The sequence below is a fragment of the Polaromonas sp. CG_9.7 genome, from assembly GCF_015752205.1.
Taxonomy (GTDB): domain Bacteria; phylum Pseudomonadota; class Gammaproteobacteria; order Burkholderiales; family Burkholderiaceae_C; genus Polaromonas.
Genome location: NZ_JADOVG010000002.1, coordinates 55,417 through 111,217 on the forward strand (window position 1 = coordinate 55,417; position 55,801 = coordinate 111,217).

The window sequence follows — 55,801 nt, forward strand, 5'->3', positions numbered from 1 at the left end:
ACCGAAATGTTCGCACCGCAAATCCACAAGGACCGCCTGGCCGGCTGGCCCACGCACTATCCGTGGATCGACGCAGAGGGGCTGAATTACTTCAGAAGCCGTATTCCGCTGGCGGGCCGGGATGTGGCGCACGGGTTGCAGGTCACAATCGACCACTTCACGACCCGCCCGGCCCAGCACCGGGCGCTGGATATTTTGCAGTTCAAGCTCGACATTCTGTGGAGCATGCTCGACGCCATCGAGAAGGTCTGCCTCAATCCCAATCAACCCCACGCCACCCCCGCCAAGGACTGACATGAACGCTGGAGCCTCATCGCCTGCTTCGCCCGCTGTGCCTGGCGAACAAGCGCCGCAGACCTTGCCGGCACTGCCCAAACTGTCGCGGCTGTACCGCATGCAATACGAGAAGGTGCAGTCGGCCTGGGTGCTGCTGTATCCGGAAGGCATGGTCAAACTCAACGACAGTTCTGCCGAAATCCTGCGTCGCTGCAATGGCGAACGCAGCATTGACGCCATCGTGGCCGACCTTGAAATCCTGTTCAATGCCAAAGGCATTGCGCCGCAGGTGCGTGACCTGCTGCACGAAGGAATGCGCCGTGGCTGGATTGTCTGAAGGGATTTTGTCCGGCATGGTTAACGATGCCGTGCCGCCGCCGCTGTGGCTGCTGGCCGAGCTGACCTACCGCTGTCCGCTGCATTGCGTGTTTTGTTACAACCCGACGCAGCACGCCCGTCTGCAAGCGGAGATGAGCACTGCGCAATGGGTCGATGTGATGCGCCAGGCGCGTGCGCTGGGTGCGGCGCAGCTTGGTTTTTCAGGCGGCGAGCCATTGCTCCGGGATGACCTTGAAGAACTGGTGCAGGAAGCCCGGCAACTGGGCTTTTATACCAACCTGATCACTTCGGGTGTGGGCCTGACCGAAGCCCGCGCCCGCCGGCTGAAAGACGCCGGACTGGACCATGTGCAGCTGTCCTTCCAGGATTCGACGCGCGAACTCAACGATTTCCTGAGCCATACCAAAACCTTCGAGCTCAAGCAGCGCGTGGCGCGCCTGATCAAGCAGCACGACTGGCCCATGGTGCTCAACTGCGTGCTGCACCGGCACAACTTGCCGCATGTGGACAAGATCATCGAGATGGCGCTGGCCCTCGATGCCGAATTTCTGGAACTGGCCAACACGCAGTACTACGGCTGGGCCTGGACCAACCGCGACCACCTGATGCCGACGCACGCACAGCTGATTGAAGCCGAGGCCGTGGTGCAGCGCTACCGCGCCGAGTACGGCACGCGCTGCCGGATCCTGTTTGTCGTTCCCGATTACTTTGAAGAGCGTCCAAAGGCCTGCATGAATGGCTGGGGTTCGGTGTTCCTTGCGATCGCGCCTGATGGCGTGGCCTTGCCCTGCCACAACGCGCGCAACCTGCCGGGCCTGCAACTGCCACGCGTGCAGGATCAGCCGCTGGGCGATATCTGGGTGCGCAGCCAGGCCTTCAATGCCTACCGGGGGGAATCCTGGATGCAAGCGCCGTGCCGCGACTGCGACGAGCGGCACAAGGATTTCGGCGGCTGCCGCTGCCAGGCTTTCCAGATCACCGGCGATGCCACGCAGGCCGACCCGGTGTGCAGCAAGTCGCCGCACCATGACAAGGTCGTGCGACTGGTGCGCCAGGCACCGGCAGGGCGCGAGCAGCCCATCATCTTTCGCACCGACGCAGCGTCGCGCGCGCTGCACCCGGAAAATTGAACCGGTGGTCAGGTTCGATGGAATCTGGCTGCGGTTTTGTATGGGAAATGTGTTTAACGCACGGCGGACTCAAAAGTGAAGTGCCGCACCTGCAGGGTGTGACAGTGTTCAAAAATGAATTTACCCCTGCCGCGTACGGCGAATATCGCCCGAACGGGCAGGACGCCGCTGTGCGCCGGGTGCCGTTCAAGCCGCGCCGCGCTGCCGGATCCAGCCGCGCTGCGGGTCGTAGCCCCACCAGGCGAGGCAAAAAAAACACGCGCTTCCTGCCACCACCACTAACAAGGACAGCATGTTGACTTGCCCGTACATGGCAAAGCGCAGTGTTTCGACCACATGGGTAAACGGGTTCCACTGGGCCAGCCTGAGCATCCACCAGGCGCCCGACTCTTCAAGCCGCCACAGCGGGAACAGCGCCGGGCTGATGAAGAACATCGGGAAAATCACAAAGTTCATGGTGCCGGCAAAGTTTTCCAGCTGCTTGATGTAGACCGACAGCATCAACCCCAGTGCGGCCAGCAACGTGGCCCCGCTGACCATGGCGAGAAACAGCAGCGGCACATGCTGCCAGCTCAGCGTGACGCCAAAGGCCCGCGCGATCAGCAGGAACACCGCCATCTGCAACACCGACAGGCAGGTGCCGGCCAGCAGCTTGAACCCCAGCAGCCAGCCGCGCGGCAGTGGTGCGGTGAGCAGCAGGCGCATCACGCCCATCTCACGGTCATAAACCATGGACAGCGAGCTTTGCATGCCGTTGAACAGCGCCACCATGGCCAGCAGGCCAGGCACCATGTAGACCTGGTATTCGACATAGGTTTCGTAGGGCGGCACGATGGACACGCCGAACACGCTGTGAAAGCCCGCCGAGAACACCACGAACCACAGCAGCGGCCGCACCAGCGCGGACGCCAGCCGCGACGGTTGGCGCAGGAACTTGTTGATCTCGCGGCCAACCACAGCGCGCAGCGCGCGCGCGAGGTGTGGCAGCCGGGCCGGTGCGTCATCCGGCAAGCCGGTGGCCGCGGGACTGGCCAAGCGCGGGTTCAGGGGCTCTGTCTGCATGCCGATTCCTTTTCATCCATGCCCAGTGTGTCAAGGACTTCGGTAGGGTGCAACACCCCTTCAAGCGGCGCCACGCCGGCCACGCCGTCGCCGTGTGCCAGGAACATCGGCTGGCGCAACTGCCCGTCCCATGGCCGAAATGACAGGCGCTGCCCTTTGGCGCCATCGAGGTAGACGTTGCCGCCACGCAAGCGCTTGAGCTGCTGCGCCAGGCCGGCCTTGGGGTCGTCGGCCAGCACCGCTGCCACGGCCTTGACAGCGACCCAGGCGGCCCAGTCATGGCTCTGCATGGGTCGGCCGGTCAGCTTGTAAAAGCGTCGCGACAACGGCTGTGCACCACTGCGTTCCCCGTGCGGATGCCAGGCCAGCGCCATCAGGCCACTGCTGCCCACCACCGGGCGCGGCCATTGTGTGGCGTAGGGCAGGGTGCGCGCAAATTCCCCCACGCTGTCGGCCACGGCCACCAGCTCATGCTCGCGATCACCGGTGAGCAGGCGCGTGTTGGCCAGGTCTCGCTCGCGCGGATCGGCGCCGAGCTTGAAGGGCCGGTTCTGAATAATTTTCAGGCCGTAGCGCTGTGCCGACCGGCTCAAGGCCTGGGCCTGCAGCGCATCCTGCGGCTCGGGGCCTTGCAGCAGCAGGAGCTTGCGCCAGTTCCGCGCCACCAGGTACTGGGCCAGCGCATCGCTGCGCATCTGCGCGCTTGGCAAGGTGTGCAGCAGGTGGCCCGCGCATTGTTCGCCGCGCAGCACATCGTCTTCGAGGCTGATGTTGAAGACCATGGCGCCGCCCAGTGCGGCGGGTGCCTGCTGTACCAGCTGCTGCAGTGCGGGCGCAGGCAGGTCGGCCAGCACATGCTGCACCTTGGCGGCCTTGAGCTGCGCCAGCGCCGCCGGCAGGGCCTGCGTGTCGGCAATGGATAACCCGATCACCTTGAGGCTCAGGCCCAGCACCTCCAGTTCAATGCCGGATTCCTCTGCCGCCATGCGGGCTGCCGCCAGCGGGCGTCCGTGCGGATGTCCGGGATAAGCCTGCTCCAGGCGGTGGGGCGCATAGCGCGCATCGTCCGACTGGCTGATGACCGCCACCGTGACAGGGGTTGGTGCCGCCAGGGCCGCCACAGAGATCCCGCCCAGCAGCCCTGCAGCCGCCAGGGCCACCGCCCGCCGCCAGGCATTCCGCGGGCCTTCAGTGCAAGCCATCAGGGCTGCACCAGCACGCTGTGCGGCACGCGCCCGGCTGCCACGCTGCGCACCGCCTTGCCGGCGACGGTATCGACCAGGGTCATGTCGTCGGACAGGCCGTTGGTCACATACGCGGTCTTGCCGTCCGGGTGCACGGCCACGCCCCAGGCGCGCTTGCCGACCAAAATGGTGTTGCGCACCTGGCGACTCGCCTGGTCCACCTCGGCCACATGGTTGGCCCGTCCCAGCGTCACCCATACGGTTTTTCCGTCCGGGCTCAGCGCCATGCCCACCGGCGTGATGTCGCTGGCACGCATGCCCTTGAGCTTGAACTGCAGCGTGTGTTTGACGGTCTGGTCCTCGGTGCTCAAAATGCTGACGCTGGCGCCCAGTTCGTTGCTGACCCACAGTTCCTTGCCATTGGCGGCCAGCACAAGGCGCCGGGGGCGGTTGCCGACGCGGATATTCTTGACCACTTTTTGCTGTGCGACATCGATCAAATGAACCACGTTGGCCACCTCGGAGGTGACATAGGCATGCTTGCCATCGGGCATCAGCAGAATGCCCTCGGGCTCGACACCCGTCTTGACTTCAAACAGCTTGGCCCGGCTTTGCAGGTCATAGGCTGCCATGACACTCTCGTCCTCAATCGAGACAAAAGCGGTCTTGCCGTCGGGGCTCAGGTCGAAGATTTCAGGGCTGTCGCCCAGTGGCATGGTTTCGGTCATCTTGGCGCTGGCAAGGTCCACCCGCCCCATCTGGTTGCTGTCGCCGCAGGACACATAAATTTGCCGGTGGTCCGGGCTGAACTGCATGTGGCGCGGTCGCTTGCACACGTCGATGGCCGAGAGGCGCAGGCCCTGCGTGTCAAACACCTGGATGCGGTTGTCCTTCTCGCTGGACACATACACGCGGTTGGGCGTCGGCGCAGGCAACTGGGCCCGCGCCATCGACAAAAAGCCACTGACGGCGATGCTGGCGCCCAGCGTCAGCGTCGAGCGCAGGAAGCGGGCCGGTCGATAGCTTTTCCGGGATTCGAGAGCCGTGGGATGCATGGTTTTTCTGGCGCGTTGATGTAATGAATGAGCACGCTGCAGGACGCATCGACGCTGAAAGCAAAAGCGGGGCCAAAACAAGGGGTCTGCTTGTGGGTTCATCCTGCGTTTTTAACAGTTGTGGGTCTATTGGGTTCAAACCTGTTGACCTGTCTGATGCCATGCCTTTGTTTTTGCCTTCCCCCTCAGTCTGCTGCAGCGAACTGGATTTCGGGCATTCGTTATACGCCCCGCGGTTCGCCTGTGCGTATCGTGAAACTGCTGCAGGGTGCGTTCCTGCAAGGCGGCACTCACCCGTTACGATCAGAATCCGGACTATCTTTCAACCCGGGCCTATGCGCAGGCCCTCCTGAAAACGCTGGCGCATGAAAAGGCATTGTTGCGCCGCATGCACCTCTTGGCGGCAACGACCCTCTCAAATTCATGAATCTTCCTTTACCTGTCAACATGCCTCTGCTGCAAGCCCGCGACCTGCACAAGTCCTATGCGGGCAAGCCGGCGCTGCTGGGCGTCAGCCTGCAATTGTTTGCCGGCGAAATGGTCGCCCTGCTGGGGCCCAACGGCTCGGGGAAATCCACGCTGATGCAGCTGCTGACCGGTTTGTTCAGTCCGGACAGCGGACACATCGAGGTGCTGGGCTTCAACATGCGCACCCATGCAAGCCGCGCGCTGGCCGGGCTGGGCGTGGTGTTCCAGCAAACCGCGCTCGACCTTGACCTGTCCGTGCAGGCGAATCTGTTGTTCCACACCGACCTGCACGGCCTGCCCCGCCGCAGCGCGCGCGACAGGATTGCCGAAGCCCTGGCGGGCATGGCACTGGACGGGCAGGCTGGTGCCGTGGTGCGCAGCCTGTCGGGCGGCACTCGTCGCAAGGTCGAACTGGTGCGTGCATTGCTGCACCGGCCGCGCGTGCTGCTGATGGACGAAGCCACGGTCGGCCTGGACCCGGGCTCGCGGCAGCAGTTGCTCGCCACTGTCCGCAAGCTGGTGAGCGAGAGCCAGGTCGCCGTGCTGTGGGCCACGCACTTGATGGAAGAAATTGAAGTGGCCGACAGGCTGCTGTTCCTGCAAGGCGGCACGGTGCGTTTCGAAGGGAGCAGCGACGCCTTCAAGGCGCAGTTTGCAGACGATCCGGTGATGGGGAAATTTTGACGGGCTCTCCCGGGGCTTGACGGCGACGAGTATCTTTTTCCTTTGCCAACGCAGGACGAGAAACAGGTTAGGGGATTGCGCTCTTGAACTGAAGGCGCGCCTGCCGTAGTGTGCTGGGGCGCTTTCCTCTTCTTTACAAACCCCCTTTATCAATTCTTCAAGGGACCCATCATGCATTCACGTCTGAAATTTGCACTTCTTGCCACTTCCGTCATGCTCGTTGCCTGCGCACCCATGCCTTCGACGCCGCAAAATGCAATGAGTTTCTTTGTCACCAGCGCCAATCCGGGTCAAGGCGCCAACTTTGGCGGCCTGGCCGGTGCCGACGCCTATTGCCAGCAGCTGGCCACGGCGGCCAATGCCGGCAACAAGAACTGGCGCGCCTACCTCAGCGCCGCACCCAGCGCCTCAAGCCCGGCGGTCGATGCGCGTGACCGCATCGGCCGTGGCCCCTGGCAAAATGCCAAGGGCGTGATCGTGGCCACCAGCGTAGACAACCTGCACAGCGCCAGCAACCAGCTCACCAAGCAGACCGCGCTGACGGAAAAAGGCGAGGTCGTCAATGGCCGGGGCGATGCGGTCAACATGCACGACATCCTGACCGGCTCCACCCCGGACGGCCGACTGGCCACGGCGGCCAAGGACACCACCTGCGGCAACTGGACCCAGAGCGCAGAAGGCTCGGCCATCGTGGGCCACCATGACCGCGACGGCACCAACCCCGATCCGGTCGCTAACGTTTCGTGGAATGCATCGCACGGCACGCGCGGCTGCGGCATGGACGCGCTCAAGTCCACCGGTGGCGCAGGGCTGATGTACTGTTTTGCTGCGAATTAAAAATTTTTTGGTTTGAGTCGGCAGGTTGCCACGCATTTTTATGCGTTGCCAGCTACTGTCTCGTCAAGCGCAAGTGTCGGGTAGAGCCGCTTGCGCTTGAAGCGGCCATTCTTGGCCGTGAATTGCCAGTTGACCTTGGCCTTTAGACTGTTTGCATGGGCCTGCCGGGTGGCGATCTGGCTTCAAATGTCTTGACGCTGTCAAGTCGTCGGTCAAGACCTTGTTTTGCCGGCTTTAGCTCCCCAGCGCCATGCTCCATGGTTGCCACCAGAGCTGCGCTGGCCCTCGGGCAATCCCATAGTCAGCTTTCCTCCAGGGCTTGAACTGCGATACCTGGCGGTTCAGTGCCATCTCCAGATATTCCTGGAATTTTTTTGAGTCGCTCAATCTTGCGCTCGCTCATATGCGCAATGTCCTGCAGCCAAGATCATTCTTGTGCTGCCAAGGTAGCGCTGCAGTGTTCCATCCTCCCTTGTCAGGCGTCAGTTAATTTGTGATGAAGCACCGGGTCGCCCAGGCGTATGGCCGAGTCGATCCAGAAGATCGATTCAGGTTCCCGTGGCCACTTGCAAGGGTTATTACTTGATTGACAGTTGATGTTCATGCCTCTACATTGAATATATGAAACATCATTCCAAATAATAGAATGGATAAAACATTAATCAAAGGCGTGCACTTGCTGCAGCTTATGGTCGAGTCGGCACGGCCTTGGACTGTGTCGGGTCTGTCCAAGGCATTGGGCTTGCAAGGCAGTAACGTGCATCGCACTTTGCAGACGTGGTGCGCGTTGGGAGTTGTCGCGCAGTCGGAGAAAACGGGCGAATACCACTGCACGCTTAAGTTGTTCGAATGGGGTTGCAAGGTGGCCGGTTGCTTCGATGTGCGGCGCCTTGCCCGCGAGCATCTGCTGCAACTGGCCCATACCTCACAGGAAACGATCCACTTGTCTGTGCTGGAAGGCGCGGAAATTGTTTATCTCGACAAGATCGACAGCCCGCAACCGGTACGCGCCTATTCCGAAGTTGGCGGCCGGGCTCCAGCGCACTGTGTGGCCACGGGAAAAGCACTGCTGGCCTATGGCGACTTGCGCGCACTGGATCATCTCCCCAATCCTTTGCCGTGCCCAACTTCCAAAACGATTGGATCGCTGGAGAAGCTCAAGGCAGAGCTGGTCCGGATCCGTGCGTGCGGCTATGCCACCAACTTTGAAGAGTGGCGCGAAGGGGTGCACGGCCTGGGCGCTGTAATTTTTGATGCGAGTGGTGTGGCGGTGGCTGCCGTGGGATTGTCCGCACCTGCCAGCCGCATGGGGGACGAACGGGTCCGGCAACTGGGTCAATTGGTATGGGAAACAGCGCAAAAAATTACGCGGGCGCTTGGAGGACGCGTGCAGCAGGATTCATGAAATGTTGCGGTGGTAAGCCGCTTCCTGTAAATCAACTATTTAGGAGACAACATGAAACGACATCATTTCGCAATGGCCTTCATGGCCGGATCAGCTCTCGGGCTGACCGCCTTGCCTGCTCTGGCCCAGGACAAATACCCCAACCGTCCAATCGAACTGGTGGTGACCTTTGGTCCGGGTGGCGGTGCCGACACCATGGGCCGCAAGATGTCCCAATTGCTGGAAAAGAGCATGGGCGTTCCCGTGCCGGTTTCAAATGTAAGCGGCGCATCGGGCAATGCTGGCCTTTCCAAGCTGCTTTCGGCGCCTGCAGACGGCTACACCGCCGGCACGCTGATCGCGCTGACCGTGTCATCGTGGGCTGCAGGCTTGGGCACCTCCAAACCCAGCGACTTTGCCATTGCGGCCATCGTGCAAGACTCGCCGTCCATGTTGTTTGTGCCCAATGACAGCGTACACAAGACCTTCAAAGACTTCCTGTCCTATGCGCAAAAGAAACCAGGTGCTCTGAAGATCGCGACTTCCGGCTACGGCACCCAGGACGACATCACGCTGAAATACTTTGCCTCCAAGGGCTACAAGACAACCAACGTCCCTTTTGAGAAGCCTGCCGAGCGTTATGCGTCACCACTGGGCAGGCACACCGACGCCATTTATGAAGAGCCTGGTGACGTGGGCCCCTTTCTCAAGAGCGGAAAGATGCGCCCCCTTGTGGTGTTCAGCGACACACGCCATCCAGCGTTCCCGGAGGTGCCTACGTCCAAAGAACTGGGATTCGAGATTGGTGATCTGCCGAACTTCCGTGCCATCGCGGTCAGTGCCAAAACCCCTCCCGAGTTGCTAAAAACACTGTCTTCAGCGGTCAACGCCGCGCTGGCAACGCCTGAATGGAAGGCTGTCTGCGCAGACACCTATACCTGCGTTTCTCGCAGCTACACCCCGGCCGAAGCGCAAACCTACGTCGCAGGGTTTCAAACCAAAGTCAGCGAGTACCTGAAGGCATTCAAATGACTGTCAGCATCTGGCGGCGGCAGCTCGCCGGGCCACTGGCCTTTGTGGTGGCGGCACTCTTGCTGCGCTCGCGCGTGGTCGAGTCTCCCGAGATGGCGGCTCAGATCACGCGGGGGCTGGTAGGGCCCGCCACCTGGCCGACCCTCATGATGTGGGCCATTGCAGCATTCGGCTTGTTCTGGACGCTGCAGCGCGCGGTGACGGTCCTGCGCGCCAAGGGCTCTGTCAACGCCACAGCGCTGATCAATGCCCCCTCCCAGGATGCGCTGAAAACGCCGTTTTCGACGCTGATTGGACTGGGCGTCAGCTTCATCCTGGTGTATGGCTATTTGCTGCCTGTGATCGGGTTTGCTGCCTCCACACTGTTGTATCTCGTGTGCTGGTGCCTGTTGGGCGGCATGCGAAAACCGTTGCAGATCGGGCTGATCGGCCTGCTGGGAACCACCTTTTTGTTGTACCTGTTCGTGAAGCTGGCTTCGATGCCGCTGGATCGTGGCCAGGGTGTGATGGGTGAAGCCTCGATCGCCTTGTACCGCCTGTTGGGTATCTACTGAGGGAGCACACGCTTTGGACACTTTGATCAATTTGTTTCACGGACTGCTGGCCGCTCTGGAGCCGATGAATTTCGGCATCATGCTCATTGGCCTTGCCGTGGGCACCATCGCTGGCGCACTGCCGGGTATCTCGTTCGTCAATGCCATGGCCATGGCATTGCCCTTCACCTACGCCATGACACCCGTGAGCGCCATGGTGTTTCTTGGCGGCATCTACGCCGGAGGCGTCTTTGGCGGTTCGATCTCAGCCATCCTGATCAACATACCAGGCACACCGGCATCGTTGCCCACCTGTTGGGAAGGCTTCTCCATGACCAAACGCGGAGAGGCCTCCCGGGCGCTGATGCTGGCGCTGCTGGCGTCTGCGTTGGGGGGTATAGCCAGTGCTTTGCTGCTCACTTTTGGCGCACCTCCATTCGCCGAGATTGCACTCACATTTGACCAGCCAGAGTTCTTTGCCGCCACCTTTCTTGGCCTGATCAGCGTTATTGCGATTGCCAAAGAAGCACCGGCCGTGAGTATGGTTTCGCTGTTTTGCGGCATTTTGATTGGCACCGTTGGGGTCGATCCTTTGTACGGCATGCCGCGTCTGACTTTCGGTCTGCCTGCGCTGCAAAACGGCATTGACTTTGTGGTGGTCATGATCGGCTTGTTCGCCTTGACAGAGGTGCTGGAGATGTTGGGCAAGCGCGGTCACGGGCAAGGCGATGCCAAGAATGTGCGCATGCGCCTGCCGTCGCTCAAGGATCTCTGGGCGCTCAGGGCACCTGCCATGCGCGGAACCGCCATTGGCTGCCTGCTTGGGACGGTGCCCGGCGCGGGGGCGACGGTAGGCGCTGTAGTCGCTTATGGCATCGAAAAACAGGTTTCGCCACGCGGGCATGAGTTTGGCACGGGCGTGGAAGCCGGGCTGGTGGCGCCAGAAGCGGCCAACAGCGCGACTACCGGCGCTGCCATGATTCCCCTGCTGACGCTGGGCATCCCCGGCAGTGCCGCGACAGCCATCATGCTTGCCGCCCTGGTGTTGCACGGCATCACGCCGGGCCCGCTGTTGTTCACCACCCAAACCGACCTGGTTTACACCGTGTTTGCGAGCCTGATCCTGGCCAACCTGTTCATGATCGGTGCGGGCATGCTGGTGGCGCGCGGCTTTGCCACCTTGATGAAAGTGCCGCCCACTGTTCTGGGGGCCTTCATCGTGGTGTTGAGTGTGGTGGGTGCTTATGGTGTGCGCAACAACATCATCGACGTTTACATCTGCCTGGGATTCGGTGTGCTGGGCTACGTGATGAAGCACTTCAGCTTTCCTTCTGCGCCCTTGGTATTGGGCGTCATTCTGGGCCCGTTGGCGGAACGTTATTTCATGACTTCGATGGCCAATTACGACAACGACCCGACCATCTTCCTGACCCGTCCGATCAGCGGCAGCATCATGGCTTTTTCCCTCGTGTTCGTCATCTGGGCACTGGTGCCCGGCATTGGTGGGAAAGTACTGAAACTGTTTGCGCGACGCAACAAACTAACCGCCTGAACCCAGGACAACACAACTGCTGGCCAGGCGCGAGCCTGTCAGCCTAACCGGGAATCTCCATGCAAACAAATCAAACCTCTGACGCAACCGGACCCGTCGCCGATCAGGTGCAGCGCGCCCGCGCCGCACAGCAAGTGGCCAATCAGTACGACCAGGCGCGCATCGATGAACTGGTGGCTGCCGCCGGCTGGGCCATCATTGAACCTGCCCGCAATCAGGCGCTTGCCGAGATGGCCGTGGCTGAAACCGGTGTCGGCAATGTGGCCGACAAGGTGCGCAAAAACCACCGCAAGACGCTGGGGCTGCTGCGTGACCTGCAAGGTGCCAGATCGGTCGGCGTGATTGCCGAAGACAAGGCGCTGGGCATCGTGGAAATCGCCCGTCCTGTGGGCGTGGTGTGTGCGGTCACGCCCTCCACCAATCCGGGTGCTACCCCGGCCAACAAGATCATCAATGCGCTGAAAGGGCGCAATGCCGTCATCGTCGCCCCCTCGCCCAAGGGGCAGGGCACGGCGCAGCGACTGGTGGATTTCATCCATGCCGAGTTTGACCGCATCGGTGCGCCGCGCGATCTGGTGCAGGTGCTGCCCGCACCCATCAACAAACAAGCCACCGCCGAATTGATGGCGCTGTGCGATCTGGTAGTGGCCACCGGCTCGCAGGCGAATGTACGTGCAGCCTACAGCTGCGGCACTCCTGCTTTTGGTGTGGGTGCCGGTAATGTCGCCGGTATCGTGGATGAAACCGCCGATGTCCAGGCCGCTGCCGAGCGCATCGTGCGCTCCAAGACTTTCGACAACGCCACCAGCTGTTCGTCGGAAAACAGTCTGGTGGTGCTGGCCAGCGTGCGCGACGCGCTGCTCAAGGCGCTGAGCGATCAAGGCGCGCATTTGCTCAGCGCCGCGCAGGCGGAGCACCTGCAGCGGGTCATGTGGCCGCAGGGCAAGCTCTCGGGCGACGTCACCGGCAAGTCGGCGCAGCACATTGCAGCGCTGGCAGGCTTTGACGATCTGGCGGCCGCCAAGCCATTGGTGCTCATGGTAGACCAGGGGGCGCACGACGTGGGCGCAGATCACCCCTACTCAGGCGAAAAACTCAGCCCGGTGCTTACCCTCTACACCGTGCCCGACTTTGAAGCTGCCATGCAGATGGTGGAGCGTCTGTACGCCTGGCAAGGTGCCGGGCACTCTGTGGGGCTGCACACGAAAAACCCGGATCGGGCCTTGGCGCTCGGGCTGCGGCTGCCCGTGTCGCGCGTCATCGTCGAGCAGGCCCACTGCATCGCTGCGGGTGGCAGTTTCGACAACGGCCTGCCGTTTTCACTCTCCATGGGTTGCGGCACCTGGGGCGGCAACAACTTCTCCGACAACATGAACTACCGGCATTACCTGAACACCACACGCGTCTCCATGCCGATCCCGGAAAAAATGCCCACCGAACGCGAAATTTTCGGCAGCTATTTCGACAAGTATGGTGCCCTATGAGCACGGCAGACGCCCAGGCCTGCACAGTCTTCGTTAAGGGCAGCTTGCGCCAGCTCATCGAGCAACAAGCGCATGCCCGGCACGACGCGGTCTATGCGCAGGAAGGAGAAGGCGATGCAGCCCTTAGCTACGCTGATTTGCTGTCAAGCTGCCAAGGGGTGGCCCGGGTGCTGGCGCAGCAAGGCTTGGCAAAGGGCGACACGGTCTCGGTGGTCATGCCCAATGGACTCAACACCTTGCGCATTTTGCTGGGCGGCATGTGGTCGGGCCACTGCGTGAACCCGGTCAACCTGCTGGCCCAGCCCGAGCAGATGCGCTATGTGCTGGAGCATTCGGACTGCAAGCTGGTGATTGCCACAGCGCAATGGGCCGGGCAGGTACAGGCCTTGCTCAAGACCATCGCGCGCCCGGTGAAACTGCTGGTGACTACTGAGAGCCTCGCCAGCCTGCCTGGCGAAGAGCCGGTCAGCGGCGTATCCAGCCATGACCTTGACACGGCCAACCGTGTGCGATCCGATGATGCTGCCCTGCTCATGTACACGTCGGGCACCACCGGCTTGCCCAAGGGTGTGCTGCTCACGCATACGCAGCTCGCTTGCAATGCCGCCGCCATTGCCACCGAGCACCAGCTTGGCGCGCAAGACCGTGTACTGGCGGTGCTGCCGCTGTACCACATCAATGCATTTGTCGTCACCATGCTGGCGCCTCTTGCATCGGGCGGCAGCCTGGTGCTGGCAGACAAATTCTCGGTGGGGCGGTTTTGGCCGCAAGTGGCTCGCAACGCCTGCACCTGGATCAACCTGGTGCCGACCATGGTGTCGTATTTGCTGGAAGCCCCCGCGCCTTCGCCAGAGGTCACCGGACCGCTGCGTTTTTGCCGTTCGGCATCGGCTTCCTTGCCGCCAGAGCATTTGCAGGGTTTCGAGAAAAAGTTTGGCGTTGGCGTGATCGAAACCATGGGGCTGACGGAAACCGCAGCGCCTTCGTTCTCGAACCCGCTGCAAATTGAGTTGCGCAAGCTGGGCTCGGTGGGCAAGGCCTCGGGCTGCGAGGCGCGGGTGGTCGATGCGCAATTCCAGACGCTCGCCGACGGCGATACCGGAGAAGTGGTGATTCGCGGTGGCCAGGTGATGAGGGGCTACTACAAGAACCCGCAGGCCACCCAGGCGGCCCTCACGCCCGATGGCTGGCTGCGCACCGGCGACCTCGGGCACCGCGATGCCGATGGGTTCTTCTTCATCACGGGGCGCATCAAGGAGCTCATCATCAAAGGGGGCGAAAACATCGCGCCGCGCGAGATCGATGAGGTTTTGCTGCGTTATCCCGATGTGCTCGACGCGGCGGCTACCGGCATCCCCGACAAGCACTACGGGCAGGAAATCATGGTGTGCGTGGTGCTGCGGCCAGGCCGCCAGCCCGACGAAGTTGCCTTGCGCGCTTTCTGCGCAACCCATCTGGGCCGTTTCAAGTGCCCCAAAGTGATCCATTTTGTGGATGACCTTCCGCGTGGTCCCTCGGGCAAGGTGCAAAGGCTGAAGCTGCTGGAGTTCGTCAAGAGCTTGACCGGCGTCCATGGCTAGCCCCCCCCCATCACCCTGACCCGAAAAATTGCAGACCGCTTGGAAAGAACTGCATGAGGCAAATAATAATTTGGCCAAAAATGGTTCTGGCGCAATCTTGGTAAGCCTAAGCCGCTATGAATTAAATAGTAAATGACGTCGGCATAACTTGCGATCAGTGCAGGGCGGTGCCAAGCTAAACCCCGGGGGTGTGCCCGAAAAATTCCGGGTCCAGCACCAGTTCGCGCAGTGGCTGGAGCCGCTTTTCTGATTGATCGGCCTGCCCGCACCATTCGGCCGCCTCTTCGATTGCCCCCGACTCCTGCGCCAGCGCCTGCATCTGGCGCAGCAGCATCACGCGCTCCTCGACCGCGCGCAGCGTGGCCCACAGGCCGTTGTCGATGGCTTCGTTAACCTGGGCCAGCAGGCTCTTGAGCGAAAACGCGTGGCCGGTGTGGCAGCGAAAGCGCACGATCGGCCCTTCCTCGATCTGCACCAGCACGCCATGGCAGTCAGGGCAGGTGTATTTTGAAATCTTGCCCAGGTTCATGACCCCGGCCCTGAGCGCATTACCTTCCATGGCAATGTGGTTTTCCATTGCAAGCTGTGTGTTGGTCATGGGTATTGCCTCGGGTGCCGTGGTGCCAACCAGTTCACTAACCTTGGCGGCCAAGGCCTCAAGCGTGCCGACCAGATCAACCTGGACATGCGCCATGGCGCTTTGCGGCATGGAGGAATACATGGCTTCGTCAGGGTCCTGCACCAGCGCAAGGCCCTGGTGGTCCTTGATGGCCCAGAGCCCGGCCGTGCCGTCGTCCAGCGCGCCGCTCAGGACCACACCGATGACACGCGGGCCGAAGGCAGTGGCGGCAGAGCGAAACAGCACATCGATGGACGGCCTGAACCGGCCTTCTTTCGGGCCCCGGCTGAGCCGGATGCCCTGCGGCGTGAGCATGAGGTGGCGGTCGGCCGAGGCGACATACACCTGCCCGTTGCTGATCGCCTCGCCATCCTGCGCAATCTTCACGGCCAGCCGTGTTGACGCGCGGAGCACCCGGTCCAGCTGGCTGGCGGTGTCCGCCGGAATATGCAGGACCACCAGAAAAGCCGCTGGCAGATCGGCGGGCAGGGCATGAAAAAACCCCCGCAGTGCCTCCACCCCGCCGGCCGAGGCGCCAATGACCACGATGTCGCGTTTTGGCAAGTCTGCAGAGGAAGACATCGGTTCAGTCTACGGCAATACCGCCTGTCGCGATAGCCGGTTGAATGCGCCGTCAGTCGTGAGCGGTGCGCAAGCTGTCAGGCCGTTAGGCCGTTCAGGAAACGGCGCTGTGTGAAGGTGTGGTTTTTGCTATGCAAAAAATAGCTGCTTGTGCAAGCATCTATTGCGCAAAAGCCATTTTTTATCATTAAAAATTGCCGTGGCTTGTGTGCCCCGCTCCATCACTGCCCCAGCGGTCAATTGCGAAACCGCTTGCGCGTCAGTGCCAGCGCAATCCAGAACGCGGCGACACCATAGCCCACCAGCACTGCCAGGTGCCGCGGGCCCTGTGTCGGCCACTGGCCAAGGAACAGCGGGCGGATCAGTTCGACGGCGGCGGTCAGCGGCAGCCAGTCTGAAATTGTCCGCAGTGCGCCGGGCAGTTGGTCGCGCGGAAAAAATACGCCGCTCAGGAACATCGTCGGCGTCAGGAACAGGGAAAAGTAGTACGTGAAAAAGTCGTAGCCCTTGGCCAGCGCGTTGAAGATCAGCGCGATGCTGGCAAACACGACGCCAACCAGCCCGAGCAGCGGCAGCACCCAAATCAGCATCGGGCTGTGGCTGATGCCGAGCGCCAGCATCACCCCCAGAATCACCGCGCTGGTGAACAGCGACTTGAAGGCGGCCCACAGCATCTCGGCAAACACCACGTCGTCAAGCCGCACCGGCGCGTTCATGATGCCGTCCCAGGTGCGCTGCACATTCATGCGCGAAAACGCCGAATACAGCGCTTCGAACGACGCGGCATTCATCGCGCTCATGCAGATTGAGCCGCTCGCCAGGAACACGATGTAGGGCACGGCGCTGCCATTCAACTGCACCTGCCCGATCAGTGCGCCAATGCCATAGCCAAAGGCCACCAGTGTGATCAGCGGCTCGGCAATGTTGCCGACCAGACTGGGAATGGCCAGCTTGCGCCAGACCAGCAGGTTGCGCCGGAACACCGGCCACCAGCGCCCGCTGATCTGCGGCGGCCGCAGCAGCGATGGCTGCCGGGGCTGTGCTTGGGGCGTGTGCGGCGGTGTGGTCGTGGCGTCGGTCTTCATGCGGCCTCGCGGATCTGGCGTCCGGTGAGTTTGAGGAACAGGTCTTCAAGATTGGCCGGGCGGTGCAGTGTGCGCAGCGTGGGGTGGTCGGTCAGCGCTGCCAGCAGGCGCTTGGCGTCGGCGGTGTAGAAAAACACCGTTTCACCGCTGACCTCGACGCGCGCGGCCATGGCCCGCAGTGGCGCATGCTGTGGCAATTCGACCAGCGACAGCGCGCCCGCGCCATAGACCTCGACCACGTCGGGCTCCAGGTTGCTGGCGATCAGTTCGCGCGGCGTGCCTTCGGTCATTTTCTTGCCGTGGTCGAGCACCAGAAGGCGGTTGCACAGGCGCTCGGCCTCGTCCATGAAATGCGTCGTCAGCAAAATGGACTTGCCCTGCTGCACCAGCCGCTGCAGCCGCTCCCACATCAGGTGCCGTGCCTGCGGGTCGAGCCCGGTGGTGGGTTCGTCGAGCAGCAGCAGTTGCGGATCGTTGACCAGCGCCCGGGCCAGGCTCAGCCGGCGCTTCATGCCGCCCGAGAGTTCGCTGAGATTGGCGTCAGCCTTGTGCGTCAGCGCGGCGAATTCCAGCAGTTTCGGGATGCGTTCCCTGATCACCCAGTCCTTCAGGCCGAAATAGCGGCCGAACACCAGCAGGTTCTCGGCGCATGAAAAATCCGGGTCCAGGCTGTCGAACTGGCTGACGATGCCAAGTTGCGCCTTGATCGCCAGCGCGTCCTGGGGCATTGAAAGGCGGGTGCCCTGGCCGGGGGGGAGATAGCGGATGCTTCCCGAGTCGGGGCTGGTCAAGCCCAGGCACATGCGGATGGTGGTGGTCTTGCCCGCGCCGTTCGGACCGATGACGCCCAGGCATTCGCCGGGCGCGATGGAAAACGACAGCTGGTCAACGACGGTGGCGCTGCCATAGCGTTTGGTCAGGTCCACGACTTCAAAGAGCTTCTCGGTCATGCGTCTATTGTGCCCATCCGGCGCGGCGCCGGCCTGCGCTCAGCCTTCCCGGACTTCAATGTGGTACATGGCCCAAGGGCAGTTGGAAAAGCGTTGCCCCAAAGGCTTGGCGGCCGTGTCGGGAAAGCGGTCGGCGTCAAAAATACTCCACAGCGGCCCCAGGCCGCCCAGCGGTATGGGTTGACCGTCCAGGTGGGTAGCGACGATGAAACGGTACTTTTCTGCCTCGGCCGCTGTAACGTGCGCCGCATAACCGTCCACGGCGCGCAGAAACAGCGCTGTTTTTTCGGTCGCCTTCACGCCGCAGGCTTTCATCACATCGACCAGCAGCGGGCCTTTCAGGGCATGGGGCTTGCCGTCGTACTCCAGCGTTGGCTGGATGCTGAAGGCGGGCAGGGCAGTGAGGGCGGCAAAATCAAATACCTGCGCTTTGTCGAAGGTGATTTTTTGCTTGGTCATCATCCGGTCCAGGGCCGGATCGAGCGGCCCCCGGTTGCCCGCGCCGATGCGCCCGGTGACCGTCAGCAGCACTGGCCCCGAAAAGGGTTTGCGACTGTCTTTCGCCAGCGCCCATGAGGGCAAGGCCAGTGTGCCAGCGGCCAAGGTGCCCGCCATGGAGAGGCCCAGAAAATCACGTTTTTCCATAGTCAATTCTTTCTGTGTTGGGTTGTGTGCAGATGTTACACAGGTAACTTGACGCCCGGGGCAGCGCGTGGCGCGCATTATCGTTTTCCGGCTGCACAACTGCAGTGAAGTACAGTAGCTGCCAGCAGCCCGGCTTGCCCATCGGGCATGTGACCAGGCCTTTTTCATTCTCTACTTTTCCTGTCCCTATGACCACTTTTGGAACCCCTTTGTCTCCCCATGCCACCAAAGTCATGCTCCTTGGCTCGGGCGAACTGGGCAAGGAAGTGCTGATCGCGCTGCAGCGCCTGGGCGTGGAAACCATCGCCGTCGACCGTTACGACAACGCGCCTGGCCAGCAGGTGGCGCACCATGCGCGCACCCTCACCATGAGCGACCCGGCGCAACTTAAAGCGCTGATCGAGCGCGAAAAACCCGACCTGGTCGTGCCCGAGATCGAGGCGATTGCCACCGCCATGCTGGAAGAGCTTGAAACCGCCGGCGTGGTGCGGGTGGTGCCCACGGCCCGCGCTGCGCGCCTGACCATGGACCGCGAGGGCATCCGCCGGCTGGCTGCCGAAACGCTGGGCTTGCCGACCAGTCCGTATGTGTTTTGCGATTCACTGGAAGAATTGCAAAGCGCTATCGACAACAAGATCGGCTATCCCTGCGTCGTCAAGCCGGTGATGAGCTCGTCGGGCAAAGGCCAGAGCAAGATTGCCCTGCCCAAAGACGTGGCACCTGCCTGGGACCATGCGATGGCCGGCGGACGGGTCAACCACGGCCGGGTAATCGTCGAAGGCTTCATCGACTTCGACTATGAAATCACGCTGCTGACTGTGCGCGCGCTGGGGGCAGACGGCAAGGTGGAAACGCATTTTTGCGAACCGATTGGCCACCTGCAGGTCAGCGGCGACTATGTCGAAAGCTGGCAGCCGCAGCCAATGCGCCCGGGTGCGCTTGAAAGCAGCCGCGCCATTGCCAAGGCCGTGACCGACAACCTGGGCGCCGGCCCTGACGGTCAGCCCGCTGGGCTGGGCGTGTTCGGCGTCGAGTTGTTCGTCAAGGGCGACGACGTCTGGTTCAGCGAAGTCAGCCCGCGCCCGCACGACACCGGCATGGTGACGCTGTGCACCCAGTGGCAAAACGAGTTCGAGCTGCATGCGCGCGCCATCCTGGGCCTGCCGGTCAGCACCGCGCTGAAAAGCCCGGGTGCCAGCGCCGTGATCTATGGCGGTGTCGATGCGGCGGGCATCGTGTTCGACGGCGTGGCCGATGCGCTGCAGGTGCCGCAAACCGACATCCGCCTGTTCGGCAAGCCTGAGAGTTTCGTCAAGCGGCGCATGGGCGTGGCACTGGCCTTCGATGACGATGTCGAGGTGGCACGCAGCCGGGCCCGGCTGGCTGCGTCGAAAGTCACGCCCCGCGTCGCCTGATGGCGGGCAGTTGGGAAGGGAATTGGCCCGTGCGATTTTCCGAGCTGATGTCCTGGACCGACGATTCGTCGTTGCACGTTTTAATAGCAGCGCTGGTTGCGGTGGTGCTGGCGCTGCTGGTGCACCGGGTCAGCGCGAGCGTGGTGCTGCGCCTGACGCGGTCCATGCCGGTGTTGAACCGGGCAGCGCAGCAATGCCGTGCGCCGGCCCAGGTGCTGCTGCCGTTGATGGCGCTGCAGGCGGTCTGGCAGGGCGCGCCCGACAACGTTCCGCTGATCGCCGGAATTCGCCATGCCAACGGTTTGTTGCTGCTTGTCACGCTGACCTGGATGGGCCTGCGCGCTGTTCGCGGCGTGGCCCAGGGCATCATCGGCCTGTACCCGCTCAATGTGGAAGACAACCTGCAGGCGCGCGGCATCCATACCCAGACCCGGATGCTGGCCCGCACCGCCATGCTCATCATCGTCGTGGCGGGGCTGGCGCTGATTTTGATGACTTTTCCGGGCGCGCGCCAGATTGGCGCGAGCCTGCTGGCATCGGCTGGCGTCTTTGGCCTGGTGGCGGGCATTGCGGCGCGGCCGATTCTCAGCAACCTGATCTCCGGGTTGCAAATTGCGCTGGCGCAGCCGTTTCGCATCGACGACGTGCTCATCATCCAGGGCGAATGGGGCCGGGTCGAGGAAATCACCGGCACCTACGTCGTGCTGAAAATCTGGGACGAGCGCCGGCTGATCATTCCGCTGCAGTGGTTCATTGAAAACCCGTTCCAGAACTGGACGCGCAACAATGCGCAGATCATCGGCACGGTGCTCCTGTGGGTCGACTACCGCATGCCCCTGGCGCCGCTGCGCGAAGCCGCCCAGCGCGCCTGCGAGGCCGCGCACGAATGGGACCAGCGGCTGTGCCTGCTGCAGGTGGTGGAGGCGGGCGAGCGCAGCATGCAGGTGCGGGTGCTGGTGACGTCGGGTAATTCCAGCCTGAACTGGGATTTGCGCTGCAAGGTGCGCGAGGCACTGGTGGACTGCATGCAGCGTGACTGGCCGGAACATTTGCCGTTGATGCGGGGTGAAATGGGGGAACGCTCCGGCGTGGCGGCCGTTGCCCGGGCTGACCAGGACCCGTTGGCTTGAGCATGCGGCCTGGCGGTTGGCGCGCCTGATTTGTCTTGATCTGGCTGGCCGGGCAACCCCGGTTCAGCCCTCCCAGGCTGTGCTGATCCAACCAAAGACCCATCCCGCGCAGGCTTCACCTGAATTCATCAACAACCAAGACATCACCCGGCTTGATGCGGGTGCAATCACGGCGACGCGCTGGCGAGACTCGGCACCCTGGGTGGCGCTGCGGGTCAGCCGACATGTGACCGATGCCGACTACCGGCTGTTGGTGAAGAAGTCCACCGCCGCTGATCGCCATCACCGGCTACGGCCAGCCGCGCGACCTTGATGCGAGTCCCAAGCCGGCTTTCACCCCCACTACCACCTGACCATGCCGGTCGATACTGGACCGCTTGCTGGGGAGCGCGTCAGGTTCGCTTGTCAGTTCACCACAGGCCGAGCTTGGCAACTGAACGGGGCGCGCTCTGGCCCGTAAAGCTGCCAATAGCATTGGTTACTTCAAAAGTAATAGCGCTTCATGCAAGCCAGCATTGCGCAAATGCCTTTTTTGGCACTGAATCCGGGTGTAACGCCGTGCGGCCATTCACGCAACGCGCCGATAGCTGCCAGCGCAGATGGCTTCAGCGCCGCCAAAAGCGCGCATGGCTGGGTGTATAACGTAATCCCCCTCGGTCACGCGCCATGCCTTTTGCTGGCGGCGCGCTCGGCCCGGGGCTACCGAACAACCCCCCGTCGGCGCAAAGCGCGACAACCTCAAGGAACACCAGTCATGGGCGCGCAATGGAAAGCAAAAGGCAAGGATCTGGCGGCAAATGCCAGGGGCCGGGTATTTGGAAAACTGTCCAAGGACATCATGATCGCGGCGCGCAGCGGTGCTGACCCGGCGTCAAACGCGCGCTTGCGCCTGGTGGTCGAGCAGGCTCGCAAGCTCTCGATGCCCAAGGAAACACTGGACCGGGCGATCAAGAAAGGCGCCGGCCTGACCGGCGAAACGGTGCATTTCGACCACGTCATCTACGAAGGCTTTGCGCCGCACCAAGTGCCGCTGATGGTTGAATGCCTGACCGACAACGTCAACCGCACCGCGTCCGAAATGCGCGTGTTGTTTCGCAAGGGCCAACTGGGCAGCGCCGGCTCGGTGGCCTGGGACTTTGACCACATGGGCATGATCGAGGCCGAGCCGCTGGCGGCTGGCGCCGACCCGGAACTCGCTGCCATCGAGGCCGGCGCGCAGGACTTGGAGCCAGGCCATGAAGACGGCACGACGCTGTTCCTGACCGACCCCGCCGACCTGGACCTGGTCAGCCGCGCGCTGCCTGCGCAGGGCTTTACCGTGCTGACCGCCAAGCTCGGCTACAAACCGAAGAACCCCGTCAATCCGGCATCCCTGAGCGCCGGCGACCTGCACGAGGTCGAGGCCTTCCTGGCCGCCATCGACGCCAACGACGACGTGCAGAACGTCTATGTCGGCCTGGCCGGCTGAGCCTGCTTTTTCATTGCCATGAATAACCCCCCCGAGCTGATCCACATCACCGAACAGAACCATGCGGTGCTGATCGACCTGATGTATGCCAGCGAGAACAACTTCACCGGCCAGGTCATCTACGACCATCCGCTGTGCTTCTTGCATCCGCAGGCCGAAGCCGGCTTGCGCCGGGCGATTGCGGCGGCCCGGGGTTTCGGCTTTCGGCTGAAAATCCTCGACGCCTTTAGGCCGCAAGAGGCGCAGGAAGCGCTGTGGGCGGTGGCGCCCAACCCGGACTACATTGCCGACCCGAAAAAGGGATCGAACCACACGCGCGGCGTCGCCATCGACCTGACGCTGGTCGGCGCAGACGGCCAGGCGCTCGACATGGGCACGCCGGTGGACACCATGCACCCGGCGTCGCACCATTTCCACGTCGACCATCCGGCGCACATCCAGGTCAACCGCATGCGGCTGCTGACGGTGATGCTGGAAGCCGGCTTTGTCCACCATCCGCGTGAATGGTGGCACTACCAGTTGCCGGATGCCAACCAGTTTGCGCTGATAGACAGCCATGACTTCATGCGCTGCCTGCACGACGGGAGCGCCAGACCGGCGTGACGTGAAGCGCGCCAAAGCCCGAAGAATTCCGCATGGCGCGGGCGACAAGGACAACGGCATGACGGGCTCGGGCTTTGCTTAAAATCCGGCTTTTGCCGCTGCGGTATCGAACCCGGTGTTGCTCCGGCATTGCGCAGTTTCACAACCACTTCAAGGAATTTCATGGACCAGCCTATTCATCAATTCAGCGATCTTTTTGCGCAACTTGGCCTGCCCAACGACGAGGCCGCCATCCAGCAGTTCATCGCCACGCATTCCCCCCTGAGAAGCGACATTGATCTGGCCGACGCGCCGTTCTGGAACCATTCGCAAGCCGCGTTCCTCAAGGAAGAAAAGCTTGAGGATGCTGATTGGGCAGAACTGGTGGACCATCTGAACCTGGCGCTTCGCGGCTGAAGTCCTGCGCCAGCGCTGAAAATTCTCTGCGCTCCCCAGCCGGTTCGCTGACCGGTTTTTTTGAAAACCATCCATTCAAAAGGATTCGTGCCAGTGACGCCAGCATCCTGGTGGTGCCTGATCCGGCGTCTGACATCATGTTGGCGGCACAGGCATGACGCAGGCGCTGCTGGTCATCAATTCGGGCTCGTCGAGCGTCAAGTTCGCCACCTACGACGTGGTCGAGCCCGAGTCGTCGCTGGCGCGCATTGCCAACGGCCGCGCGCTGGGGACGGTGGGTCACCGGGTGGTGCATGGCAGCGAAAAGTTTGTGCGACCCGTCGTGGTGACGCCGTAAATTCTGGTGCAGCTCGACGGCTTCACACCGCTTGCGCCGCTGCATCAGGCGCACAACCTGTCGGCCATCCGCGCCATTGCCAGCGTATGCCCGGAACTGCCCCAAGTCGCCTGTTTCGACACCGAGTCCCACTCTTCAAACCAAAGCAACAACTACTGAAACGCCACTTCAGAAAAACTCCGCAGCTTGCGGCTGTGCAACTGGCTGATGCCCTCGGCGCGCAGCAACTCCACCGCCCGCATGCCAATGCGCAGATGCTGGTCCACCCGGTCACGGTAGAACTGGTTCGCCATGCCCGGCAACTTGATCTCGCCGTGCAGTGGCTTGTCGCTCACGCACAAGAGCGTGCCGTAAGGCACCCGGAAACGAAAACCGTTGGCGGCAATCGTCGCGCTTTCCATGTCCAGCGCAATCGCCCGGCTCTGGCTGAAGCGGCGCTGCACCTGGTTGCCGGGCAGCAACTCCCAGTTGCGGTTGTCGGTCGAGGCCACGGTGCCGGTGCGCATGATGCGTTTGAGGTCGGCGCCTTCTGCATTCGTCACGTCTTCCACCGCCTGCTGCAATGCCTTCTGGATCTCGGCCAGCGCCGGAATCGGCACCCATAGCGGCAGCTCTTCATCCAGCACATGGTCTTCGCGCACATAGCCGTGGGCCAGCACGTAGTCGCCCAGTTGCTGGCTGGTGCGCAGGCCGGCGCAGTGGCCGAGCATGATCCAGGCGTGCGGACGCAGCACGGCGACATGGTCGGTGATGTTCTTCGCATTGGCCGGCCCGACGCCGATGTTGACCATGGTGGTGCCGGTGCGGTCGGCCCGCACCAGGTGGTAGGCCGGCATTTGCGGCAGGCGCGGTGGTGCCAAGCCCAGTTCGTCGCCGTCCTGCGCGCCCAGGCCGGTGCGCCGTGTCACCACATTGCCCGGTTCGATGAAGGCAATGTATTCGCTGGCCGGGTTGGCCATTTCGGCATGCCCCAGCCGGACGAATTCGTCAATATAGAACTGGTAATTGGTGAACAGCACGAAGTTCTGGAACCAGTGCGGCGAAGTGCCGGTGTAGTGGCGCAGGCGTTGCAGCGAATAGTCGACGCGCGCTGCGGTGAACAGCGACAGCGGCTGCGGCTGGCCGGCAAGAGGCTCGTAGGTGCCGTTGGCAATGCCGTCGTCCATGGCGGCCAGGTCGGGCAGGTCGAACACGTCGCGCATCAGCATGCGCCGGGCCGCGCTCATCGTGCCCTCGATGTGGTCGTTCTCGGCAAACGAGAAGTGGATCGGGATTGGCTGGGTGCTGGTGCCCACTTCCAGTTCGACCTCGTGGTTTTGCATCAGCAGGCGGAATTGCGCCAGGTAGTAGTCGGCGTACAGGTCGGGCCGGGTCAGGGTGGTTTCATAGTGCCCCGGTCCGGCGACAAAACCGTAGCTCAGGTGCACGATGTCGGGCGTTTCCAGGATCGCCCGGGCCACCGTCTCGGTGTGGATGCGGACGAATGGGTAGCAGGCGCGCACATGGCCGGGCAGGGTGTCGCCGTCCAGGTAGCGCTGCATCGCGCTGCGCAGGTGGCCGATTTGCTGGTCGTAGATGGCACGCACCTGCGCCAGCGCGGCGGCCGGGTCGCGGTAACGGGTGGGGGCAATGAAGGGGGGCAGGTAGGGCATGCCTCTTATTGTGCCCCGGCTCAGCGGTAGCGCGGTACGGCGGGATTCATGCCCTGCTCGGAACGGCTTATCCGGGATAGACACGAAAACGACACATTGCGACCCTAGATTCGAACATTCAAACATCTGGAGAAAGACCATGAGTGCTGCCATTCAAATCAATACGCTGAGCAAAACCTTTGCCAATGGCCGAAAAGCCTTGCAACAGATTGACCTCTGCATTGCACCCGGAGAAATGGTGGCGCTGATCGGGGCCTCCGGCTCCGGAAAATCGACCTTGCTCCGGCATATGGCGGGCCTGATGGCGGGCGATGCCCATGCCGCAGGCTCCGTCGAGATTCATGGCCGGACCGTGCAGTGCAATGGAAAGATAGCCCCTGACATCCGCTCCGTGCGCTCGGGAGTCGGGTTCATTTTTCAGCAGTTCAATCTGGTTGGCCGCTTGCCGGTGATCATCAACGTGCTCGCGGGAACGCTGCACAGGGTCCCCCTGTGGCGCAGCCTGATCCGCTGGTTCACGTCCGAGGAAAAAGCCCGGGGCATCGAAGCGCTGCGCCGGGTGGGCATCGCCGAATGCTGGGCGCAGCGTGCCTCTACCCTTTCAGGCGGACAGCAGCAGCGCGCAGCGATTGCACGGGCCATGGTGCAGGGTGCCCGGGTGGTGCTGGCCGATGAGCCAATTGCTTCGCTTGACCCGGAGTCGGCACGCAAGGTCATGGAGGTTTTGGCCCGCGTCAACCGGGAAGACCAATGCACGGTGGTGGTCTCGCTGCACCAGGTCAATGTTGCCATGAAGTACTGTGCGCGCGCCATCGCGCTGCATCAGGGAAAAGTGGTGTACGACGGCCCCTCGGTGGGCCTGACGCCTGAAGTCCTGCGAGGGCTGTATGGCGCAGAAGCCGACGACATCTTGTCGCTGGGCGACCATATTTCCAGCCTTGAGGACAAGCTCAAACCCGTTCCGCACCTGGTATGGCCTGCCGCCATGAGGCCCTTGGCACGTGTTGCCTGAGCCGCTTTTTCATCTGTTCGTCCATGTATTCAACCTAAAGAGAAAACCACCATGATTAAAAAATTACTGGCCGCACTGGCCGCCACAGCGCTGGTCAGCCTGGCAGCGGCAGGACCTGCGGCTGCACAAACGATGAAGGAATTCAATTTCGGCATCATTTCCACCGAGTCATCCCAGAACCTGAAGTCCGACTGGCAGCCAATTCTGGACGACATGGCCCAAAAGACCGGCATGAAAATCAATGCCTTTTTTGCTTCCGACTACGCCGGAATCGTTGAAGCCATGCGCTTTAACAAGGTGCAGGCTGCCTGGTTCGGCAACAAGTCCGCCATGGAAGCCGTGGATCGCGCAAGTGGCGAGGTTTTTGCGCAGATGGTCAATGCCGACGGCGCCCAGGGCTATTACTCGCACCTGATCGTGAACAAGGACAGCCCGCTCAAGTCGATCGACGACGTGCTCAAGAACGGAAAGAATTTGTCCTTTGGCAACGGCGACCCCAACTCCACATCGGGTTTTCTGGTTCCGGGGTACTACGTTTTTGCGAAGAACAAGATCGACCCCAAAACCTTTTTCAAGGTGACACGCGGCGCCAACCATGAAAGCAACGGGCTGGCAGTGGCCAACAAGCAGATCGATGTCGCCACCAACAACAGCGAAAACCTTGAAAAGATGAAGGAGCGCCTGCCCGAGAAGTTCAACGACATCCGCGTCGTCTGGACCTCGCCGCTGATTCCGCTGGACCCACTGGTGATGCGCAAGGATTTACCGCAAGCCACCAAGACAAGCGTGCGTGACTTCTTCTACAACTACGGCAAGAACAGCCAGCAGGAAAAGGACAACCTGATGAAGCTCTCCAAGCTCTCGGGCTTCAAGGCCTCAACCAACGCGCAGCTGGTTCCGATTCGCCAGCTTGAACTGTTCAAGGAAAGAAACAAGTTCGAAGCCGATGCCGGCATGACGGCGGCCGACAAGCAGGTCAAGCTCGCAGAGATTGACAAAAAGCTGACCGACCTGGGCCAGTGAGGATGTCGCTTTACCTTGATTTTTTGACTTTGGCTTTGATGACATGACCTCTCCTGCTTCCCCCTTGGTGGCTCCTTCCCTCCACACCCGATTGCCAAAAACCAGCCTGTTGGCGATGCTCGGTTGGGCCGGTGTTCTCGCGCTGCTGGCGGCTTCCTGGAAGGGCGCAGACATGCGTCCGCTGGACCTGGTGCGTGATTCCGGCAACATGGCGCAATACGCGGCGGATTTTTTCCCGCCGGACTTCGGCCAGTGGCGCTTCTATATGCAGGAAATGGTGGTGACCCTGCAGATTGCCTTGTGGGGTACGGCGCTGGCCGTGGTGTTTGCCGTTCCGCTGGGCTTGCTTTCATCGGCCAATATCGCACCAGCCTGGATTCGGCAGCCAGTCAGGCGGCTGATGGATGCGGCGCGCGCCATCAACGAAATGGTGTTTGCGATGCTCTTCATCGTGGCCGTGGGACTGGGGCCGTTTGCCGGTGTTCTGGCCTTGTTTGTGCATACCACGGGAGTGCTGGCCAAGCTTTTTTCCGAGGCTGTGGAGTCGATTGACGCGCAGCCGGTCGAAGGCATACGTGCGACCGGCGCCAATGCGCTGGAAGAAATTGTCTACGGCATCATTCCGCAGGTCTTGCCGCTGTGGATTTCATATACCTTGTACCGTTTCGAATCCAATGTCCGTTCGGCCTCTGTTGTGGGCATGGTCGGGGCTGGTGGCGTTGGCGTCATCCTGTGGGAAATCATCCGGAGCTTCCAATATGCACAAACCTGTGCAGTGATGGTCATTATTGTGGTGACGGTCACGGTGATTGACCTGGTGTCGGCCCGCATCCGCACCGCCTTGGTGTAGGGGGTGTCATGGCTTTGACGATTGAGCAGATCACGGCGTTATTTCGTGTGCAGGGTAGGGTGCAATATGGCTCGGAAGCCGTCAGTCAGCTTCAGCATGCCCTGCAATGCGCGCACCTGGCCGAGCGAGCCGGCAGCGCGCCCGCGCTGATTTCTGCAGCCTTGCTGCATGACCTTGGCCATTTGCTGGCCCCTGAACCTGTGGATAAAACGTCTGGCAAGGACGACCTGCACCAGTACGTGGCCATTCCATTTTTGCGCGGCGTGTTTTGTGCTGCCGTGATCGAGCCCATCCGCCTGCATGTGGAGGCCAAACGCTATCTTTGTCATGTGGAAAAACACTACCGGGCTGGTTTGTCATCAGCCTCCTGGCGCAGCCTGATGGTTCAGGGCGGGGCGTTTTCAAGTGCACAAGCAGCCGCTTTCATCGCCAGTCCGCATGCGAGGGAGGCGGTGGAATTGCGTCGTTGGGACGATCTGGCCAAGGACCCCGCCGCGAAGCCGCCCGACTGGACCCACTATGCGGGTATTTTGGCGTGTGCGGGCAGGGCTTTCGCCCCGCGCCCCAGCTGATCCAGACCATGCGCTTTTTCAGCGCATGGGGTCCGGGCCGGTGAGGTAATCGGCCAGCTGCTGGCCTGCCACTCCTACGCTGCTGTCGTTGGCGATCACGCATTCGGCTTTTAGGCCGTCAAACAAACTGTTACGCGCGAGCCGTTGGGCGACCGCGCTGTCGGCATCCCTGCCGCGCAGCTTCAGGCGCTCGGCCAGGTGCACGGGGTCGGCCGTGATGTGCACCACCCGAACATTGGCTGATGGCGCCAATTGATGGACATGCGCACGTGAGCCATTGACCACCACGAGGCGTCCGGCTTGCACATCGGCGGCGTAGCGCTGGGCAATGCCGTAATAAAACCCATGCGCCTTCCAGTGCCAGCTCAGCCCCCCGGTGTGCATCAGGCCAAGGAAGTCTGTTTCGTTCACCGGGTCGTGGTCTGAACCGGTTTGGGCAGGCCGCGTCACCAAGCGGCGCGAAAAAACGATGTCCCTGCGTTCCCTCATCGTCTGTTGCGCTGAGGCGATCACGCTGTCTTTGCCCACACCGGAAGGGCCGCAGATGAAAATCCATGCACCGCTCATGGCTGCAGTTTCAGGTCAATCAGTCGGAGAAACGGCGCACCCGGCGTTCGTTCAACAAACAGGCAGAGCTGATCCAGCCACAGCGGGGATTCGGCATTGAGACGGCATGTCACGGGCGTTACGGCGTCAGACACGCGCTGTGCCATGGACGGCTCCACGGGACCCGTCAGCGTCATGTGCAACCGAAAGCGCTCCATCACATGGGGGTAGCCGTAGCATGCCAACAGTTCGGCCTCCCGTGCGTCAAGTGGTTCGGCCCGGCGGCGCGCAAGCTCGGCCTGCAGCAGCGGCGCACGCAAGTCATCAAGTTCCTGCACGCAGGCTGCGGCCAGTGCAGACAGGCCTGCGGGCGGTGTGTCAGGCGTCAGGGCCATGAAGCTGTCAAGCGCTGCCAGGCGAAGCGGGCCCAAAGGCAGCGGTTTGAGCGAGTGGGCGAGCGTCTTCAGCCGCGAGACCAGTGCCTGTTCATCGTGGCCTGGCGTCAGGCGGAAAGGGGCTTTCAAGGTGGCATGAAAGCCGTAACGCCTGGGCTCCTGGGTGATGCTGGCAAGCGCCTCAGGTGAAATCCCTGCCAGCCGTGGCTGGGCCAGCGCGGTGTTGTCGTATTCGTCACGGCCCAGCCAATGTGCGCCGAATGTTCGCCAGGGCGAGTGTTTGCCGGGTGCAAAATAAACGGCATAACGCGGGCTCATGACACACCTGCCGCGCTGACGACAAGCTGAAAGCGGTCGCCGCAAAAGACCGTTTCTCCGTACTTGATGGGCTGCTTGTCCATGTCCACGTCCAGGCCTTCTACGCACAGCACCGGACGGGATACGGGTTGTTTCAGCAGGCGTGCCGTTTCGTCCGAAGGCATTTGCGTGGTGATGCGGCTTTCGGCGCGCAGATAGTCTTCAACGCCGAAGTGGCGCAGTATTTCGGTGGCTCGGGTGCCGTCGTTCAGCATGTCCAGCAACCCGTCAAATCGTTGTGCCGGGTAATAGGCCGTTGCCAGACACAGCGGCTGCTCGTTCGCCTCATCGAGTATTTCCACCATCAGCACCTGGTCGCCTTTGCCGAGTTTGAGCTCGTGCGCCACCCGCTCTGGTGCCGGCATTTTGCGTGCGGTCAGCAACTGCTGGCTGGACAACAAACCCTGCCGTTTCATGTTTTCTGTGAAGCGTGTGCGGCGCGACAACTCGTAGTCGAGCAAGGCGTGCTGAACAAAAGTGCCGCGCCCCGGTTCGATGCGAACCAGCCCTTCCAGCTGCAGCGCGGCCACCGCCTGGCGCAGTGTATGGCGGTTCACGCCAAAGCGTGCCGCCAGCTCGGTTTCGCTGGGCAGACGGCCAGTCCCGCAGAAGCTGCGGTCACGTATTTCTGTGCTGAGTTGATCGGCAATTTTCTTCCAGACGGCCACGCCGCTGCGTCGACCCGGAGTGCTGAAAAGGGGTGGGTTGGTTGTCATCATTCGGTCATGTTGTCCAGTTGAACTAGCTACTCTGCACACGCCGGATGCGTTGGCAGCAACAAACTTAACTCTAGTGACTGATTTAGACATCTGTATGACAAACCAGGCAATGAACACAAGTAACGAGCCGCGCAGACGATGGCTGGCCATACTGGCACGGGCCAGCCGGCCTGAGCTTGAGGCTGCACTGATGCCATTCGGCGACCTGCCGCCCCTTGCGCATGTCAGGGCGCCGGAGCCCGGCATGGTCATGCTGCGCGGACGTGTTGGCGGCACCGGCGACGCCTTCAATCTGGGGGAGGCCAGTGTCACGCGCTGCGCCTTGCGCGTGGGTGCCAGTGCCCTGGGGGTGGGTTATGCGCTGGGGCGTGATCGCCGCAAGGCCGAGCTGATTGCCATTTTTGATGCATGGCTCCAGGATGCCGGGCGCCATGCGCGTTTGCAGCGCGAGGTGGTAGAGCCGCTGGCAATACAGCAGGCGGCACAACGGAGTACGGCCAGCCAGGCGGCAGCCACTTCCAAGGTCGAATTTTTCACTTTTGTCCGGGGCGAAACATGAGCTACACCAATTCCATCAGCCTTGGCTTTGCCGACCCTGTGCATGACGCGCAACGGGCTTTTCGCGGGGCTCTTGACGCCTTGGCGCGTCCCGGACGGCGCTTGACGGTGGGCCAGCCCGTGAAAGGTCTTGCCCTTGGTCCGGCGATGGCGCACCTGCTGCTGGCACTGACCGACGATGACACCCCCGTGTGGTGGCAGCAGCCCGATGCCCGGACCGCAGGCTGGTTGCGCTTTCATACCGGCGCACCGCTGGCGGAAAACCCTGCCGAAGCTGCTTTTGCGGTACTGGGCGTGACCACGGCATGGCCGCCGCAGTACATGTTTGCACCGGGGTCGATGACCTCGCCCGAAGGTTCTGCCACCTTGCTGGTAGAGGTTCCTTCGCTTGATGACGGTCCTGCCCTGGAGTGGCGCGGCCCCGGCATTCGCGACATGCAGACCGTGCAGATTGCCGGCTTGCCTGAAAACTTCTGGACGCAATGGCAAGCCAGTCAGGCGTCGTTTCCGCAAGGCGTGGACATCATCTTTACCTGCGCAGACGCCGCGCTGGGTTTGCCGCGCACCACCCGTGTGCGGCGTCTGAAGGGTATTTGACATGTATGTTGCAGTCAAGGGCGGCGCGATCGCCATAGAAAATTCCTGGCGCCTGCTGGCCGAGCAGCGCCGTGGCGATGCCGCTTTGCCGGTGCTGTCGGTGGCGCAGATACGGTCGCAATTGCCGCTGGCGGTGGACCGCGTCATGACGGAAGGCTCGCTCTACGACCCTGAGCTGGCGGCGCTCGCCATCAAGCAGGCGAGCGGGGATCTGGTCGAGGCCATTTTTCTATTGCGCGCCTACCGGACCACGCTGCCGCGTTTTGGCTACAGCCTGCCGATGGACACCGCAAAAATGCAGCTGATGCGCCGTGTGTCTGCCACTTTCAAGGACGTTCCGGGAGGGCAGATTCTGGGCGCGACCTACGACTACACGCAGCGCCTGCTTGATTTTTCCCTGCTCGCCGATGAAGCGGCGGGCAGCCATGCGGACGAAGGCGGCCAAAGTGACGCTGGAAACGCCGGCCCCGGCGACCCGACTTCTTCGACCCAGACCCTGCCCGCCAGCCTGCCGAGAGTGAACGACCTGATGACGCGCGAAGGACTGCTGGAGACGCCGTACCCCACGCCAGGTGCCGAGCCCGGTGACCTGACGCGTGAGCCGCTCATGTTTCCGGCTGATCGACCGCTTCGGCTGCAGGCGCTGGCGCGCGGCGACGAAGGCTGGCTGCTGGCGCTGGGCTACTCGACGCAGCGCGGCTATGCCAATGCGCATCCGTTTGCCGGCGAAATCCGGCGCGGAAAAATCTCGGTGGAAATACTGCCCGACGAGTTGGGCTTCCCCCTTGACATCGGCGATATAGAAGTCACCGAGTGCCAGATGATCAACCAGTTTTCTGGCAGCCGTGACGTGCCGCCGCAGTTCACCCAAGGCTACGGTTTGGCCTTCGGGGGCGCCGAGCGCAAGAGCATGGCCATGGCGCTGGTGGACCGCGCGCTGCGAGCCCGTGAACTGGGCGAGCTGGCCGTGGCGCCCGCGCAGGACGAGGAATTCGTGCTGGCGCATGCCGACAGCCTGGAGGCTTCCGGCTTTGTGCAGCACCTCAAACTGCCGCACTACGTGGACTTCCAGTCGGAGCTCGAACTGGTGCGCAAATTGCGCATGGCCCATGCCCAGGAACACATCCAAGCGCCGCCGCACGACTCAAATCGCGAGCAGGCCGCGGGTGAACACGCCGGGCACAGCCCGGCACCCTTGACACAGAAAGCCGCATGATGGACGAACACTACAACTTCGGGTTTCTTGACGAGCGCACCAAAAAAATGATTCGTCGCGCCATGCTCAAGGCGGTGGCCATTCCCGGCTACCAGGTTCCCTTTGGCTCGCGCGAGATGCCCTTTGCCTACGGCTGGGGCACCGGCGGCGTACAGGTCACGGCCAGCATCATTGGGCGCGACGATGTGCTCAAGGTGATCGACCAGGGCGCTGACGACACCACCAATGCCGTCAACATCCGCCGCTTTTTTGCCCGTACCACCGGCGTGCCGACCACCGAAAAGACGAGCCATGCCAGCATCATTCAAACCCGTCACCGCATTCCCGAAACAGCCTTGACCGAGGCGCAGATCATCGTGTACCAGGTGCCCATGCCCGAGCCGCTGTTCAGGCTGGAGCCGCGCCTGAGGGAAACCATCACCCTGCATGCGCTGGCCGAATACGGACTGATGAATGTCAAGCTCTACGAAGACATCGCTCAGCTTGGCGCCATCTCGAAAACCTACGACTACCCGGTGCTGGTCAACGAGCGCTACCTCACTTCGCCCTCGCCAATCCCGAAATTCGACAATCCCAAGATGCACATGAACCCGGCCTTGCAACTGTTTGGCGCGGGGCGCGAAAAGCGCATTTACGCCATTCCACCGTACACCAGCGTGCGCAGCCTTGACTTCGAGGACCACCCGTTCGAAGTCCAGCGCTGGGACCATGCCTGCGCCCTGTGCGGGGCAGCAGACAGCTTTCTGGATGAAATGATCGTCGACGACCAGGGCAGCCGCCTGTTTGTCTGCTCGGACAGCGACTATTGCAGCGAGCGGCGTGATGCCGGTCACGTCGGGGCCCAGCAAGCGGTCCATTTGGCCGATGCCCTGGCGCAGACAGCATTCGATTCATCCGGGCAAACACCCGTCGCAGTGAAGGCGGCTGCATGAACAACGACCTTCTTTTATCCGTGCGCGGTGCCGGCAAACAGTTCATGCAGGGCAACCGCTTGCGCTGGGCCTGCCGAGACGTGAATTTCGAGCTGTATCCGGGCGAGGTGCTGGCCGTGGTCGGCGAGTCCGGCTCGGGCAAGTCCACGCTGCTGCGCCTGCTCGCTTCACGCCTGCCGTGCGACGAGGGTTCGGTGCATTACAACCTGCGTGAAGACGGACAAACCCGCATGGGCGTGCAGTCTGCGCCGCTGGGGGCGGACACTGCGGGCATGGTCGATCTGGCCGGCCTGTCCGAGGCCAGGCTGCGCTGGTTGGCGCGCACGGACTGGGGCTATGTCGAGCAGCATGCGCGCGACGGCTTGCGCATGAATGTCTCGGGCGGCGCCAATATCGGCGAGCGCATGATGGCGCTGGGCAGCCGCCACTATGGCCAGCTGCGCACCCAGGCGCTGACGTGGATGGAGCGCGTCGAGCTGGATGCAGGCCGGATCGATGACCTGCCCGACACCTACTCCGGCGGCATGCAGCAGCGCCTGCAGATTGCGCGCAACCTGGTGACCCATCCCCGGCTGGTGTTCATGGACGAGCCCACCACCGGGCTGGACGTGTCGGTCCAGGCGCGTCTGCTCGATCTGCTGCGCGAACTGGTCGACCAGCTGAATCTGGCCGCCGTGATCGTGACACATGACCTGGCCGTGGCAAGACTGCTGGCGCACCGCATGCTGGTCATGAAAGACGGGCGGGTGGTCGAGCAGGGCCTGACGGACCGCGTGCTTGACGACCCGCAACACCCGTACACCCAACTGCTGGTTTCCTCCATCCTCACCCCCTGAGGCCTGTTCTTCACACTTTTTGGCAACCCTCCATGACTGCTTTGCTTGAAGCCCATGACCTTTCAAAAACCTTCACGCTGCACGGGCGCCGCGGCATCGCGCTGCCCGTGCTGGCCGGTGTCAACCTGAGCGTGCGCGCTGGCGAATGCCTGGCGCTGAGCGGCCACTCCGGCAGCGGCAAAAGCTCGTTGCTGCGCTGCCTCTACGGCAACTACGGCGTCAGCGGCGGCCAGGTGCGCATTCGCCACGAGAACCAGTGGGTCAACCTGTCAGAGGCGGCGCCGCGCCAGGTGCTCGACGTGCGCCGACATACCCTGGGCTACGTGTCGCAGTTTTTGCGTGTGATCCCTCGGGTGTCCACGCTCGATATCGTGGCCGAGCCGCTGCAGCGGCTTGGCGTTGCAACCGACGAGGCGCGCCGGCAAGCGGCCCAGTGGCTGGAGCGCCTGAACCTGCACGAGCGCCTGTGGCACCTGCCGCCAGCGACGTTTTCAGGCGGTGAACAGCAACGCGTGAACATTGCGCACGGCCTGATTGCCAGCCACCCGGTGCTGCTGCTGGACGAACCCACCGCCTCGCTGGATGCGGACAATCGCCGCATCGTGGTGGCGCTGATCCGTGCAGCCTGCGCGCGCGGCGCTGCCGTGGTCGGCATTTTTCATGACGACGAAGTACGCCGCGCGGTCGCCAGCCGATGCTTTGACGTCGAACACACTCTCCCAATTCTTTGAACCGGACAACACAGCCCATGACGCAAAAGATCATCAAAAACGCAAAAATTGTGACAGCCACCGAGGAGTTCACCGGCTGCATGGTGCTGGAGGGCGGCATCATCCGTAGCGTCGAGCGGGGCGGCACATCGGTCGCGGGTGCTGACGACTGGGCCGGTGACTGGTTGCTGCCGGGACTGGTTGAATTGCACACCGACAACCTTGAAAAACACCTGATGCCGCGCCCCGGCGTGCTCTGGAACGCGCATTCCGCCACCGTCACGCACGATGCCCAGTGCGCGGCGGCCGGCATCACCACGGTGCTCGACTCCATCGTGATCGGCAACCTGGATGGCGCGCGCAGCCAGACCCAGCACATGGCTATCCAGGCCCTGCATGAATGCCGGGACGAAGGGCTGCTGCGGGTCGAGCACCTGCTGCATCTGCGCTGCGAGGTGTCGGCGCCCGACATCGTGGAGGTGTTTGCCCGCTACGCCGACGATGCGCTGCTTGAACTGGTCAGCGTGATGGACCACACCCCCGGCCAGCGCCAGTGGCGCGACCTGGGCAAATACCGCCATTACACCGAGCGCAATGGCAGTTACAGCGACGCCGACTACGAGGCGCTGGTGGTGGCGCTCAAAGCGCACCAGGCGCGCTACGCCATTCCCAACCGTGCCGCCATCGTTGCTGCAAGCCATGCCCGCAACAAGCCACTCGCCAGCCATGACGACACTGACGTTGAGCACGTCGAGCAGGCCGGCCGGGAACGCATTGCCATCTCGGAATTTCCCACCACGGTGGCGGCCGCCCAGGCAGCTCGCCAACTGGGCATTGCCATCGTCATGGGGGGCCCCAACCTGGTCAAGGGCGGATCGCATTCGGGCAATGTGTCGGCAGCAGAATTGGCGCAGCTTGACCTGCTTGACATCTTTTCGTCCGACTACGTCCCCGCCAGCCTGCTGCAGGCGGCCTTTTTGCTGCGCGATACCGTGGGCTGGAGCCTGCCCAAAGCCATCAACACCATCACCCGCAACCCGGCCCGCGCCATTGGCCTGACGGATCGAGGTGAACTGGCGCCCGGCCTGCGGGCTGACCTGATCCGGGTTCGGATGAGCGGCGACATGCCCATCGTGCGGGGCGCGTGGCACCGGGGTGAACGGGCGTTTTGACGCCTGCGCCGCAGCCCCGGGCGGCGGCGTGAACGTAGCAATTTTTTAGATGAAAAGTGCTTTTGGCGCAATGGTGGTGAGAGATTTAAGCTATTGAATAAATAGCAAAATTTTGCAAAGGCTTAGCGCTTGACCGCCTCTCGCATGGTCACAAACTCTTCGGCCATCGTCGGGTGGATGCCGATGGTGCTGTCAAACACCGCTTTGGTCGCACCGGCTTTCATCGCCACGGCAAAGCCCTGCACGACTTCACCGGCGTCGGGGCCGACCATGTGCAGTCCGACCACGCGGTCTGTGGCGTCTTCGACGATCAGCTTGAGCAGCGAGCGCTCGGTACTGCCGCTCAGCGTGTGCTTGAGCGCCTTGAAGTCGCTGCAGAAGACGCTGATCTTGCCGAATTTTTCGCTCGCCTCAAGTTCTGTATAGCCCACTGTGCCGATGTTCGGGTGCGTGAACACCGCAGTCGGGATAAAGTCATAACTCATGCCGCGCGGTTTTTTGCCGGCTGCCGGACCGAACAATGCATCGACCACGACCATTGCCTCGGCCAGCGCCACCGGCGTGAGCTGCACCCGTGCCGTCACGTCGCCAACGGCGTAGATGGACGGCACCGAGGTCTGGTACTGGTCGTTCACCTCGATGGCGCCGGCCTTGCCCTGCTGCACCCCAGCGGCGTCCAGGCCCAGGCCCTCGACCAGCGGCACGCGGCCGGTGGCATACAGCACCGTATCAACAGTGATGTGGCTGCCATCGAGCAAGTGCACCTGCAGGCAATTGTCGATACGCTCGATAGACACCACGTCGGTGCTGAGGCGCAGGTTCACGCCGGTTTTGACCATTTCGCCGGCAATGAAGGTGCGCACTTGTTCGTCAAAGCCGCGCAGCACCTGGTGGCCCCGGTAGAGCTGCGTGACGTCGGAACCCATGCCATTGAAGATCGAGGCAAACTCGCAGGCGATGTAGCCGCCGCCGACCACCAGCAGGCGTTGCGGGAAGGGCGACAGGTCAAACATCTCGTTGGAGCTGATGACGTGTTCGCTCCCCGGAAATTCAGGAATGCTGGGCTTGCCGCCCGTGGCAATCAGAATATTTTTGGCGCTGTAACGCTTGCCGCCGACGTCCACCGTGTGCGTATCAATTAGCGTGGCCCAGCCGTTGAGGGTCTGCACGCCTGCGCTTTTGAGCAGCTGGACATAAATGCCATTAAGGCGCGAAATCTCGCGGGCACGGTTGGACTTGAGGGTGTCCCAGTTCAGCACGGGCGCTTCGCCGACCCAGCCGAAGCCATGCGATTCCTCGAAGCTTTCAGCGAAATGGGCCGCGTAACTGTAGAGTTTTTTCGGAATGCAGCCCAGGTTGACGCAGGTGCCCCCCATGTCGGCCACTTCGGCCAGGCCGACGCGGACGCCGCGCTGCGCCGCCATGCGTGCCGCACGAACGCCGCCGCTGCCGCCGCCGATCACAAAAAGGTCAAAGTCAAAAGTCTGCATAGATGTTTCCTGTTCACGCGAATGAAGCGTGACCTTATCACTGTGCACAGCTTATTTTGCGGTGGGGGCATGTAGCGCGCCCGCTGAAATACCGACCGATGGCGAAAGAAAGAAAGACGGGCATGCCTGGGGTGTTGGAAGACGGCAACAGTGCGTTGGGCCACGGCACCTCGTTAACCGATGGCCCATGGCCGATGGGACGCGTCAGCCCTGGGCGGGTTGCCGCGTGGCGTCGCGCACGGGCCGGGGCGCCGGCTCGATGCTTGTAATGGCGAGTTTGGCTCGCCATTAACGCCCATGGCCCCTTGGGATGAGTGGCTTTTAGTGTTGATTGGCTTCTTATCCACCACAATACAAATGCAAATCGATCTCATTAATATTTAATTAACGTTTAAGCCTGATGCCATCTTCTACATCTTTCGCCCGTCGCCATTCAGCACAGCGCTCCTTGCTCTTGCACGCAATTGCCATCGCCACCACCACTCTGGCCGGCACGCACGTTGCCCATGCGCAAGGCCGTGGCGCTGCACCGAACGCAGGCGCCACGCCCACGCTGGACGAGGTTCGGGTGACCGACTTTCGCGGCCAGCAGATGGACAGCCTGAAGTACACCCGTGACCTCAAGGACACGCCGCGCATCATCAGCGTGTTGCCCAGCGACCTGCTCGAAGAGCAGAACGTCACCTCCATCAAGGACGCGTTGCGCAACATCCCCGGTATCAGCCTGCAGGCCGGCGAAGGCAACCCACCCGGCGGCGATCAACTCAAGATCCGGGGCTTCAATGCGCGCGACGACCTCAATGTCAACGGTACGCGGGACCTGGGCAACTACTTTCGCGACCCGTTCTATATTGACCAGCTGGAGGTGGTGAAAGGGCCCAACTCTGCCTTCTCGGGCCGGGGCTCGGCTGGCGGCACCGTGAATTTCGTCACCAAGAAGCCCAGCCTGGAGGCGCTCAACCGCGCCGAAGTGAGTGTGGGCACCGACAATTACTTTCGCGCCACGGCCGACCTGAACCGACCGCTGAGCGACAACAGTGCAGTACGCATCAACCTGATGACCCACCGCTCCGACAAACCGGGCCGCGATGTGGCGGAGGAAAGCCGTTACGGCCTGTACGCCGCTTACACCTGGGGTTTTAACGGGCCAACCCAGATCACCGCCGACTTTCTGCACAGTCGGCAAGACGACCTCCCGGATGCAGGCTTGCCGCTGGACCGCACTAATGTTCTGGGCAAAGGGGGAGTGGTGCCGCAGGGGCTGAACTTCAACAACTTTTATGGCCACCTCGACGACTATAAGGACGTCATGGTTAACAATTTGGGGCTGACCGTGCGGCACCGCTTCAATTCTGGCCTGGTGCTGCGCAACCAGACGCGCCTGAGCCGTGTCGGCAACGATTCAATCACCTCGTCGCCGCGCATCGTCAATGCGACTACCGCACGCGGCGATACCAAGCCGCGCGACCAGACGGACGAGGGCCTCAACAACCAGACCGACCTGTTGTTCAGCTTCGCCACCGGGGGCGTGCAGCATGATGTGGTGACCGGCGTGGAACTGGCGCAGTACAGCTACTCCAACCGTCGCCGCCTTGATACAAAAGGCCCCAGCACCTCGCTCTACAACCCTGCCCAGCGCGTGATCGGTGCCTCTGCACCGGTGTACGACGGTTCGGTCTACCGCTTTGAGACGAAAGATGTCGGTCTGTACTTGCTTGACACGCTGACGCTCTCGCCGAAATGGGAATTGAGTTTGGGCGGCCGTTGGGACCGCGTCGATGCCAAAGCCATGCGGCGCGGCTTCACCGGTGCCAATGCCGTCGCCAACACCACGCACGACCGCCAGGACGAGGTGTTCAGCTACAGCGCGGGTCTGGTTTACAAGCTCAATCCGGCAACCTCTCTTTATGCCGCCTACGGCAGCGCTTTCAACATCTCCGGCTCCTTTGACCGCAACCAGGTTCAGCTCGCCGGTGGGGGCGCCACCGAGCCCATCGTGGGTGCCAGCTTTGACACCCCGCCCGAGAAGGTGCGATCTATCGAGCTCGGGGCCAAATGGGACATTGGCTCCAACCTGGACCTCAATGCGGCGCTGTTTCGCACTGAAACCTCCGCAGGCCGGTTTCCGGCGGCGGTCGCGGGTGACGTGACAATCCCCAACGTCAAATACCACATCAATGGCTTTGAGGTCCTGGCCGCCGGCAATGTAAGCAAACGCTGGAAGCTCTACAGCGGGTACACCTATCTCCAATCCCGGGTGACGTCATCGCCCACAAACGCCTTTGCGGTGGGCCAGCAACTTGGCGGAACGCCGAAGCACTCGTTCAACGTCTTCACCACGTACGACATTGGCGACCGTTGGACACTGGGCGGTGGCCTGCAGTACGTTGCAGACCAAACCAGCGGCGTGCAGCCATCAGCCACGGGCAATTTGAAGGCAAGCATTCCTGGCTATACCGTGGCCGACCTGTACGCCACATACAAATTCACGCCCCGCACGCAGCTCCGCTTGAACCTCTACAACGCGCTGGACAGGCGCTACATCCAGCAGCTGGCTGAAGGCGGCGGGCAGGGCATTCCGGGCAACGGACGCCAGCTGATTGCCACCTTGCGACACGATTTTTGAGCGTGTCCATGCTGCTCACGTTTGACAACCTGCTGACCCGCCAAGAGGTCGCCGCCGTGCACAGCCAGCTCGCCGGTGCGCCCTGGGCCAGCGGCCTGAGCGCCGGACCGCAAGCCCTGGCGGTCAAGCACAACTTGCAACTGCCCGAAGACTTTGGCGGTTTGATGGATTTGCGCCGAACGGTCATGCGCGCCCTCAATCGGTCAGAGATGCTGCTGTCGGCGGCGCTGCCGTACAAGGTGGTGCCGCCCAACTTCAACCGCTACACGACAGAGCACAGCCACTACGGCTGGCACACCGACAGCACGCTGCGCTACCTGCCCGACGGCAGCGTGCTGCGCACGGACATTTCGGCCACGTTGTTCCTCTGCGACCCTGCCAGCTACGAGGGCGGTGAGTTGTGTATCCAAAACGCCCAAGGCGATCAGTGCGTGAAGCTGGCTGCAGGCAGCCTGGTGATCTACCCATCGGGCGCAATCCACCAGGTCACACCCATCACACGCGGCGAGCGCGTGGCCTGCTACTTTTTCATGCAGAGCGTGGTCAAGGACACTGAATGCCGACGCCAGCTCCATGAGATGGACCTGGCCCTGATCGACCTGCGCCAGCGCTGTGGCGAGACCGACCCGGCACTGGTGCGCCTGACCGGGCTTTACAACAACCTGTTGCGGCGCTGGTCGGAGTGTTAAGCCGCTGACCGGCTGAGCCGGAACGGGATTGAAGCGACGATGCCGGAGCGCGGCGTCCACCTGGTGGGCCGCGTGCTGGTTCGCCCGTGTTTGTGGACGATTCCAGCCACTGGGCGCTTGCCTTTCGCAGCGGCAAGCGCCCCTTGCGATGTTTTTGGGCCGGGCCAACAGTGGCTGACGTTAAAAGCCCCTTGCCTGTTGGGTTTGCCAGGCGTAATTGTCAAACGCGTCCGACCAAATTTCCATACCGGTGCCGCACCGTTTCCATGCTGCCAATGCACACCGCCAGCCACACGCTGCCAGACGCAAAACCCGCCAGAACGTCGCTCGCATAGTGGACCTGAATAAAAACGCGGCTGCAGCCCACGGTGAAGGCAATGGCGCTGGCCACCACCACGATCAGCAGGCTGACCGCGCGGCTGGATTGCGCTCGGGGCCAGGTACGCAGCAACACATACGCCAGCATGCCGTACACCACCACCGCACCCGAGCTGTGGCCGCTGGGAAAGCTCCAGCCACTGGCCGTGTACAGCAGGTTGTCGTGAACGGGCCGGGTGCGCGCAAAAATGCTTTTGAGCGCGGTATTGAGCAATGCGTTGCCCGCGATCGCGACTATCCAGCCCAACGCCAGCCAGCGGCGCTGTCGACTAATGAGCAGGGCTGCGACGACAGCGGCCAGCAGGCTCAGCCAGGCGGTGTCGGCCAAGTGGGTGAAAGCGGCAAAAAACTGCAGCGCCGAAGCAGGCAAGCTGCGGCCCACAGCGACTGAAAGCAGGTTATCGAGTGCGCCCATGCGCTGCGCGTGGCCTGGTTCCAACAGCTGCTCGGCCAGCACGGCGAACAGCAACGCCCCGCCCACGACCACCCCAAAACCCAGGCCCAGCCGCATCAGCAGGTAGGCGCTGGGCGACAAGCGCATGTTGTCACGCGGCACCGCGTAGCGCTGGGCAAGGCCCCAAAGGGCTGCAACTGAAAGCATCAACGCCGGTAGCACCCCCAGGAACAGGGGCAGCGCATGGGCGCCTATGCTTTCGATGAGCGGGGTATAAGCGGCGGCGTTGAAGTTCATGATGGGGGGGGGCGTGAGGCGGTCGGGCCTTGGCAAGTCTAGCAAATCAGCCTGTCGGGCGGGCCGCCAGTGGGGTGTCAGGCCAAGTCACGATAATCGTCCCATGACATCTTCCCCTACTGACTTCGCGACCCTTTCCCTGCCGGCCCATGTGCTGGCCAACCTGACCCAGCTGGGCTACACCCAGATGACCCCGATCCAGGCCGCCGCCCTGCCAGTCGCCTTGCTGGGCAAGGACCTGATTGCCCAGGCAAAAACCGGCAGCGGCAAGACCGCCGCCTTCGGCATCGCGCTGCTGGCCAACCTGAACGCGCGCCGCTTTGCCATCCAGGCGATGGTGCTGTGCCCGACGCGCGAGCTGGCCGACCAGGTCACCACCGAAATCCGCCGCCTGGCGCGCGCCGAGGAAAACATCAAGGTCGTCACGCTGTGCGGCGGGGTTGCCCTGCGCAACCAGATCGCCAGCCTGGAGCATGGCGCGCACATCGTCGTCGGCACGCCGGGCCGCATCATGGACCACCTGGCGCGCGGCCATCTGAACCTTGAAGCCATGAACACGCTGGTGCTGGATGAAGCCGACCGCATGCTCGACATGGGTTTTTTCGACGACATCGCCACTGTCGCCAAACAGTGCCCGAAAGAGCGCCAGACGCTGCTGTTTTCGGCCACCTACCCGGAAGGCATCGCCAAGATCAGCCAGCAGTTCATGAAGAATCCGCAAACCATCACGGTGCAGGCGCAGCACGAAAAAAGCAAGATCCGCCAGCGCTGGTACCAGGTCGAAGACACCGACCACGACGAGGCGCGCCTGGACGCGGTGGCGCTGGTGCTAAACCACTATCGGCCCGTCAGCACGCTGGCGTTTTGCAACACCAAGTCGCAATGCCGGGCGCTGGTGCAACTGCTGAAGGACCGGGGCTTCATCGCGCTGGCGCTGTACGGTGAGCTGGAGCAACGCGAGCGTGACCAGGTGCTGGTGCAGTTTGCCAACCGCAGCTGCTCGGTGCTGGTGGCCACCGACGTGGCCGCGCGCGGGCTGGACATTTCGCAGCTGGAAATGGTCATCAACGTCGATGTGACGCCGGACAGCGAAATCCACATCCACCGCATCGGCCGCACCGGCCGCGCCGACGAGGAAGGCTGGGCCATCAGCCTGGCGACGATGGACGAAATGGGCTCTGTCGGCAAGATCGAGCTGCTGCAAAAAACCGAATCCGACTGGCACAAGATTGAAGAACTGACGCCGACCGCCAAAGAGCCGCTGCGCCCGCCAATGGCAACGCTGCAGATCGTCGGCGGCCGCAAGGAAAAAATCCGTGCCGGCGACGTGCTTGGCGCGCTGACCGGCGAGGCCGATGGCTTCACGGTGTTCACCCGCGAACAGATTGGCAAGATCAACGTCAACGAGTTCTCGACCTATGTGGCGGTGGACCGCCGCATTGCCGCCGACGCCCTGCACAAGCTGGCCATGGGCAAGGTCAAGGGGAAAAGCGTGCGCGTTCGGCTGATGGACGACGAGGCTTGAGCCAGGCGCTGAAGATTTTAATGATCAAATAAGCCATTTGCGCATGCTGTGCATGATTTTTTAGCTATTAATAAAGGAGCAATATGACGGCTGCTGAAAATCATGATTCCACCCTTTTTCCTGCGGCTGGCACAGGCGAGTCGTCCATTGGCGCGGCGCTGGTGATCGGCGCGGCTGGCGGCCTGGGCGCGGCGCTGGTGGCTAATCTTTCCGGCACGGCTGGCGGGCCGCAACCCTGTCCGGCGGTGCTGGCACTGAGCCGCAGCAGCCTTCCGGCCATCGACTATGGCGATGAAGCCAGTTTGAAAATGGCGGCGGACTGGGTGGCAGCGCAGTGTGCTTTGCAGCAAGTGGAGCTTCGCCTGCTGGTGGTCGCCAGCGGTTTTCTGCACGGCCCGCAGGGCCAGCCCGAACGCAGTTTCAGCCAGCTGGACGCCGGCTACCTGGCCCATGTGTTCCAGGTCAACACCATTGGCCCGGCGCTGGTGATGAAGCATTTTTTGCCATTGCTTCCCAAGCAGGGCCGATGCGTGGCGGCTTTTCTGTCGGCCAAGGTTGGCAGCATCAGCGACAACGCGCTGGGCGGCTGGTATGGCTACCGCGCATCGAAGGCGGCGCTGAACCAGCTGGTCAAGACCGCGTCGATTGAGATGACCCGCCGCAACCGCCAGTCGGTCTGCGTCGCGCTGCATCCGGGCACCGTCGATACCGCGCTGAGCCAACCGTTCGCCAAGACCGGCCTGAAGGTGCGGCCAGCGGAAGAAGCCGCCGGCGATCTGCTCAGCGTGCTGAACGGCGTGACGCCCGCCGAAACCGGCAACATGCTGGACTACCAGGGCCTGATGCTGCCGTTTTGACGGAAAATATAGGCTTTTAGTGCGTTTGCGCAAGGCGGATATGCAGAAGGTGCTATCAAAAGTCTAGCAAAATAAAAAAGTGCGCAGCAAGTTGACCTGCGCGCACTTTTTCGGAAATGGCAACCTCAAGCCTGTTTTTCCGCCAGTTGTGCAGCCGCCTTGCGGCGCTCGCGGAATGCCTGCAACTCGCCGACTACGCCCTTGCGGAAGGTCAACACGCACAGCACAAAGATCACGCCGATGATGACCGTGACCCATGAACCGACCTTGTCGGCCAGCAGGTTCTGCAACGAAATCACGATGCCCGCGCCCATCACCGGGCCAAAGAAGGTGCCCACGCCGCCGAGCAGCGACATCAGGATCACCTCGCCGGACATGGACCAGTGCACGTCGGACAGCGTGGCAAAGCCCATGACCAGCGTCTTGAGCGAGCCGGCCAGGCCGGCCAGTGCCGCAGACAAGGTAAAAGCCAGCAGCTTGTAGCGGTCCACCTGGTAGCCCAGTGAAATGGCGCGGGGCTCGTTTTCCCGGATCATCTTGAGCACCTGGCCGAACGGCGAGTTGACGATGCGCGTGATGAACAGGAAGCACAACACGAAAACAGCCACCACAAAGTAGTACATGGTGTTGTCTGGCCGCAGTGAAATCATGCCGAATAATTCGCCGCGCCGCACACCCTGCAGGCCATCTTCTCCGCCCGTGAACGGCGCCTGAAGGCAAACGAAATACACCATCTGGGCAATGGCCAGCGTGATCATGGCAAAGTAAATGCCCTGCCGGCGAATCGCCACCATGCCGACCACCAGCCCAATCAGCCCGGCGCCCACGGTGCCGGCCAGAATTGCTGTTTCAGGCGTCCAGTTCTGCGACTTGACGAACCAGCCCGTGATGTAGGCCGCCGAGCCGAAAAACGCCGCATGGCCGAACGACAGCAGGCCGGTAAAGCCCAGCAGCAGATTGAACGCGCAGGCAAACAGCGCAAAGCACAGCAGCTTCATGACAAACACCGGATACAGCCCGATAAACGGCGCGACCAGCAGAAACGCCAGGAGTGCAATATAGGTGATGCGGGTAATTTTTTTCGAAGTGTTCATTGCTTGTTTCCAAAATTCAGCGCATGCGGTGCGGCGGCTTGTATTCCCAAGTTCCGGCCGCAGGACCGGCTTTGCCGGACTGCAGGCGGGGGAGCCCCCTCGGGGGGTCGCGAACCACACGAAGTGGGGAGCGTGGGGGCCATGTTCACGCTTCTTTGCCAAACAAGCCGGCCGGGCGAACCATCAGTACCAGAACCATCACGACGAAGACCACAATGTTGGAGGCTTCGGGGTAGAAAACCCGTGTCATGCCTTCGATCAGGCCGAGTGCCAGGCCGGTGATGACCGAGCCCAAGATCGAGCCCATGCCGCCGATCACCACCACCGCAAACACCACGATGATGAGGTTCGAGCCCATCAGCGGGTTGACCTGGATGATCGGGGCGGCCAGCACACCGGCCAGTGCGGCCAGTGCTGCGCCTGCGCCATAGGTCAGCATGACCATCATCGGCACGTTGATGCCGAAGGTCTGCACCAGTGCAGAATTTTCAGTCCCGGCGCGCAGATAAGCACCCAGGCGCGTGCGCTCGATGATGAACCAGGTGCCCAGGCAGACCACCAGTGACACCAGCACCACCCAGGCCCGGTAGTTCGGCAGAAACATGAACCCCAAGTTGGTCGCGCCCGACAGCAACTCGGGAACCGGATACGACTGGCCCGATGCGCCATACAGTTCGCGAAAAACGCCTTCGACAACCAGCGCCAGGCCAAAGGTCAGCAACAAGCCATACAACGGGTCGAGCTTGTACAGGTGTTTCAGGAACAGCCGCTCGATCACCACGCCGAATGCACCCACCACCAGGGGTGCCAAAAACAAGGCAAACCAGTAGTTGATGCCGAATTTGTCGAGCATGATCCAGGCGGTAAACGCGCCCAGCATGTAAAGCGCGCCGTGCGCGAAATTGACCACGCCGAGCAGGCCGAAAATGACAGCCAGTCCCAGGCTGAGCATGGCATAAAACGCGCCGTTGACCAGGCCCAGCAGCAGCTGGCCCAGGAACGCTTGATGGGGAATGCCGAAAATTTCCATGGGTGACCGTCAGTTCATACCTTGCCAAATTTAAAAAAAGCGGCTGGTCGCTTCCTGCGACCAGCCGCCCCGTGCTTCAGCTTATTTTTTGATCAGTGCGCACTTGGACTCGGCCACCGTAGTGAAGGCTTGGTCGCCCGGAACCTTGGCCACCAGCTTGTAGTAGTCCCAGGGCACGCTCGATTCCTTCGAGGACTTGACCTGGTACAGGTACATGTCGTGGATCATCCGGCCGTCGGCGCGGATCTGGCCCTTGTTGTAGAAGTCGTCGATCTTCATGCCCTTGAGCGTCGCCATGACCTTGTCGGCATCGGTCGTCCCTGCGGCCTGGACGGCCTTGAGGTAAGTTGTCGTGACCGAATAGTCGGCTGCCTGCAGGCTGGAGGGCATGCGCTTGTACTTGTCAAAGAAACGCTTGGCAAAGGCACGCGATGCATCGTCCTGGTTCCAGTACCAGCTGTCGGCCAGCTGCAGTCCTTCGGTGTTGGCCAGGCCCAGGCTGTGGATGTCATTGATGAACGCAAGCAAGCCGACCACCTTCATGGACTTGGTGATGCCGAATTCCTTCGCGGCTTTCATGGCATTGGTGAAATCGCCGCCCGCATTGGCCAGCGCCAGAACCTGTGCCTTGGACGATTGGGCCTGCAGCAAGAAGGAGGAGAAGTCAGACGCATTGAGCGGGTGACGCACTGCGCCGGCGACGGTGCCTCCGTTGGCCTTGACCACGTTGGACGCGTCGCCTTCCAGCGAATAGCCAAAGGCATAGTCGGCTGTCAGGAAGAACCAGTTTTTGGCGCCGGACTTCACCAGGGCCGTGCCCGCCACCTTGGACAGAGCTACTGTATCGTAGGCGTAGTGCACCGTGTAGGGTGAGCAGGCTTCATTGGTCAAACGCGCCGAACCGGGGCCAATTGCCATGAAAGGACGTTTCTTTTCCTCGGCGATCTTGGCCATGGCAAGGGCCGTGCCGGAGTTGGTGCCGCCAATCAGCATCGACAGGCCGTCCTTGTCGATCCATTCGCGGGCCTTGGATGAGGCAACGTCGGCCTTGTTCTGGTGGTCGGCGGTCAGCACTTCAACCGGACGGTTCAGGACCTTGCCGCCGAAATCCTGCACTGCCCACTTGACCATCTCGGCACCGGCAGGGCCGTCAATGTCGGCATACAGGCCGGACATGTCGGTGATGAAACCGATCTTGACCGGACCGGTGTTCTGTGCCGAAGCAGCAGCGGCAAATCCGAGAGTCATTGAGAGGGCAAGTAGTTTGAGTTTCATTTTTTTGTCTCCTGGATACGTGGTTGATCGGGTTGAAAGGGTTGAAAACAGGCGGGCAGGCTTGTGGCCTACACGCCCAGGTATTCCTGGAGCATGCCCATGTTCTGGGCCAGTTCGGACTGGGCAAACTGTTTGACGATCTGGCCGTGCTCCATGACATAGAAACGGTCGGCAAGCGGCGCGGCAAAGCGGAAATTCTGCTCGACCAACACGATGGTGTAGCCCTTGGCCTTGAGCGCCAGGATCATTTCAGCGAGCTTTTGAACGATCACCGGTGCCAGGCCTTCAGAAATTTCATCGAGCAGCAGCAGCCGCGCGCCGGTGCGCAAGATGCGCGCCACCGCCAGCATTTGCTGCTCGCCGCCCGACAGACGGGTGCCGGGGCTGCTGGCGCGCTCCTTCAGGTTGGGGAACATGGCGTAGATATCGTCGATGCTCATGCCCCCCGGTGCAATCGTCGGCGGCAACATCAGGTTTTCCTCGGTCGAGAGGCTGGCAAAAATGCCGCGCTCCTCGGGGCAGTAGCCCACGCCGAGCCTGGCCACCTTGTGCGGTGCGAGTTTCAGGGCTTCCTCGCCGTTGATCTTGATCGAGCCCTTGCGCGCCCCGGTCAGGCCGACGATGGCGCGCAGCGTGGTCGTGCGGCCAGCGCCGTTGCGGCCGAGCAGGGTGACGACTTCGCCCTCGTTCACTGTCAGGTTGACGCCATGCAAAATGTGCGACTCGCCATACCAGGCGTTAAGGTCTTCGATGCGCAGGAATTCTTTGCCCATGGTCAGTGTGCTCCCTGCAGTTCGGTGTCTGCGCTGCCCATGTAGGCTTCGATGACCAGCGGGTTTTTGGCCACTTCGTCATACGGGCCGTCGGCAATGATGGCGCCGCGCTGCAGCACCGTGATGCGGTCGGCAATCGACGACACCACGTTCATGTTGTGCTCGACCATCAAGATGGTGCGGCCGGCCGAAACTTTCTTGATCAGTTGCGTGACCCGGTCCACGTCTTCGTGGCCCATGCCCTGCGTGGGTTCGTCCAGCAGCATCAGCTCGGGCTCCAGCGCCAGTGTGGTTGCCAGTTCCAGCGCACGCTTGCGGCCATACGGCAGGCTGACGGTAAGCTCGTTGGCAAAGTCGCTCAAATCGACTTCAGCCAGGAGTTCCAGGGCTCGATCGTGCAGGTGGAACAACGTGCTTTCGGCTTTCCAGAAATGAAACGAAGTGCCCTCGTTGCGTTGCAGCGCAGCGCGCACGTTTTCCAGTACCGTCATGTGCGGGAACACAGCGGAAATCTGGAATGAACGGACGATGCCGCGCCGTGCGGTTTGTGCCGGCTTTTCAAAAGTGATGTCCGTGCCGTTGAAGGTGATGCTGCCGCGCGTGGGCGTCAGGAACTTGGTCAGCAAGTTGAAGAAGGTCGTCTTGCCGGCGCCATTGGGGCCAATGAGCGCATGAATGTGCCCGCGTTGAACTTTCAGGTCCACGTTGTTGACGGCAATGAATCCCTTGAATTCCTTGGTCAGGCTGCGCGTTTCAAGAATGAAATCCACTGGCAAATTGGCTCTCCGGCAGGTTGAATTGACTTCACGTTACGTCTTGAAAAAAGTCAGTTTGGTTTCGTGAAACACAGGCCTTGATCTTAGCCAGACACCACTGGTGAAAATACCGGGTTAGACCCTTAAGTAGTTTTTCGTAATGAAAAGTTAACGCCTGATGCCTTTTCCGGATGCGTCCACTGGATTGAAAGCAAAGCCTTGAATTCAGCAGATTGTTCGCCACAAAGCTTCAATGGTCATGGCCAACAGTCTGTGCCAGGCGCCGGCTTTAATGGTGGCTGAACAGCCATGGCAACCAGCCAATTGGGTGACATTTTTGAGTGAAAAGTGCAATTTCCGCATGACTGATAAGCATGGACTGCTATTAAAAAAAATTTACGGTCTTTCCGGATGGCTCTGCTGCACTGTGCGACCATGGCGACCATGCAAAACTTCTGGCCTTCCAGCGGCTTCACCCCGCTTCAGCGCAACCCTCGTGGCTGGCTGCTGCCGACCGACGACTACCTGCGGCTTTTCCTGGGCCGTCCTGAATTGGCGCTGATGCCGGAATCCTGCCCGGCCGAACGCGCTTTGCATGCGGCCCTGCTGGCATTGCCGTCGGGGCTGGTCACGCCTGCCGATCTGGAAAAGGTAGAAGACTCCGATGTCCGCGCCAGTTACCAGTTCTTCCTGCGCTTTCGCGATGGCCTGCTGGCCGCCGGCACGCTGGAAGCTTATTACCTGAGCCTGTTCGCGCGCGACGGAACAGGGGTCATCACCATTCCACCGCTGTTCATCGATTTGCTGGCGCAGGCCATCACCCACAACCTGCTGCATGAATCAAACGATGCCTACGAAGTGCGCGCTGGTGAAATGCTGTTTCGCCCCCAGCGCATCAGCACGCAGGACGGCCAGGTACTAAGCGGTGACCGCGACGTGATTGACATGTTCAGCGAAACCGGGGGGCTGGGTGACTTCGGACGCTTTCTGGCGGAGGCCAAGGCGCCTCTGGCAACCATCAGCCTGAAGGTGCTAGGCGAGGACAATGCGCCGGATTACTGGACGCAGGCCGACCGCCATGCCTTTTTGCTCGACCTCACGCATGAAGTCACGACGGACCTGAGCCATGGCCTGGTGCTGAAAATGACCCGGGCGCGCTCTGGCCTTAAGGCATTGGCCAGTGTGCTGCAAAAATGGGTTCGCCATTTCCTGGGCGTCGGCGTCACCATCCGGCCGCTACAAAAGATCGATGACGATGCCTGGCGCTGGCATCTGGGGCTGGACACTGAAGCAACGGCGCTGCTCAACGACCTGTATGAAGGCCGGGACGTGGCAGCCCAAAGGCTGAATCGGCTGGTCAGCCTGTTTCGCCTTGATTTTGTAGACCCGCAGGAGATGCGCACCGACGTGGCGGGCAAGCCGGTCTATCTGGGGCTGATGATGAATGCAGAGGGCGTGCTTCGGGTCAAGCCGCAAAACCTGCTGGTGAACCTGCCATTGCGTTCCTGGCTGCAATGAAGGCATGTGCGCCAGTTGTAACGCGCCTTGTGCCCTCAGCTTGGGCCTTGCCGGCAAGCCTTCTGAGACCGGACCAGCCATCTCAATGCGATGCGGGACGGCTGTTGAGTTCTGTATGCGCCGGCTTGTCATCAGAAACCGACGCGTCACCGTCGGCCTGCTCCTGCAAATCCTTTACCGATGGCGACGTTTCCTTCATGCAACTGGCCACCCCGAAACACTGTTGATGAACGCTGGCAATATTAGAAAAAAAACGCGACAGGCAAAAATGCTGCCTATACAGCGCACGGCCGTTTCTTGCCAGGGTTTGCTTCAGACCCGGCGTTTTTAAAACCTTCTGCATGCCGGCGGCTATGCTTGCGGGACTGGCTACTGTCACGAATACAGCGTTGATGCCATCGGTCAGCAAGGATGGAATCTCGCCTACCGCCGTCGTGACGACAGCCACGCCATGGGCAATAGCTTCCAGGATGGCCAGTGGCAGCACTTCGTCGTGCGAAGGCAATACCAGCAAGTCGGAATTCGCTAAAAGACGGCTGACCTTGCGCTGGTCGCACCAACCTTCAAACCGCACCAGATCACTGACGCCCAGCGCGCGCGCCTTGGCAAGGTAAGCGGCCACATTGCCGCCCCCCGCAATTGTGACGATCAAGCCGGATGTGTCGAGCGCCGGATGCGCCAGCGCCTGCAGCAGGTCCAGCAATCCTTTGCGATCCGACAGGTTGGCCAGGAAGAGAACGCGATGCAGCGGGCTGCCAGGCACCGCTTGCGGCACGCTGTCGGGCTCCGGCACGCCATTGATGATGGTCTGCACCCTGTCAGCCGGCACATGCAGAACATCGATGACAAAGGCCTTGGCGCCAGGACCGATCACGAGCACACCTTGCGGCAAGGAAAAAACCCAGCGTGTCAGCCAGCGAAGCACCGCTGGCAACCTGTCATAAAACCCATTCATCTGCGCATGCAGGTGCAGCACTGTTGGCACGCCCATCACTGCGCATGCCACGATCAAGGTGCCTTTGCGGAACAGGCTCATGCGGGTGGCCACGTTGACATGCACGCCTGCCAGGCGGCCCTGCAGCCGGCCTGCTGCAATCCTCATAATGGCTATCAGCAGGACCCAAAGAGAATATTGAGGGCCACTCGAACCGCGTGTGTCCAGTGCGCGCAGACGCGCCGATCCATTGGGCAAGTGCTCGGCCTGGCACTGGATCAGGTAGTCGGCCACCTTGTACATGCCGCCTCCACCGGGCGACCAGGGGCAGGCGATATAAATATAGCTTGCGTCGACTTGAGGTGTTAGTGTTGCCCTTGATTGCTGGCGTTTCGAATGGTGAGAATCCTTCATTTATTTTGGACAAGAGTGATGCAAATTGGCAGACAGTGTTGCGCAATAATGCACTAGCAACATATACGTATTTGCTAATTTTTATTCTGTTACAGGTAAAACATTTTGGAAGCCGCAAGGAGGTCAATTTGAATACTTCAAGGCGAACATGCTGAAGCAACTAATGAAACAAGGGTTGAAAGCAGTGGATGACATTGCAATAGCAGTCGACCGTGGCGCCGTTGCCCCGAATGCCCTGGTCAACGTTCTGTTTCACTCGCTGTACGAGAGCCGGGCACAGCTTGCCAGCCGCGACCTGGCACCGAACCAGCACGTGACTGTGGCGGACTTTCGTGGGTTTGTCGAAGAGATGCTTGAAAATGATTACACCGTCGTGTCGCCTGCCCAGATCGATGCCGGGCTTTTGCCGGGCCGGCGCTACCTCACGATCACGTTTGACGACGGTTACTTCAATAATATGCTGGCGCTCGATGTGCTGAACCAGTTCCGTGTTCCCGCGACTTTTTTTGTGTCCACTGACCATGTGCAACAGAACAAGGCCTTCTGGTGGGATGCCTTCAGCCGCGAGTTGACGCGCAGCGGCCTCAGTCCGGACCGGCAGAAGTCCGAGATAGAGCAACTCAAGATGCTGACCCCTGAAAAGATTGATGCCTGTCTTGTCGAGCGTTTCGGCCCGGCGGTGCTCAAGCCCAAAGGCGACATTGATCGCCCGTTCACGCCGCGTGAGCTGGGGCAGTTCGCGCTCAATCCCTGGGTCCATGTGGGTAACCACACGCGCGACCATGCCATCCTTACGAACTGTACGCCTGCCGAAATGGTTGACCAGATCACGGCGTGCCAGAACGCACTGGCCGACCTGGTGGGCTATCGACCTGTTGCCATTGCATATCCCAACGGCAACAACTCTTCTGTTGCCGTCGATGTGGCCGTGGCGGCAGGGCTGCGCGTGGGGTTCACAGTGGCGCCGCGCCCCCCCCGAGTGCCGCTGGACAGCGATTCCCGCATGCTGCTCGGGCGATTCTTTTTCCAGGGCGGGCAGGACATCCGTCGGCAATGTCGCCTGTTTGGCGCCCGATTTGTTCCCAGTCATATGCTTAAGACGATGATGCAGTCGGCATGAAGCGCGAGAGACTGCGCCTGGCGCCGCCGTTGCTGCTGGCATCAAGGTGGTCTTTGGCGAATTGACCAGGTAAATACAGGTGCCAGCGCACAGTGGCTTAAAATCAGCCGTTCAGCCCATTTTTAACCCGGAGTCTTCCATGTCCAAGAAAATCAGAGTCGAGGCCGACATCTGCGCAGCCAAGCCTGTGCCGCCAAAAGGCTACACCATCACCACTGGCAACGGCCAGAAATGCAGCCTTGAGCGCGGTGCCCACACCCGCAGCAAAAAGAACCCAGGCAAGCGTCCCCACCAGGGTTAAGCCAAGGGACTGGCCCGGGCATCTTATTGCTCGGCCAAAAAGAAACCCGGACTACCGAGGCGCGATCCGCTGCGGTTGTCCGGGTTTTTTTTTCAGCGCCGGATTCGAGGCCGGCGCTGGGGAAGATCACATATTGCGACGGTACTGGCCGCCGACTTCGAACAGCGAATTGGTGATCTGCCCGAGCGAGCAGACGCGCACCGCGTCCATCAGCACGTCAAACACGTTACTGTTCTCGATCACCGCCTGCTGCAGGCGCTTGAGCTGTGCCGGTGCTTCATGGGCGTGGCGGGTGTGGAAGTCTTCCAGGCGCTTGAGCTGGCTTTGTTTTTCCTCGTCGGTCGAGCGGGCAAGTTCGAGCTTGTCATGCACCGCGTCGCCATGCGGGTTGCGAAAGGTGTTGACGCCAATGATCGGCAGCTCGCCGGTGTGCTTGAGCATCTCGTAGTGCATGGACTCGTCCTGGATGCGGCCACGCTGGTAGCCTGTTTCCATGGCGCCCAGCACGCCGCCCCGGTCGGCGATGTTCTGGAACTCGGTCAGCACAGCTTCTTCCACCAGTTCGGTGAGTTCTTCGATGATGAAGGCACCCTGGCTCGGGTTTTCGTTCTTCGCCAGGCCCCATTCGCGGTTGATGATGAGCTGGATCGCCATCGCGCGGCGCACAGAGTCTTCGGTCGGCGTGGTGATGGCTTCGTCAAACGCGTTGGTGTGCAGCGAATTGCAGTTGTCGTAAATCGCAATCAGCGCCTGCAGCGTGGTGCGAATGTCGTTGAACTGGATTTCCTGCGCGTGCAGGCTGCGACCCGATGTCTGGATGTGGTATTTCAGTTTCTGGCTGCGTTCGTTCGCGCCGTATTTTTCCTTCATCGCCACGGCCCAGATGCGGCGCGCCACGCGTCCCATCACCGTGTATTCGGGGTCCATGCCGTTGCTGAAGAAGAATGACAGGTTGGGCGCGAAGTCGTCGATGTGCATGCCGCGCGCCAGGTAGGCTTCGACAAACGTGAAGCCGTTGCTCAGCGTAAAGGCCAGCTGGCTGATCGGGTTGGCACCGGCTTCCGCGATGTGGTAGCCGCTGATCGACACGCTGTAGAAGTTGCGCACGTTGTGGTGCACAAAGTATTCGGCGATGTCGCCCATCACCTTCAAACTGAACTCGGTGCTGAAAATGCAGGTATTCTGGCCCTGGTCTTCCTTCAGGATATCGGCCTGCACCGTGCCGCGCACGTTGGCTTGCACCCATTCGCGGATCTTGGCGATTTCGGTGTCGGTCGGGTCGCGGCCGTTGTCGGTCTTGAACTTGTCGATGTTCTGGTCAATGGCAGTGTTCATGAACATCGCCAGAATGCTG

57 protein-coding genes (2 of these 57 running past the window's edge) are annotated in these 55,801 nt (G+C 61.6%); 37 read left to right on the forward strand and 20 right to left on the reverse strand.

Annotated elements, in window-relative coordinates:
• The 3 genes in view from pqqC to pqqE are tightly spaced (at most 16 nt apart) and all read left to right on the forward strand, a layout consistent with a single transcriptional unit that may run on beyond the window.
• A protein-coding gene (pqqC, locus tag IWX87_RS02255) for a pyrroloquinoline-quinone synthase PqqC (protein ID WP_196861894.1) crosses the window boundary here: on the forward strand, positions 1–294 show its end. It extends 483 nt beyond the left edge of the window; only the last 294 of its 777 coding nucleotides appear in the window; its start codon lies off the left edge, out of view; its stop codon occupies positions 292–294.
• A gap of 1 nt (position 295) precedes the next feature.
• Positions 296–613 carry a pyrroloquinoline quinone biosynthesis peptide chaperone PqqD gene (pqqD, locus tag IWX87_RS02260; protein ID WP_196861895.1) on the forward strand — a complete coding sequence of 106 codons (318 nt, stop codon included), beginning with the start codon at positions 296–298 and terminating at the stop codon, positions 611–613.
• Positions 614–629: 16 nt separating this feature from the next.
• Complete coding sequence (gene pqqE, locus IWX87_RS02265) at positions 630–1,745, forward strand: pyrroloquinoline quinone biosynthesis protein PqqE (protein WP_196862193.1); 1,116 nt, start codon at positions 630–632, stop codon at positions 1,743–1,745.
• 186 nt (positions 1,746–1,931) lie between these two features.
• Here the strand turns inward: pqqE and IWX87_RS02270 are convergent, their stop codons facing one another.
• From IWX87_RS02270 to IWX87_RS02280, 3 genes are read right to left on the reverse strand one after another with little or no spacing between them, the layout of a single operon-like run.
• On the reverse strand, positions 1,932–2,807 hold the full coding sequence (locus IWX87_RS02270; RefSeq protein WP_196861896.1) for an ABC transporter permease: 876 nt from the start codon (positions 2,805–2,807) through the stop codon (positions 1,932–1,934).
• Positions 2,789–4,009 (reverse strand): branched-chain amino acid ABC transporter substrate-binding protein, encoded by a 1,221-nt coding sequence (locus tag IWX87_RS02275; protein ID WP_196861897.1) that lies wholly within the window; start codon positions 4,007–4,009, stop codon positions 2,789–2,791. The genes IWX87_RS02270 and IWX87_RS02275 overlap by 19 nt, the downstream gene beginning before the upstream one ends.
• Complete coding sequence (locus IWX87_RS02280; RefSeq protein WP_196861898.1) at positions 4,009–5,046, reverse strand: PQQ-dependent catabolism-associated beta-propeller protein; 1,038 nt, start codon at positions 5,044–5,046, stop codon at positions 4,009–4,011. The genes IWX87_RS02275 and IWX87_RS02280 overlap by 1 nt, the downstream gene beginning before the upstream one ends.
• A gap of 423 nt (positions 5,047–5,469) precedes the next feature.
• On the opposite strand from IWX87_RS02280, the gene IWX87_RS02285 reads away from it, so the two are divergent.
• The 8 genes from IWX87_RS02285 (at position 5,470) to IWX87_RS02320 (ending at position 14,600) form a co-directional block, all read left to right on the forward strand.
• A complete protein-coding gene (locus IWX87_RS02285; RefSeq protein WP_196861899.1) occupies positions 5,470–6,198 on the forward strand; it encodes an ATP-binding cassette domain-containing protein in 729 nt (242 codons plus the stop codon).
• A 171-nt stretch (positions 6,199–6,369) separates the two neighbouring features.
• On the forward strand, positions 6,370–7,035 hold the full coding sequence (locus IWX87_RS02290) for a hypothetical protein (RefSeq protein ID WP_196861900.1): 666 nt from the start codon (positions 6,370–6,372) through the stop codon (positions 7,033–7,035).
• Between the two features lie 646 nt (positions 7,036–7,681).
• Positions 7,682–8,440, forward strand: a complete 759-nt coding sequence (locus IWX87_RS02295; protein ID WP_196861901.1) for an IclR family transcriptional regulator — start codon at positions 7,682–7,684, stop codon at positions 8,438–8,440.
• Between the two features lie 51 nt (positions 8,441–8,491).
• Complete coding sequence (locus IWX87_RS02300) at positions 8,492–9,451, forward strand: tripartite tricarboxylate transporter substrate binding protein (RefSeq protein WP_196861902.1); 960 nt, start codon at positions 8,492–8,494, stop codon at positions 9,449–9,451.
• The gene (locus IWX87_RS02305) at positions 9,448–10,005 is read left to right on the forward strand and encodes a tripartite tricarboxylate transporter TctB family protein (protein ID WP_196861903.1); all 558 of its coding nucleotides are present in this window, start codon (positions 9,448–9,450) and stop codon (positions 10,003–10,005) included. The genes IWX87_RS02300 and IWX87_RS02305 overlap by 4 nt, the downstream gene beginning before the upstream one ends.
• Positions 10,006–10,018: 13 nt before the next feature.
• The gene (locus tag IWX87_RS02310; protein ID WP_196861904.1) at positions 10,019–11,536 is read left to right on the forward strand and encodes a tripartite tricarboxylate transporter permease; all 1,518 of its coding nucleotides are present in this window, start codon (positions 10,019–10,021) and stop codon (positions 11,534–11,536) included.
• A gap of 59 nt (positions 11,537–11,595) precedes the next feature.
• Complete coding sequence (locus IWX87_RS02315; RefSeq protein WP_196861905.1) at positions 11,596–13,020, forward strand: aldehyde dehydrogenase family protein; 1,425 nt, start codon at positions 11,596–11,598, stop codon at positions 13,018–13,020.
• Positions 13,017–14,600, forward strand: a complete 1,584-nt coding sequence (locus IWX87_RS02320; protein WP_196861906.1) for an AMP-binding protein — start codon at positions 13,017–13,019, stop codon at positions 14,598–14,600. Before IWX87_RS02315 ends, IWX87_RS02320 begins: the two co-directional genes overlap by 4 nt.
• A 175-nt stretch (positions 14,601–14,775) precedes the next feature.
• Here IWX87_RS02320 and IWX87_RS02325 read toward each other — a convergent pair whose 3' ends face one another.
• The 4 genes from IWX87_RS02325 to IWX87_RS02340 form a co-directional block, all read right to left on the reverse strand.
• Positions 14,776–15,801, reverse strand: a complete 1,026-nt coding sequence (locus IWX87_RS02325) for a chemotaxis protein CheB (RefSeq protein ID WP_196861907.1) — start codon at positions 15,799–15,801, stop codon at positions 14,776–14,778.
• 236 nt (positions 15,802–16,037) lie between these two features.
• A complete protein-coding gene (locus tag IWX87_RS02330) occupies positions 16,038–16,886 on the reverse strand; it encodes an ABC transporter permease (protein ID WP_196861908.1) in 849 nt (282 codons plus the stop codon).
• Entirely contained in the window at positions 16,883–17,836 is a 954-nt protein-coding gene (locus IWX87_RS02335; RefSeq protein ID WP_196861909.1) for an ATP-binding cassette domain-containing protein, read from the reverse strand. The genes IWX87_RS02330 and IWX87_RS02335 overlap by 4 nt, the downstream gene beginning before the upstream one ends.
• 39 nt (positions 17,837–17,875) lie before the next feature.
• Entirely contained in the window at positions 17,876–18,481 is a 606-nt protein-coding gene (locus IWX87_RS02340; RefSeq protein ID WP_196861910.1) for a molybdopterin-dependent oxidoreductase, read from the reverse strand.
• Between the two features lie 188 nt (positions 18,482–18,669).
• Between IWX87_RS02340 and purT the strand changes: the two genes are divergently transcribed.
• The 8 genes from purT (at position 18,670) to IWX87_RS02380 (ending at position 23,989) form a co-directional block, all read left to right on the forward strand.
• A complete protein-coding gene (purT, locus tag IWX87_RS02345; protein WP_196861911.1) occupies positions 18,670–19,896 on the forward strand; it encodes a formate-dependent phosphoribosylglycinamide formyltransferase in 1,227 nt (408 codons plus the stop codon).
• Between the two features lie 47 nt (positions 19,897–19,943).
• A complete protein-coding gene (locus tag IWX87_RS02350; RefSeq protein WP_196862194.1) occupies positions 19,944–21,026 on the forward strand; it encodes a mechanosensitive ion channel family protein in 1,083 nt (360 codons plus the stop codon).
• A gap of 79 nt (positions 21,027–21,105) precedes the next feature.
• Positions 21,106–21,339 carry a hypothetical protein gene (locus IWX87_RS02355; protein ID WP_196861912.1) on the forward strand — a complete coding sequence of 78 codons (234 nt, stop codon included), beginning with the start codon at positions 21,106–21,108 and terminating at the stop codon, positions 21,337–21,339.
• Between the two features lie 441 nt (positions 21,340–21,780).
• Positions 21,781–22,494, forward strand: coding sequence for a YebC/PmpR family DNA-binding transcriptional regulator (locus IWX87_RS02360; protein ID WP_196861913.1), 714 nt, complete (start codon positions 21,781–21,783; stop codon positions 22,492–22,494).
• A gap of 18 nt (positions 22,495–22,512) precedes the next feature.
• Positions 22,513–23,097, forward strand: coding sequence for a D-alanyl-D-alanine dipeptidase (gene ddpX, locus IWX87_RS02365; RefSeq protein ID WP_196861914.1), 585 nt, complete (start codon positions 22,513–22,515; stop codon positions 23,095–23,097).
• Positions 23,098–23,259: 162 nt separating this feature from the next.
• A complete protein-coding gene (locus tag IWX87_RS02370; protein ID WP_196861915.1) occupies positions 23,260–23,493 on the forward strand; it encodes a DUF2789 domain-containing protein in 234 nt (77 codons plus the stop codon).
• 154 nt (positions 23,494–23,647) lie between these two features.
• The gene (locus IWX87_RS02375; RefSeq protein ID WP_196861916.1) at positions 23,648–23,830 is read left to right on the forward strand and encodes a hypothetical protein; all 183 of its coding nucleotides are present in this window, start codon (positions 23,648–23,650) and stop codon (positions 23,828–23,830) included.
• Positions 23,831–23,836: 6 nt separating this feature from the next.
• Complete coding sequence (locus IWX87_RS02380; protein ID WP_196861917.1) at positions 23,837–23,989, forward strand: hypothetical protein; 153 nt, start codon at positions 23,837–23,839, stop codon at positions 23,987–23,989.
• Here the strand turns inward: IWX87_RS02380 and IWX87_RS02385 are convergent.
• Complete coding sequence (locus IWX87_RS02385) at positions 23,983–25,482, reverse strand: AMP nucleosidase (RefSeq protein WP_196861918.1); 1,500 nt, start codon at positions 25,480–25,482, stop codon at positions 23,983–23,985. The genes IWX87_RS02380 and IWX87_RS02385 overlap by 7 nt on opposite strands.
• 139 nt (positions 25,483–25,621) lie before the next feature.
• On the opposite strand from IWX87_RS02385, the gene phnC reads away from it, so the two are divergent.
• Genes phnC through IWX87_RS02405 form a run of 4 tightly spaced genes read left to right on the forward strand, consistent with a single transcriptional unit; the run spans position 25,622 to position 28,939 of the window.
• Positions 25,622–26,494 (forward strand): phosphonate ABC transporter ATP-binding protein, encoded by an 873-nt coding sequence (gene phnC / locus IWX87_RS02390; protein ID WP_196861919.1) that lies wholly within the window; start codon positions 25,622–25,624, stop codon positions 26,492–26,494.
• Positions 26,495–26,545: 51 nt separating this feature from the next.
• The gene (gene phnD / locus IWX87_RS02395; protein ID WP_196861920.1) at positions 26,546–27,517 is read left to right on the forward strand and encodes a phosphonate ABC transporter substrate-binding protein; all 972 of its coding nucleotides are present in this window, start codon (positions 26,546–26,548) and stop codon (positions 27,515–27,517) included.
• A 43-nt stretch (positions 27,518–27,560) separates the two neighbouring features.
• On the forward strand, positions 27,561–28,367 hold the full coding sequence (gene phnE, locus IWX87_RS02400) for a phosphonate ABC transporter, permease protein PhnE (RefSeq protein WP_196861921.1): 807 nt from the start codon (positions 27,561–27,563) through the stop codon (positions 28,365–28,367).
• An 8-nt stretch (positions 28,368–28,375) separates the two neighbouring features.
• On the forward strand, positions 28,376–28,939 hold the full coding sequence (locus tag IWX87_RS02405; RefSeq protein ID WP_196861922.1) for a phosphonate degradation HD-domain oxygenase: 564 nt from the start codon (positions 28,376–28,378) through the stop codon (positions 28,937–28,939).
• A gap of 18 nt (positions 28,940–28,957) precedes the next feature.
• Here the strand turns inward: IWX87_RS02405 and IWX87_RS02410 are convergent, their stop codons facing one another.
• From IWX87_RS02410 to phnF, 3 genes are read right to left on the reverse strand one after another with little or no spacing between them, the layout of a single operon-like run.
• Complete coding sequence (locus IWX87_RS02410; RefSeq protein ID WP_196861923.1) at positions 28,958–29,506, reverse strand: AAA family ATPase; 549 nt, start codon at positions 29,504–29,506, stop codon at positions 28,958–28,960.
• Complete coding sequence (locus IWX87_RS02415) at positions 29,503–30,198, reverse strand: DUF1045 domain-containing protein (RefSeq protein ID WP_196861924.1); 696 nt, start codon at positions 30,196–30,198, stop codon at positions 29,503–29,505. Before IWX87_RS02415 ends, IWX87_RS02410 begins: the two co-directional genes overlap by 4 nt.
• Entirely contained in the window at positions 30,195–30,953 is a 759-nt protein-coding gene (gene phnF / locus IWX87_RS02420) for a phosphonate metabolism transcriptional regulator PhnF (RefSeq protein WP_196862195.1), read from the reverse strand. Before phnF ends, IWX87_RS02415 begins: the two co-directional genes overlap by 4 nt.
• Positions 30,954–31,050: 97 nt before the next feature.
• Between phnF and phnG the strand changes: the two genes are divergently transcribed.
• The 7 genes from phnG to IWX87_RS02455 are packed head-to-tail and all read left to right on the forward strand — an operon-like array spanning position 31,051 to position 36,977.
• Positions 31,051–31,515 (forward strand): phosphonate C-P lyase system protein PhnG, encoded by a 465-nt coding sequence (gene phnG / locus IWX87_RS02425; RefSeq protein WP_196861925.1) that lies wholly within the window; start codon positions 31,051–31,053, stop codon positions 31,513–31,515.
• The gene (gene phnH / locus IWX87_RS02430) at positions 31,512–32,111 is read left to right on the forward strand and encodes a phosphonate C-P lyase system protein PhnH (RefSeq protein WP_196861926.1); all 600 of its coding nucleotides are present in this window, start codon (positions 31,512–31,514) and stop codon (positions 32,109–32,111) included. The genes phnG and phnH overlap by 4 nt, the downstream gene beginning before the upstream one ends.
• 1 nt (position 32,112) lies before the next feature.
• Positions 32,113–33,327: a carbon-phosphorus lyase complex subunit PhnI gene (locus IWX87_RS02435; RefSeq protein WP_196861927.1), complete on the forward strand. Its 1,215-nt coding sequence runs from the start codon at positions 32,113–32,115 to the stop codon at positions 33,325–33,327.
• Positions 33,324–34,259 carry an alpha-D-ribose 1-methylphosphonate 5-phosphate C-P-lyase PhnJ gene (locus IWX87_RS02440; protein WP_196861928.1) on the forward strand — a complete coding sequence of 312 codons (936 nt, stop codon included), beginning with the start codon at positions 33,324–33,326 and terminating at the stop codon, positions 34,257–34,259. Before IWX87_RS02435 ends, IWX87_RS02440 begins: the two co-directional genes overlap by 4 nt.
• 44 nt (positions 34,260–34,303) lie before the next feature.
• Positions 34,304–35,095: a phosphonate C-P lyase system protein PhnK gene (phnK, locus tag IWX87_RS02445; protein WP_231374572.1), complete on the forward strand. Its 792-nt coding sequence runs from the start codon at positions 34,304–34,306 to the stop codon at positions 35,093–35,095.
• Positions 35,096–35,127: 32 nt separating this feature from the next.
• Positions 35,128–35,826, forward strand: coding sequence for a phosphonate C-P lyase system protein PhnL (gene phnL / locus IWX87_RS02450; protein WP_196861930.1), 699 nt, complete (start codon positions 35,128–35,130; stop codon positions 35,824–35,826).
• 17 nt (positions 35,827–35,843) lie between these two features.
• Positions 35,844–36,977: an alpha-D-ribose 1-methylphosphonate 5-triphosphate diphosphatase gene (locus tag IWX87_RS02455; RefSeq protein ID WP_196861931.1), complete on the forward strand. Its 1,134-nt coding sequence runs from the start codon at positions 35,844–35,846 to the stop codon at positions 36,975–36,977.
• A gap of 122 nt (positions 36,978–37,099) precedes the next feature.
• Here the strand turns inward: IWX87_RS02455 and gorA are convergent, their stop codons facing one another.
• The gene (gene gorA, locus IWX87_RS02460; protein WP_196861932.1) at positions 37,100–38,467 is read right to left on the reverse strand and encodes a glutathione-disulfide reductase; all 1,368 of its coding nucleotides are present in this window, start codon (positions 38,465–38,467) and stop codon (positions 37,100–37,102) included.
• Positions 38,468–38,915: 448 nt separating this feature from the next.
• On the opposite strand from gorA, the gene IWX87_RS02465 reads away from it, so the two are divergent.
• Both IWX87_RS02465 and IWX87_RS02470 read left to right on the forward strand, forming a co-directional pair.
• The gene (locus IWX87_RS02465) at positions 38,916–41,093 is read left to right on the forward strand and encodes a TonB-dependent siderophore receptor (protein WP_231376511.1); all 2,178 of its coding nucleotides are present in this window, start codon (positions 38,916–38,918) and stop codon (positions 41,091–41,093) included.
• Positions 41,094–41,101: 8 nt separating this feature from the next.
• Positions 41,102–41,782 (forward strand): Fe2+-dependent dioxygenase, encoded by a 681-nt coding sequence (locus IWX87_RS02470; protein WP_196861934.1) that lies wholly within the window; start codon positions 41,102–41,104, stop codon positions 41,780–41,782.
• A 220-nt stretch (positions 41,783–42,002) separates the two neighbouring features.
• On the opposite strand, the gene IWX87_RS02475 is transcribed toward IWX87_RS02470, so the two are convergent.
• Complete coding sequence (locus tag IWX87_RS02475) at positions 42,003–42,851, reverse strand: phosphatase PAP2 family protein (RefSeq protein WP_196861935.1); 849 nt, start codon at positions 42,849–42,851, stop codon at positions 42,003–42,005.
• 103 nt (positions 42,852–42,954) lie between these two features.
• On the opposite strand from IWX87_RS02475, the gene dbpA reads away from it, so the two are divergent.
• Positions 42,955–44,376 carry an ATP-dependent RNA helicase DbpA gene (gene dbpA, locus IWX87_RS02480; RefSeq protein ID WP_196861936.1) on the forward strand — a complete coding sequence of 474 codons (1,422 nt, stop codon included), beginning with the start codon at positions 42,955–42,957 and terminating at the stop codon, positions 44,374–44,376.
• Between the two features lie 83 nt (positions 44,377–44,459).
• On the forward strand, positions 44,460–45,233 hold the full coding sequence (locus IWX87_RS02485; protein WP_196861937.1) for an SDR family NAD(P)-dependent oxidoreductase: 774 nt from the start codon (positions 44,460–44,462) through the stop codon (positions 45,231–45,233).
• A 125-nt stretch (positions 45,234–45,358) separates the two neighbouring features.
• On the opposite strand, the gene IWX87_RS02490 is transcribed toward IWX87_RS02485, so the two are convergent.
• From IWX87_RS02490 to IWX87_RS02510, 5 genes are all read right to left on the reverse strand, one after another.
• Positions 45,359–46,327: a branched-chain amino acid ABC transporter permease gene (locus tag IWX87_RS02490; protein ID WP_196861938.1), complete on the reverse strand. Its 969-nt coding sequence runs from the start codon at positions 46,325–46,327 to the stop codon at positions 45,359–45,361.
• Between the two features lie 145 nt (positions 46,328–46,472).
• Positions 46,473–47,357: a branched-chain amino acid ABC transporter permease gene (locus IWX87_RS02495; protein WP_196861939.1), complete on the reverse strand. Its 885-nt coding sequence runs from the start codon at positions 47,355–47,357 to the stop codon at positions 46,473–46,475.
• Positions 47,358–47,438: 81 nt separating this feature from the next.
• Positions 47,439–48,632 carry an ABC transporter substrate-binding protein gene (locus IWX87_RS02500; RefSeq protein WP_196861940.1) on the reverse strand — a complete coding sequence of 398 codons (1,194 nt, stop codon included), beginning with the start codon at positions 48,630–48,632 and terminating at the stop codon, positions 47,439–47,441.
• A gap of 68 nt (positions 48,633–48,700) precedes the next feature.
• Positions 48,701–49,405, reverse strand: coding sequence for an ABC transporter ATP-binding protein (locus tag IWX87_RS02505; protein WP_196861941.1), 705 nt, complete (start codon positions 49,403–49,405; stop codon positions 48,701–48,703).
• 2 nt (positions 49,406–49,407) lie between these two features.
• Positions 49,408–50,181: an ABC transporter ATP-binding protein gene (locus IWX87_RS02510; RefSeq protein ID WP_196861942.1), complete on the reverse strand. Its 774-nt coding sequence runs from the start codon at positions 50,179–50,181 to the stop codon at positions 49,408–49,410.
• Between the two features lie 423 nt (positions 50,182–50,604).
• Between IWX87_RS02510 and IWX87_RS02515 the strand changes: the two genes are divergently transcribed.
• The gene (locus IWX87_RS02515) at positions 50,605–51,678 is read left to right on the forward strand and encodes a DUF6352 family protein (protein WP_196861943.1); all 1,074 of its coding nucleotides are present in this window, start codon (positions 50,605–50,607) and stop codon (positions 51,676–51,678) included.
• 82 nt (positions 51,679–51,760) lie between these two features.
• Here the strand turns inward: IWX87_RS02515 and IWX87_RS02520 are convergent, their stop codons facing one another.
• Complete coding sequence (locus IWX87_RS02520) at positions 51,761–52,915, reverse strand: glycosyltransferase family 4 protein (RefSeq protein ID WP_231374555.1); 1,155 nt, start codon at positions 52,913–52,915, stop codon at positions 51,761–51,763.
• Positions 52,916–53,210: 295 nt separating this feature from the next.
• Here IWX87_RS02520 and IWX87_RS02525 point away from each other — a divergent pair, with 295 nt between their 5' ends.
• Complete coding sequence (locus IWX87_RS02525; protein WP_280757832.1) at positions 53,211–54,146, forward strand: polysaccharide deacetylase family protein; 936 nt, start codon at positions 53,211–53,213, stop codon at positions 54,144–54,146.
• Positions 54,147–54,285: 139 nt separating this feature from the next.
• Positions 54,286–54,447, forward strand: coding sequence for a hypothetical protein (locus IWX87_RS02530; protein WP_196861946.1), 162 nt, complete (start codon positions 54,286–54,288; stop codon positions 54,445–54,447).
• A 126-nt stretch (positions 54,448–54,573) separates the two neighbouring features.
• Here IWX87_RS02530 and icmF read toward each other — a convergent pair whose 3' ends face one another.
• Positions 54,574–55,801, reverse strand: partial view of a fused isobutyryl-CoA mutase/GTPase IcmF gene (gene icmF, locus IWX87_RS02535; RefSeq protein ID WP_196861947.1) — the 3' end only. Its footprint extends 2,066 nt past the window's final position; only the last 1,228 of its 3,294 coding nucleotides appear in the window; the start codon falls outside the window, past its right edge; it ends in the stop codon at positions 54,574–54,576.

Bases quoted from the DNA above. Each gene is read 5' to 3' on its own strand.
- pqqD (WP_196861895.1), top strand. From the start codon at position 296: ATGAACGCTGGAGCCTCATCGCCTGCTTCGCCCGCTGTGCCTGGCGAA.
- pqqE (WP_196862193.1), top strand. From the start codon at position 630: ATGGTTAACGATGCCGTGCCGCCGCCGCTGTGGCTGCTGGCCGAGCTG.
- IWX87_RS02270 (WP_196861896.1), bottom strand. From the start codon at position 2,807: ATGCAGACAGAGCCCCTGAACCCGCGCTTGGCCAGTCCCGCGGCCACC.
- IWX87_RS02275 (WP_196861897.1), bottom strand. From the start codon at position 4,009: ATGGCTTGCACTGAAGGCCCGCGGAATGCCTGGCGGCGGGCGGTGGCC.
- IWX87_RS02280 (WP_196861898.1), bottom strand. From the start codon at position 5,046: ATGCATCCCACGGCTCTCGAATCCCGGAAAAGCTATCGACCGGCCCGC.
- IWX87_RS02285 (WP_196861899.1), top strand. From the start codon at position 5,470: ATGAATCTTCCTTTACCTGTCAACATGCCTCTGCTGCAAGCCCGCGAC.
- IWX87_RS02290 (WP_196861900.1), top strand. From the start codon at position 6,370: ATGCATTCACGTCTGAAATTTGCACTTCTTGCCACTTCCGTCATGCTC.
- IWX87_RS02295 (WP_196861901.1), top strand. From the start codon at position 7,682: ATGGATAAAACATTAATCAAAGGCGTGCACTTGCTGCAGCTTATGGTC.
- IWX87_RS02300 (WP_196861902.1), top strand. From the start codon at position 8,492: ATGAAACGACATCATTTCGCAATGGCCTTCATGGCCGGATCAGCTCTC.
- IWX87_RS02305 (WP_196861903.1), top strand. From the start codon at position 9,448: ATGACTGTCAGCATCTGGCGGCGGCAGCTCGCCGGGCCACTGGCCTTT.
- IWX87_RS02315 (WP_196861905.1), top strand. From the start codon at position 11,596: ATGCAAACAAATCAAACCTCTGACGCAACCGGACCCGTCGCCGATCAG.
- IWX87_RS02320 (WP_196861906.1), top strand. From the start codon at position 13,017: ATGAGCACGGCAGACGCCCAGGCCTGCACAGTCTTCGTTAAGGGCAGC.
- IWX87_RS02325 (WP_196861907.1), bottom strand. From the start codon at position 15,801: ATGTCTTCCTCTGCAGACTTGCCAAAACGCGACATCGTGGTCATTGGC.
- IWX87_RS02330 (WP_196861908.1), bottom strand. From the start codon at position 16,886: ATGAAGACCGACGCCACGACCACACCGCCGCACACGCCCCAAGCACAG.
- IWX87_RS02335 (WP_196861909.1), bottom strand. From the start codon at position 17,836: ATGACCGAGAAGCTCTTTGAAGTCGTGGACCTGACCAAACGCTATGGC.
- IWX87_RS02340 (WP_196861910.1), bottom strand. From the start codon at position 18,481: ATGGAAAAACGTGATTTTCTGGGCCTCTCCATGGCGGGCACCTTGGCC.
- purT (WP_196861911.1), top strand. From the start codon at position 18,670: ATGACCACTTTTGGAACCCCTTTGTCTCCCCATGCCACCAAAGTCATG.
- IWX87_RS02350 (WP_196862194.1), top strand. From the start codon at position 19,944: ATGTCCTGGACCGACGATTCGTCGTTGCACGTTTTAATAGCAGCGCTG.
- IWX87_RS02360 (WP_196861913.1), top strand. From the start codon at position 21,781: ATGGGCGCGCAATGGAAAGCAAAAGGCAAGGATCTGGCGGCAAATGCC.
- ddpX (WP_196861914.1), top strand. From the start codon at position 22,513: ATGAATAACCCCCCCGAGCTGATCCACATCACCGAACAGAACCATGCG.
- IWX87_RS02370 (WP_196861915.1), top strand. From the start codon at position 23,260: ATGGACCAGCCTATTCATCAATTCAGCGATCTTTTTGCGCAACTTGGC.
- IWX87_RS02375 (WP_196861916.1), top strand. From the start codon at position 23,648: ATGACGCAGGCGCTGCTGGTCATCAATTCGGGCTCGTCGAGCGTCAAG.
- IWX87_RS02385 (WP_196861918.1), bottom strand. From the start codon at position 25,482: ATGCCCTACCTGCCCCCCTTCATTGCCCCCACCCGTTACCGCGACCCG.
- phnC (WP_196861919.1), top strand. From the start codon at position 25,622: ATGAGTGCTGCCATTCAAATCAATACGCTGAGCAAAACCTTTGCCAAT.
- phnD (WP_196861920.1), top strand. From the start codon at position 26,546: ATGATTAAAAAATTACTGGCCGCACTGGCCGCCACAGCGCTGGTCAGC.
- phnE (WP_196861921.1), top strand. From the start codon at position 27,561: ATGACCTCTCCTGCTTCCCCCTTGGTGGCTCCTTCCCTCCACACCCGA.
- IWX87_RS02405 (WP_196861922.1), top strand. From the start codon at position 28,376: ATGGCTTTGACGATTGAGCAGATCACGGCGTTATTTCGTGTGCAGGGT.
- IWX87_RS02410 (WP_196861923.1), bottom strand. From the start codon at position 29,506: ATGAGCGGTGCATGGATTTTCATCTGCGGCCCTTCCGGTGTGGGCAAA.
- IWX87_RS02415 (WP_196861924.1), bottom strand. From the start codon at position 30,198: ATGAGCCCGCGTTATGCCGTTTATTTTGCACCCGGCAAACACTCGCCC.
- phnF (WP_196862195.1), bottom strand. From the start codon at position 30,953: ATGACAACCAACCCACCCCTTTTCAGCACTCCGGGTCGACGCAGCGGC.
- phnG (WP_196861925.1), top strand. From the start codon at position 31,051: ATGACAAACCAGGCAATGAACACAAGTAACGAGCCGCGCAGACGATGG.
- phnH (WP_196861926.1), top strand. From the start codon at position 31,512: ATGAGCTACACCAATTCCATCAGCCTTGGCTTTGCCGACCCTGTGCAT.
- IWX87_RS02435 (WP_196861927.1), top strand. From the start codon at position 32,113: ATGTATGTTGCAGTCAAGGGCGGCGCGATCGCCATAGAAAATTCCTGG.
- IWX87_RS02440 (WP_196861928.1), top strand. From the start codon at position 33,324: ATGATGGACGAACACTACAACTTCGGGTTTCTTGACGAGCGCACCAAA.
- phnK (WP_231374572.1), top strand. From the start codon at position 34,304: ATGCAGGGCAACCGCTTGCGCTGGGCCTGCCGAGACGTGAATTTCGAG.
- phnL (WP_196861930.1), top strand. From the start codon at position 35,128: ATGACTGCTTTGCTTGAAGCCCATGACCTTTCAAAAACCTTCACGCTG.
- IWX87_RS02455 (WP_196861931.1), top strand. From the start codon at position 35,844: ATGACGCAAAAGATCATCAAAAACGCAAAAATTGTGACAGCCACCGAG.
- gorA (WP_196861932.1), bottom strand. From the start codon at position 38,467: ATGCAGACTTTTGACTTTGACCTTTTTGTGATCGGCGGCGGCAGCGGC.
- IWX87_RS02470 (WP_196861934.1), top strand. From the start codon at position 41,102: ATGCTGCTCACGTTTGACAACCTGCTGACCCGCCAAGAGGTCGCCGCC.
- IWX87_RS02475 (WP_196861935.1), bottom strand. From the start codon at position 42,851: ATGAACTTCAACGCCGCCGCTTATACCCCGCTCATCGAAAGCATAGGC.
- dbpA (WP_196861936.1), top strand. From the start codon at position 42,955: ATGACATCTTCCCCTACTGACTTCGCGACCCTTTCCCTGCCGGCCCAT.
- IWX87_RS02485 (WP_196861937.1), top strand. From the start codon at position 44,460: ATGACGGCTGCTGAAAATCATGATTCCACCCTTTTTCCTGCGGCTGGC.
- IWX87_RS02490 (WP_196861938.1), bottom strand. From the start codon at position 46,327: ATGAACACTTCGAAAAAAATTACCCGCATCACCTATATTGCACTCCTG.
- IWX87_RS02495 (WP_196861939.1), bottom strand. From the start codon at position 47,357: ATGGAAATTTTCGGCATTCCCCATCAAGCGTTCCTGGGCCAGCTGCTG.
- IWX87_RS02500 (WP_196861940.1), bottom strand. From the start codon at position 48,632: ATGAAACTCAAACTACTTGCCCTCTCAATGACTCTCGGATTTGCCGCT.
- IWX87_RS02505 (WP_196861941.1), bottom strand. From the start codon at position 49,405: ATGGGCAAAGAATTCCTGCGCATCGAAGACCTTAACGCCTGGTATGGC.
- IWX87_RS02515 (WP_196861943.1), top strand. From the start codon at position 50,605: ATGCAAAACTTCTGGCCTTCCAGCGGCTTCACCCCGCTTCAGCGCAAC.
- IWX87_RS02520 (WP_231374555.1), bottom strand. From the start codon at position 52,915: ATGTACAAGGTGGCCGACTACCTGATCCAGTGCCAGGCCGAGCACTTG.
- IWX87_RS02530 (WP_196861946.1), top strand. From the start codon at position 54,286: ATGTCCAAGAAAATCAGAGTCGAGGCCGACATCTGCGCAGCCAAGCCT.